Origin of the sequence: Pedobacter sp. (assembly GCF_041662865.1) — a bacterium.
Lineage (GTDB): Bacteria > Bacteroidota > Bacteroidia > Sphingobacteriales > Sphingobacteriaceae > Pedobacter.
Genome location: NZ_JBAZRL010000020.1, coordinates 6,365 through 56,998, shown reverse-complemented (window position 1 = coordinate 56,998; position 50,634 = coordinate 6,365). Strand labels below are relative to the sequence as shown.

Here is a 50,634-nt window from a genome sequence, read left to right as displayed (position 1 = left end):
AAATGGATAACAATTCTAGTTCATATAAGCCTAAAGTTGCAGTGATAGGTTCAGGGTTTGCGGGTATAAGCGCTGCTTGTTACCTCGCAAAGAGTGGTGCTGAAGTAACTATATATGAAAAAAACCAGCAGACGGGTGGAAGAGCAAGACAATTGGTTACGGAAAACGGTTATAGTTTTGACATGGGGCCTAGCTGGTACTGGATGCCTGGCGTATTTGAGCAATTCTTTGCAGATTTTGGTTATGTACCAACAGATTTCTACGAGCTTTCACAACTTGATCCCGGCTTCTCCATCGTTTTTGGTAAAGATGATATGTTGCATATCCCAAAGTCCATTGAAAAATTAGAAGAGGTTTTTGAACAGATCGAAAAAGGAAGTTCTATTAAGCTTAGGAAATTTCTCTCTGGTGCGGGTTTCAAATACAAAGTGGGTATGGAAAATTTGGTGCATAAACCCGGTCTTTCTTTAACTGAGTTTTTGGATATGGACGTAATTAAGGGTGCTTTTAAGCTACAGTTATTGCAATCATTCCGGACGCACGTTAAAAAATATTTTAGCCATCCAAAACTTATAGCGTTAATGGAATTCCCAGTACTTTTCCTTGGCGCAACCGCAAAAGATACCCCAGCTCTTTATAGCTTGATGAACTACGCTGGGCTTTCTCTAGGCACATGGTATCCTAAAGGAGGTCTAGCATCTGTAATAGACGGAATGCGTAACCTAGCTGAACAGTTAGGGGTTAAATTTCTGACCGATGAACCTGTATCAGGATTTACTATTGAAAAGCGAAAGATTACCCGTGTTAAATCTCAACGCTTTCTATTGAATTACGATGGTGTTGTTGCAGCAGCAGATTACCACCATGTAGAAGATAGCCTGTTGGGTGAAGAGTTTAGGAACTATTCAGAGCAATACTGGGAGAAAAGAGTACTTGCCCCATCAAGCCTCATCTTTTATCTGGGCGTTACTAAAAAACTGGATCGCCTATCGCATCACACCCTTTTTTTCGATGAAGACTTAGACCTGCATTCTGCTGAGATTTATGAGAATCCGAAATGGCCATCAAAGCCATTGTTTTATGTATGCTGTCCTTCAAAAACGGATGATGCTGTTGCTCCAGTAGGTCATGAAAACATTTTTGTGCTTATGCCACTCGCAACTGGACTTGAAGATACTACTGAGCTTCGGGAACGTTATTTCACACTAATCATGAAGCGTTTGGAAGAGTTTTGTGGGCAGGATATTACAAACCATCTAGATTATAAGCGAAGCTATTGCATACAAGATTTTGTACAGGATTATAATTCGTATAAGGGCAACGCGTATGGCTTAGCCAATACTTTAATGCAAACAGCAAACCTTAAGCCTTCGATTAAAAACAAAAAAATTGACAACCTATTTTATGCTGGCCAGTTAACTGTTCCAGGACCTGGGGTTCCGCCCTCTATTATCTCTGGAAAACTAGCGGCAACAGCATTAAACAAGAACCTAGGAAATTTGATCATCTTTCTGCACAATGCAGCAAAATCACCACTATCCGTTACAGCACTAGCTTTTCGCTGGGCATTTACTTCCTGCACAAAAAAATAAGGCAGCCAATCTATTCAATATATGGATTTGTCCGTTTGGCTGATGAAATTGTGGATAGTTTTCATGATTTTGATAAGACCTATTTATTGAACAAATTCAGAAAAGACTGCTATGAGGCCATTGATCAGGGAATTAGCCTGAATCCAATACTTAATTCTTTTCAGCTGGTGGTAAGACAGTATAACATTGAAAGAGAGTTAGTAGATCTTTTTTTGGATAGCATGGAAATGGATCTCCGAGAGGAAACTTATACTAATGATAAATATAATCGTTATATACTAGGCTCAGCACAAGTAGTTGGACTTATGTGTTTGAGAGTTTTTACTGCAGGAAATAAAAAAGAATACGAAAATCTTAAGGAATCAGCGATGTTACTTGGTTCGGCTTTTCAGAAGGTCAACTTTTTAAGAGATCTGAATGCAGATTATGTTCAGCTAGGGAGGAGTTATTTCCCTGGAGTAAATCTTTCTGCATTTGGTAACCAAGAGAAAAAACAAATCGAATTGGAAATTGAAGCTGAATTTAGAGCCGCCCTAAAGGGAATTAGATTGTTGCCAAGAGAGGCGAGGAGTGGTGTTTACCTTGCCTATATCTATTATTTTGAGCTGTTCAAAAAAATCAAAAGGGTTTCGGCAGAAAAAGTAATAGCAAGTAGGATCAGGATATCTAATGGCCACAAGCTAGGATTAATGTTCGATTCGATGATTCGTTATAAGATGAATGCAATATGAGAATACTACTGTGTCTTTTAATCATTGGAAATTCGAAGTCTAAAGATGTCCCCGAGCTTTCAATGCTAAGAAAACTCTACTATAGGGCAGTAGTTGAATCCTCGGCATCAGCATTGCTTTCCAAGGAATTAAAGGTTGTTGGGCCAAATTCTGCACCTATACTTGTATGTTATAAGGGTGCAGCCTTTATGATGGAGGCGAAATATGCTTTCAATCCGATAACTAAGCTTTCTAGATTTTCGAAAGGTAAAACAGCTATAGAACAAGCCATCGCTAGAGAGCCTGGTAACATGGAAATGAGGTTCATCCGCTTCTCGATCCAGACCAATCTTCCTGGCTTTCTTGGGTATCATGGTAATATTGCCTCAGATAAACAGAAACTACTTGCAGGGGTAGGCAGCCTAACTGATAAGGTGCTAAAGGATAACATTACTGCCTACCTTATCGCTTCGAAAAAATGTACTAGTGAAGAAATTAAAAAATTACAACAGTGATGGAGAAAGTGATATTAGTAGATAGTAACGACAATCAAGTTGGTATCATGGAAAAAATGGAAGCTCACATCTCTGGTGAGTTGCACCGAGCTTTTTCCATATTTATATTTAACTCAAAAGGGGAGCTACTGTTGCAGCAGCGAGCTTTAAATAAGTATCATTCAGGAGGCAAGTGGACAAATACCTGTTGCAGCCATCCACGTGAAAATGAACATACTATTATGGCGGCCCACAGAAGGTTGAAAGAAGAAATGGGAATGGAATGCAAACTAGAGTATGGTTTTAATTTTATCTATAGAACAGAAGTAACTGAAGGTATTTTAGAACATGAATTTGATCATGTTTATTTTGGTGTTAGCGATGATAGCCCTATTTTAGCGCCGCTGGAGGTTGCTGCTTTTAGATATGTGAGCATGGGTGAGCTTTCAAACGACATCAGGCTTAACCCAGGAGAATATACCGAATGGTTGAAGATTTGTTTAGAGAAAGTGATCGTCTATTATAAAAAAATGCTGAGCGATGGATATATTGGTTAACATAGGTATAGTTTTGTTGACGTTCCTTGCAATGGAGGGAGTGGCATGGCTAACCCACAAGTATGTGATGCATGGGATTTTCTGGTTCTTGCATAGAGATCACCATAACAAGGATCATGATGATTTTCTAGAACGCAATGATTTTTTCTTTCTGATATTTGCGATCCCTGGAATGGTATGTCTTGCACTTGGAAATTTTTATGGTAAGGAATTGGCACTTTATATTGGGATAGGTATTACGCTGTATGGTGCATGTTATTTCCTAGTGCACGATATCTTTATTCATCAACGGTTCAAAGTATTACGCAATTCCGATAACTGGTACCTCAAAGCAATCCGAAGAGCACATAAGATGCACCATAAACATTTGGGAAAGGAGCAGGGGGAATGTTTTGGAATGCTGTGGGTACCGTTTAAATATTTTTTAGAAGCTAGAAAAAAGGCATGACAAACTACACTTACCTTCTGGTCGATTTTTTTACGATCGTTGTCCCATTTGTTTTTTCCTTTCATCCAAAGCTGCAATTTTACAAAACTTGGAAGGCATTCTTTCCAGCTGTAATGTTAACAGGCTTGTTGTTTTTGCTGTGGGACATTTATTTTACCCATCTTGGTGTATGGGGTTTTAACCTAAATTATATTATTGGATGGAAACTCTGGGGACTTCCCCTAGAGGAATTATTGTTCTTTCTATGTATTCCCTATTCCTGTGTGTTCACCTATCATTGTTTAACATTACTAATGAATCTAAAGCTACCTAAGGCAGTTGAAGATATAATTACTTATTCATTGATACTTTTAGGGCTTATAGGGGCAATTTATTACTGGGGGCACTATTACACAGTATCTACTGGGCTGCTCATGACATTGCTTTTGCTGCTAGCAAGAAATATACTACAGGTAGATTGGCTAGGAAAATTCTATCTAGTCTATTTGGTGTTGCTATTTCCTTTCTGTATTGTAAATGGCATTTTAACGGGTACTGGATTAAATGAGCCGGTGGTTTGGTACAGTGCCGAGCATATCATTGGGCTAAGAATTGGGACTATACCTTTTGAGGATGTATTCTATGGGTTAGATCTTATTCTTCTTAACCTTTTGATTTATCATTCGTTGAAGCTAAGACTGATTAAAAATTAACTACGCTAAGTCTATTGGAAGCTTAATGTTAATCAGCCTATAAGCTAAGAAGTTAATTTCTAATTCTTCTCCAATTGATCTACAATACGTTTTTGAAGTTGTTGTTTAAATCCTTTATCTAATTTCAATTTTGTAGGATCTGATTTAAACAGTTTTCTTACCATTTGATTAATTACCGCACTTTGCTGCATAAAGGTTACACATATAGAACATCCAGCGAGGTGTAATTTTAATTCCAACTGTTCTCTTTCGGTTATTTTCCCTATTTGTTGCTTTTCAATTAAAAAAGTAGCTTTTCGACAATTATAGGCTATCTTTTTTAGTTCAGTTGCATTTAATTCTTTCATACTGTATAAGTTTAAATCCAGTTTTTTTGAAGACACGACCTTAAGCTAACTTTAGTTCTGTGCATAATAACTCCAAAATTTGATGAGGTCACTTTTAGTTCTTTGCAAATCGTTTGTGTTGATTCATCATCTATATGTTTCATTGTAAATACTGCAAACCAAAGAGAAGGTAATTTTTTCATGCAAGCCTGCAGTATTTTTTGAAATTCCTTGTTTTCGAGTGTATTTGGTTGTTCAATTCCGAAAGGGGAAGGTCTTTGCTCATCATTCCAATGTCCGTTTTTAGGATCGAAGAAATCGGTATCATACTGTTCACTTAAAACAGCTTCCTTTTTGAGGCCCGATGACTTAGCTCTATACACATCAATGATTTTATTTCTTAAAATTGCAGTAAGCCATGTTTTTTCTGTACTTCGACCTTCAAAATTATCTTTACGCTCCAATGCTGCTAGAAAAGTCTCCTGCAAAAGATCTCTCACTAAATCTTCGTCATTTAAACGGGTTATTGCAAAAGCATATAAATAATCAGCATAGTGATTAACCCATAAGTGTGGATTAAGCCCTTTGTTCTCACTTATTTTAATTTCTGGTTCGTCTGTTTGCATAGGTAAATTTAATGTTCCTAAATGATTATACATGTTTCATTCTGATCGAATTTCTAATGTATGATCACTAATTAGTTAATGCTTGTTTCCCGAAATCGATAAGTTGTTTTGCATTCAGATAACCTATGGAGCGAAGAATAACCTTTCCATTGTAATCAAGAATTAAAAGAGTGGGATATTCTTGAACATCCCACTTTAAAGCTAAATTAATTCCTTCGCCTTTTTCCATATCTAGTGATACGTTCACAAAATTTGTATTAAAAAAATCAGTAGCCTTTCTATCCTTAAATGTACTAAGCTTTAATTGCCTGCAAGGAGCACACCAAATTGCATACGCATCAACAAATATGTATTTACGGTCTGCTTTGGCTTTTTTTAAAGCAGTTGAAAGGCTGTTTTCAATAAATAATATTTGCTTGCTTTTAACTAGCGGATTATGGAGCGTAGAAAATGAACTCAGTGTTAATATAGTTCCAAATAAAAACAAATGATAGGTTTTAAATAACATAACTAAATTAGATTTCTTCAAGAAGTGCAGCTGAAGCGGCTTTCAATAATGGCGCACTTAGTCTTTGAGTAATATTTGGATTAATGTATTCAAACAAAATCATACCTTTTTTATTTAAGATAAAAACTGACGGAACTGGCAATAACTTATCAATGTTTTTACCTCCCGAAGTTCCTGGCAAAAACTTATCGTAACTTTTTGGACTTTTAAAAGCAATACCAAATTGCTTTGATGCAGCTAAATCAGCATCAGATAGGAGTGTATATGAAAGTTTTTGCTTGTCCATTGTTTTAGTTAGATTATCTGGACTGTCTGTACTTATTGCAATAATTTGATAACCCATTTTAGTCAAGTCTTTTTCAATTTCCTGTAATCCAGCCAACTGTTTAGAGCAATATGGACACCAACCGCCACGATAAAAAACAAGAATTGTTGGCTTTTCAGCAACCGATTTGTTTAAGTCAAAAAGCTGACCCGAAGATTTTGGTAATTTCAAAACAGGAATTTGCTCGCCGATTAACAAAGGGCTTACATCTTCTGGTTTTAAAGGAACACCCACTGTCATTTTGATAGTATCTCTACTAGAAACAATGGGTTTTACATAAATTGAAGAACTTGAGCGTGTACTTGAAGCCGAACTCCAACTAAGCACTAAAAAACTGATAAGAATAACGACGGGCAATGAGTTTTTTAAAGTTGTTTTCATAATTTTTTACTGCTTAGTCGAAAATTTGATCGAGTTCTTACACTAAATATTTTTTTAACTATATCCTAAACCTATTGTAAGCCCAGATACAAGAAAAGCCACTCATTGAGTGGCTTCGTATATTTAACTTTAACTTAACGCAAGTAAGCCAAGCTTAAAAATTGTATTAATTAGCAGTTAGCATTACGTTCTTTCTTCTTAAAAAATAAAAACCCACTGTTCCTATTATAATTAGTAGAAAACCGATATAATCATCCAGAGGACACATGAGGTACCCTGTTAATTGACCAGACTGTTCATAATAATAATCAGTACCTCCGCCAATTTTATAATCATAGGGTCCAGTACATTCAGTACAGCGAGACCTCGTTCTAATCACACAATTGCCTAGATCAGTTGCATGACAGTAGACACCAGATCCAATTTGTCCTGATGTGACTACTGCATTGGTTTCATAAGCTGGGCCGTACCAATATCCACGCGGACTATTAACACCCGATGGATTTGTATACAGGTAACCTGTATCATCAGAAACGCATCCAGTAACTGTATAAGTTGAGTTAGCATTACTACTTATAAACAATAAAAGTGCAACGAACAAATATTTTAGCTTGGCTTTGGGTTTTGCGCCACGGAAAAAATTGCGTAGCATCTTCAGAATATTCATATCTATTTTTTATGTACATATACCTTTTGGAGGGTATAAGTCTTGCGTATTAAAAACGATACAAAATTAATAAAAAGCTGCTTATTGTGGCAATATGAGAGGGTGTTTTATGTAACAATTAAAACAACTTTTCGGAGTGATAAAGTACTTGCAATCTCACCTGCTTTAAATGTTTATACTTAATAATCACAGCCGAGTAGAACGGACAAAACGAATTGTCGTTTAGGAGATTTAAAAAACGAAAAGGCCTGTAAGAAGGGCCTTTTCGTTCAGTTTTTAACTGAGATTGTTTCTATTTTGTAATTCAATTAAGATTACTTCAGATAATTTTGATACTCTGCATCTGTAGCACAATCCCACCATACAGGCATAGACCAAATATTTGGATCGGTAGCATGAGGATTTAAAGCAAGGGTATTGATAGAATTGTATTGTATCTCATATACCGGAGGCAATGCCCAACGGCGCATCCAATATCTTGGATCAGTTTTACCAGCGCCTGTTAATTGTGCGCTACCTGTAAATAATGGTCCTCTGTCATAACCTGGATAAACAACCCCAAAACTTCCTACGTTACCTGCACTAAAATTGAAACGACGCATATCATTCCAGTTTTCAATGCTGCAACCCATGGCAATGAATTTTTGTAGCATAATGTCCTGCATGGTTAAAACACCCCCGTTTTGGGCAACCGCATTACTTGAAAGATAAGCAGCAATATCACCTGCATTCATTGGTCGCATATCAGGATTGGTTGTACCATAAGTTCCCTGCCATTCAGTCAATTTTGCTTGCATCATATTTAGATGCGCTGTAATGCCTCTTTTGTAGGCGTCATAGGCTTTGGCAGTTTCACCTTTTCGCAAATATACCTCAGCCTCTATAAAGCACATTTCATGGTAGGTTAAAATCTCAAAATCAGAAACTGGACGAGTTTGGAATGAACCGGTAGAGCCAACCACACCAGCAGAATACGCTGTTGCATTAACATACCAATTCACATCTGTTTGAGGCTGAGCTGCATTTCCAGAAGTGGCAATGGAGTTACTACGTAAACTTACATAAGTAGTATCACCAGCATATACATAATTTGTGCTATTGATGAACATCGAACCAGCCTTATAGGTAACAGTCACGTCGTTTCCACTAACCGTATAAGTTTTTCCTTTAGCCGCTAAAGAAGCAATAAAATCAGCCCTGTCAGTGGAGTTTGAAATCGTATACTTTATATTAGTATTGGCAGCAGCATAAGTTGGTGTTACAATAGAGGTAGGGCTCCCTGCCTTCAGTAATCTTGTTGCTGGTCCATAAGAGTCTACACCTATAGAGCGAATCCAGTCATAAGATTGGACTTTACCATTTCCATCCAATTTAACATTAGACATGGCAGCAGGTACAATTTTGGTCATACGAGGATCTGTTACACCAGAAGCACGCATATTTGTTAACAGATTGTAGTGAAACTGAGAAATACGCTGATTGTTACCATAAGCTGCATAATTAAAGTTTCCGTTTGTTACGATAGGATCGCCAAGCAAATAATCAGTTACAGTACTGTTATTAAGACCTTGTTCTACTACATTATCGGCAATAGACTGAGGCCCTTTTGATAAACAGATTAGAATTGAATCTGGATTATATGCATCTGCTTTTTTAGACAATTTAAGCATGTAACGGGCTTTCAACCCCCAGCATAGCTTGATCCATTTATCGATATTGCCTTTGTTAATCATATCACCAGATGTAAGCGCAGGCGCACCTGCTTCCTGTGCTTTGCTGAATAGACTGATGGCTTCATTTAATTTTGCCATACATCCATAATAAATGGTTTTGCCGTTATCTGGCTTAGGACTTGGATTTCCTGTTCCTGCCTCTTTGTATGGCATTTCGCCATAAAGGTCTAGCATTTGCATATAACCTAATGCATGGAAAACATCGGCAGCAGCCATATAATGATAAGCACCCTGCTTTTTAGCACTATTGTACATATCCTCCACGTTTGAAGATGTAGCTACAAACCATGTTTGATATGGAGTGGTGGAATTGGCAGTGGAAGGTTGCCATGTGGTAGAAAACGTATTTTGAGCTGCTGCAATGGCATAATACACACCAGCCTGGCATGCAGTGCGGTAATTTGTTACTCCTGCAGAGTACATGTAAAAATGCTCGATCCAGGGTAGCCTGTTTTCAATCAATACCGTTTGATTATTTGGGTTATCTGGATCTACGTTAACATCTAACCATTTTTTACACGAAGTTACCGTGCCTACGAGTATACACCCGAGTATAATATATTTTAATTTTTTCATGATTTATTTTTCAATTAATTAAAAACTAACATTCAATCCAAAGGTAAAGGTTCTAACTGCTGGTACCCCAAGGTAATCGATACCAGTAGAGCCAGAACCACCTGTTCCGCCCGCTGCACTTACTTCAGGATCCATACCTTTATAGTTGGTCCAGGTTAAGAGATTGGTTCCTACTACCGAAGCAGATAATCCTTTGATAAACTTGGCTTTCTTTACCAGATCTTTAAAGTCGTACGTTAATTCTACAGAACGTAATTTTAGCCAATTCACCGAGGTAAGAAAGTTATAGGAATTAGCCGCATAGTTATCCCAATACCGTTGAATCATAGCGGTACCTGCAACAGATGTGGTGCCAATGGTATAGGTTTTACCCGCTTCATACGTTTGCGAAAAATCTGCACCAGTAACGCTATTCACTCCAGTTACGGTAACCGTTTGTCTATCGTTTAGTAAAGTTCTTTTACTTAAGCCATTTGCAACTAAAGCATATTCGGTACCATTAAACACATCACCTCCTTTACGAATATCAATCAGGAACGAAAGTGAAAGTTTTTTATAGCGTAAGGTATTGTTAAAACCGCCAATAAAATCTGGTTCACGGTTACCCACAACAGGATTCGTGGTGTTTAATTTATATAAACCAGTGGTTGGGTCAACTTGGTAACGTCCATTTGGAATTTCTACCTTATTTGCATCCAGTTCACGGTAGTATGGAGAGCCGGTCAATCCAAGGAAGTATCCTCCATTAGGCACAGATGCCGCCTTCACTGTTCCAAACTGAGCATCTGTTGGATAGAAATAGGCTATCCCTGGAATAAAACTGCCTAACCTACCCTTGTTGTAAGAAAAGTTAAGCATTACATCCCATGAGAAATCTTTATTCGCTATAGGCTTTCCTGTCAACGCAATTTCCATACCCTTATTAATTACAGTACCGCTGTTAAGCGTGCTGAAAATAAATCCGCCAGATTGAGCCAAACGTGGTTGCCCAATTTGATTTCTCGTCTCGCTATGATAGTAAGTATAATCTAAACCGATGCGTCCTTTCAGAAATCTGAACTCTCCTCCAATTTCCCATGAATCCTGCATCTCAGGTTTTAGATTAGGATTACCTGCAGCCCATTGGTTACCTACGGCAGTATAAGAGCCAATAGTGTAGGGTGCATTTACAGAGGTACCGGTTTGATATGGGCCTGTATCTTTACCTACACTTGCCCAACTTGCCCTAATCTTTCCGAAAGAAAGGATATTGTTTTTAGGAAGCAACTCAGTAAAGACAAATGATCCGCTTACTGATGGATAAAAATAAGAATACGCATCTGCAGGTAATGAAGATGCCCAATCATTACGTCCTGTAAATGTTAAATAAGCAATACTCTTATAAGATACTCCCGCTTCACCATATGCACCTACCAAACGTTTCCTACCAGTTGCATCAGTAAAAAATTTATTGGTATTGGCAATGTTAGTTAAACTGATGGTGCCTGCCGTTATAAAATTGTATCCCCAATGGTTCTGACTTAGTGTTTCATTACTTTCAGTACTGCCACCTAACATCAAGTGAGCCTCAAAATCTCCAAATGTTTTATGAAAGTTAGTCATTAGGGTAGTAGTAAGGAAAGTATAGTTTACCATATCTTTACTTAAACGACCATTCTGATATAATGGAGCAAGGGCGGAACCCGGAGCAATATAGGTATAATCATTAGTGGTATATTGATCATAACCTAAACGAGCGGTCACATCCCACCAGCTGGTTATTCCATAATTAGCACTAACACCCCCTGTAAGTCGCTTGGTTTGGGAGGTTAACTTATCTTTATTGATGATCCAGTAAGGATTGTCTCTATCAGATGCCAAATCAAGTGTGCCAGCATAAGGACGAGATTGAGAACCATCTGGATTAACATAATTCTTTATATCAAATACAGTAGGCCAACTATACAATGCCTGCATACTTCCTACACCACTTCCATATAAACCGGCAGTTGTTAAGGTTCTTTGAATATCAGCGATAGAGTATGCTACATTTGCATCTACTGTTAACTTTCCGTATTTCTGCTGACCATTAAAGCGGAAAGTGGTTTTATCATAACCGGTACCAGGAACAATACCTGACTGATCAAAATTAGATGCCGATAAATAGAAGGAACCGTTTTTTGAACCACCCGAAACATTAACATTATTGTCATACACCGCACCGTTCTGAAAGAAAGTACCAATGTTATCATATATTGGTGTACCTGCGCTAATTGGTTTACCCCATGAACTGTAAGCGTTCAGATCGTTGAAAACACCGTTGGTTGCATAAGAACCCGGGCCAAAAGAGGTTTGAACCTCTGGCAATTTGTTAGCCTGTGATGTACTTAATCTGCTACTGAAATTTACTGTTGTAACCCCTTCAGCTCCCTTTTTAGTCGTAATAATCACGGCCCCATCAGCAGCCCTAGAACCATACAAGGCAGCAGCAGCAGCCCCCTTTAAAACCGATAGACTTGCAATATCTTCAGGATTGATGTCCATCACACGGTTAGAATAAGTGGTATTGCTTCGTGTTAAACCATCTGTTCCTGAATTACCAGTTATCGTAGTTGAGTTGTCGTAAATAATACCATCTACCACAAATAAAGGCTGGTTTTGCCTCCCTTCTGCAGTAGAAGTACCTCCGCGAATAGTAATAGAAGCTCCTGCACCTGCAGAACCGCTGAATTGTGTAACATTGACACCTGGAACTTTACCTGCTATGGAATTTACAATGTTGGTGTTTTTGTTTTTCATCAGCTCCGCTGCATTTAACTCAGTAACCGAATAGCCTAACGCCCTTCGTTCTTTTTTAATACCCAAAGCAGTAACCACCACACCTTCCAATTGCGAGGCTGATTCAGCTAAAGATATCTGCATATTGTTAGCTGCTTTTTGCCTTTGAGTAGTAAAACCCAGATAGCTAAATTCAAGCATCTCTCCAGGAGTTACCGAGATGGAGAATATACCCTGCTCGTTGGTAACAGCTGTCCGACTAGGATTGGACGCTTTAACTGATACCCCTGGAATAGGGGTGCCGCTGTCGGAGGAAAGCACTTTTCCATTAATAGAAACCCTCTGAGCCATCAGAGTGCTAGAGATCATGCAAAAAAATGCACACATGATCCAACTAAAAAGTCTACGTTTTCTCATAATTAATCTAAGTTGTTTTTATAATTGTTTGTTAATTACATGTTTATTAGCACTGCAAACCTAAAAATAGCATTCATTAGAAAAACATATCCTGAGATAAAAGATAGGTTCAGTTATTTGGTTTTATCATCTCATTTGATCTATCTTTTTCAAAAGAAAATCATCGATGAAATAGGGATAAAAAATATCTATTCATAATTTATTACAAATTCGATAAACTTTCAATTTTTTATTGGTTAATTTATTCACATATTCAAAAGCTTATGGTAGTGAAATAGAATTTATACCCTATTCCTTGTCTTAAAGGAGTATTTAACCCTGTTGTAGCCTAATTTAAGTTATGTGTTTTTGAAGGTAAAATTTTTGATAGATACAGATGAGTTGATAGGGTATTAGTTCGAACAATCATCCACATTAAAAATATGAAGATTTTTGAAACATAAATTTCTAGCCTTTGTTTGCAATAAACAACATCACAACTTATGGCTAAAAAGACACTTACCCCAGAACAGGCAGCATTGCCAGAGAACCAAAAAACAAAAAACCTTAAACCACACACTGCCGATGCTACAGCGCAACCCATGACAACAGACCATGGCGTAAAGATCAACGATGATCAGAATTCACTCAAGGCAGGCGACCGTGGATCAACCTTGTTAGAAGATTTTATCCTTCGCGAAAAGATTACACATTTTGACCATGAACGTATTCCCGAAAGAGTTGTGCATGCAAGAGGCTCTGGTGCACATGGTGTTTTCAAGTTATACAAGGCAATACCAGAATTAACCAAAGCACAGTTTCTAAACGATACCGAAATAGAAACCCCAGTTTTTGTCAGGTTTTCAACGGTAGCTGGTTCTAGAGGATCAACCGATTTAGCAAGAGACGTACGTGGCTTTGCTGTAAAATTTTATACAAAAGCAGGAAACTTTGATTTAGTAGGTAATAATATGCCTGTTTTCTTTATTCAGGATGCTATGAAATTTCCTGACTTAGTTCATGCGGTTAAACCTGAACCAGATAATGAAATGCCACAGGCAGCGTCTGCTCACGATACCTTTTGGGATTTTATTTCCTTAATGCCTGAATCAGCCCACATGATTATGTGGCTAATGAGCGATAGAGCAGTGCCAAGAAGTTATCGAATGATGGAAGGCTTTGGTGTACATAGTTTCCGACTTATTAACGAAAAAGGGGAGTCGCATTTTGTTAAATTCCATTGGAAACCATTGTTAGGTGTACATTCAGTGGCATGGGATGAGGCGCAAAACATTTCTGGTAAAGATCCAGATTTTCATAGACGAGATTTATGGGAAGCCATTCAAAGTGGAAACTTTCCAGAATGGGAGTTTGGTATTCAAGTAGTATCAGAGGCAGATGAACATAAATTTGGTTTCGATTTATTAGATCCTACTAAGTTAATCCCAGAGGAGTTAGTTCCAGTACAACGGATCGGTAAATTGACATTAAATCGCAATCCAGATAATTTCTTTGCAGAGACTGAACAGGTGGCTTTCCATGTTGGACATATAGTTCCTGGGATCGATTTCACCAATGATCCACTTATGCAAGGAAGACTATTCTCTTATACGGATACACAGTTAATTCGCTTAGGAGGCCCGAATTTTCATGAGATACCAATAAATAGGCCAGTCGTTCCAGTACATAATAACCAAAGAGATGGCTTTATGCGTCAAACCATTAATGTTGGCAAAGCCAGTTATAATCCAAATAGTACTGGAGGTAACGATCCTAAGCAGGTAAAAGAATCTGATGGTGGATTTGTTAGTTACAATGAAAGGATTGATTCACGCAAAGTAAGAGCAAGAAGCAAAAGCTTTTTCGATCATTATTCACAAGCTAAACTTTTCTTTAATAGCCAATCACAACCAGAAAAGAATCACATTGTAGATGCCTTTAGTTTCGAGCTAGGCAAGGTAAAGACACCAGCAATTCGCGAACGCATGCTCGGTGTACTTAGTCAAATCGATCTTGACCTTCGTAATAAAGTGGCCGCCAATCTAGGTATCGCAGCAAGTAAAAAACCTGAGCAAGTAATTAATCAAGGAATCCCAGCGGACGCTACACAAAAAGATTACCAATCATTACAAGTTGAGCCAACAATAGAAAAATCGGAAGCACTAAGTATGGTGAAAACCATAAAAGATGGCATAAAGACAAGAAAAATCGCCTTTCTGGTAGCTGATGGAGTGGATGATGTTTCACTAAACACCATGAAAAAAGCATTAGTCGCTGCAGGAGCTGTAGTAGAACTGATTGGTAATAGACAGGGAAATGTGCAAACCGATAAGAAAGCAGCAATGCCACTTGATGAAAGTCTATTAACATCAAGCTCTGTGTTATATGATGCGGTATTTGTGCCAGGAGGGAAGAAAAGTATTGATGCACTTAGCCTTGAACCAGATGCAATTCATTTTTTAAACGAAGCTTACAAACACTGTAAAGCAATCGCTTTAGATGGAGATGCAACATCATTATTAGAATTAACTTATTTTGGTAAAGGAATAAACAAAAAGCCATTAAGTGATGATGGAGTGTTGACAGGAAATGGCAAAGAGCTTGCAGATAAATTTATTACTGCTATAGCAGGGCACAGGTTCTGGGAACGAGAAAAACAGCGTAAAGTACCAGCTTAAGTAGAACCGAATTATATAAAAAGACCTCAATAATTGAGGTCTTTTTTTGTTAGGCTTTATGCTGTTAGCAGATCAATCGCTTCTTGATTTCCTTGCTGCGCAGCCAGATCAGCAGCTCTAAGTCCCCTTGTATCACAAATAGATGTATCAGCACCATGAAGTAGTAAAAGTCTTACCAAATCATTTCTGCCAAACATGGCGGCAAACATCAGTGCTGTACCACCGTTTCCATGTTGTAAGTTTAAGTCAGCACCGTTTTCTATCAGCAGCTCTGCGATATCAGCGTATCCCTTAAAAGCTGCGCCCATCAGTGCAGTATTGCCACCAAGGTCAGCAGCATTAACATCAGCGCCGTTTTTAATTAATAATCTTGCGGCATCAATCTGGTGATTATAACAAGCTATAATTAACGGAGTATAACCCTTTGGATCATGTACGTTTAAGTCGGCATTGCCCTTAATAAGTTCATTAAGAACATCTAGGTCGCCAATTCTAGAGGCATGTATTAATAGTTCTGGTTCTAGTTCCATAGTTTGATTAGGTCTTTATACTAAAATAACAAAGCAACAGCAATATGGTTTGTAATCTTGATCAGTGAATAACTTAATTACCGAACTCTAACTACTAACTGCAACCTTTTAAATAACAAGCGCACTAGAAAAGATTAATAATCACAAGTATCAAAAGGTAAATTTATTCCCTGTAAGCTCATCTATAATCTGCATAGTCTTAATTCCTTCTTCAGCAGCACAAGGATTCGTGTCAATTTCATTAGTAAAATACCCAACGACAGCTGCAATCATGGGTTCCTGCACATGTTTCGAATGTATAAAAGGAAAATCAGTAACCTTTCCATCTTTATTCAGGGTAATCTTATTTCCATGAAAAGCAAACCGAATACTACCTCTAGAACCAACAATCTCGCACAAATCTTCTTGCATTGGAGCATCAAAGCACCAAGTACCAGTAACAGGTAACGTCCCATAAGTTAGCAATGCTGAAACAATATTATCAGCTTTACTACATTGAGATTGATTAGCAGAAAAACCATTCACACTCGTCGGGCTTCCAAAAAACCAATTAAGCAGGTCGATATGATGAGGCGCTAAATCATGGAAAAGACCACCACCAGAAATCTCAGGATCTACACGCCAATTTTCTTCAGAACTAGCAACAACAGTTGAAAATGCAGGTTGATAAAATCTAATACTTACAAAACGAAGATCACCAATTTCAGTAATCAGTTCTTTAACCTTACTAAAATAAGGCATGGCTCTTCTATAATGTGCAACTGTAAGTTTTATACCATACTCTTCAGCAGTTGCCGCCATACGCTTACAACTCTGTGCAGAAAGTGCCATTGGCTTTTCTACATAAACAGGTTTCCCAGCTTTAAGCGCTTCAATAGTATACAATTCATGAGTAGAAGGAGGAGTGGCAATATAAATAGCATTTACCTCGGGATCATTAATTAAATCATGTGCCGATGAATACCAAACAGGAACACCATGCCGCATGGCATAATCTGCCGCCTTTTCTGCATTTCGTCGCATAATAGCGTAAAGTCTAGAATTTGGAATGTTATTAAAAGCAGGACCACTTTTTACTTCAGTAACATCGCCACAGCCAATAATACCCCAGTTTAACGTTTGTTTAGTGTTCATAATCAAATGTATCTATTCTGCTTAGTTTAGAAAATAGTTAGTTAAAAAACAGTTAATAAATGCTTTCCTATACGAATGAATGAAACAAATTAGTGAACTAACTGTTACTAAAAGATAATAATTAACCGTTATGAACAACGATAAGAAAATAGAAATACCAGTTACAATTAAAGAAAGTAACATCAAGGGAGAAAAAATCATTTTCGATATTCTAATTAAACAAAAGTTATCTCATGTTATTATCATTAAAGATGGACAACAGTACCATATTAACTTAGACGGTGAAGATTTAGGAAGTTTTAACAAGGATGCCAATGGAAAGATACAGCGCTTTGAGCAACCAAAAGGTGCACATTTGGATGATGAAAATTATGTTAAACCAATTGAAGAAAAACTAAAAGAGCTAAACAAATAAACAGTTACTAGTGCTTAATTAACCGGCTAAATTTTTTTTGCTCAAAAAATCCGTAAGGGTAAAGTTGCTCAATACGATCGGCCATAGCATGTATTAGTGGCTCCTTTAAATTTCCGTAGTTCTTACATAAATGCAAAATATGATGACGGTCTGGAGTAAAGCTAGCAACCAACTTTTCATCTTTATATACATTAAGCTTACAGTGTAATTCATCAGCATGTGGGTATTCCCCAATCTGGAAATCATATGTTTTTTTATCGAAAGTAACAGTAATATGATGCATAGTAAGATTACTTAATCTTCTTTTTCTTAGCAGTTTCTTGCTTATTATTTTTCATCACTTCCCTTGCTCGCTTAAGACCAGTAGCAATAGCAATTCCTTCATCTCCAGATTCCTCCAATATTGCATTAGCAATTTCTACAGCTTTCTCTCTTAATGGAATGGGAAGGTTTTTATAAGATGGTGGATAATCTCCTTTTGGCCAAGGCATATGCTTAATTTTTAGTTTCTTAGATAACAATTGTATATGGAAAATGGTTTTTAAGAGAAGCTGTCAATTTTTCTTTCCTCTGCATTTTTTGCAGGTTTAAAATGAAATTTTTTCAGATTATATGTGCCTAGATCTATGGTTTGGCACTTTGGTATAGAGGTTGTTAAATGGTTACTGAGAATTTTTAATGATGTATCTTTTTAAAACGAAAACCTATGTCAATTCAAAATCTTAATCACAATTTTTCATGGACTGCTGATGAACCTGCAGCCCTTTTCCTAAAAATCTTGGCAATAGAACCTGACCCTTCACTTGGAGAAATATTGTGCGATATGTTTGCTGAAGCAGGTTATGAATGCAAGGTTGTGCAGAGTTGTAACGATATCATTCCTTTAATGGAAAACTTTCACCCAGATCTTGTATTGATAGAATATTATCTTCCTACTGTAAATGGAGGAGAACTATGTAGCCAAGTCAAAGGAGATAACCGTTTTTCGGGTATTCCAGTAATCTTATACTCTGCTTATCCACAAATTTTATGGTCTATAAAAGATTACGGTTGTGATGAATTTATAGCGAAACCGTTTAATCTGGACGAATTGTTAGTTACCGCAGAAAGATTAATAGTTAAGGGTAAAGAAAAAAGAAGATTTTCATTTTTGGCCAATACGCTGAAGAATAGACTTAGTTATATGGGGAAGTTCCTTGGTGTGAAAGGATTATCAGCTTGATTAATAATTTTTATTATTTAAATTTTTTACGAAACTTTTCCGCACTGCGGTTGTTTTTTAGATATAACTTTTAAAAAAACTAACTATGGGATTTATCAAAGGAGCACTGTTTGGCATCGCTGTATATGCGGCAGTGCAGCACATAACTAAAAAGGACATACTTACTGGAAGATCATTATTAGATGATTGGATGGATAAAGCGCCTGAATATGTAGATAAAGTGAAGGTTTATGCTTCACAAGTAAGCGAAGAATTTATCGAGCCAGAAATGAGAATATAAAAATAGTACACATCTACCTTTAGACCAATCAGCTTTGATTGGTCTTTTTTATTGCACATTACCAATTAATCTCCAACTGCTGATTTCCATTTACCGAAAACTCTAAATGTCCTTCTCTTGTTTTTTTAGATGATAATTTGTTGCCATCAGCTAATTTTAGCTCGAATTTTCTTTTGCTTACATCATTTGGAATAATACGTAAACGGCATTGTATCCTTTCATCACCTGCCAATTGTAAGATCAACGAAGTAGAGCTTGTTTTCCGTTTAAACGGAATTGGATAATCTGCATACAACTTAAATTTTTCATCTATATTGTGATAATGTCTTGGTAGAATTCCAAAAGCATTACCAGCGCCATAAACTTCTTGACCAACCTCACCAGATTTCTCCCAACCATCATGTAGATCTTCCAGAGCAACCCATAATTTGTTATCAACCTCACCAACTTTAACATTGTCTGATAACATGTCGTTAGGTAGCAATGGTGGGTAATAATAGGAAGCTCTACTTATCATATAACGAATGTATTCGCTTGCCAGTAACCGTATTGATGGGAGAATGTCAACATCTTTAGCATGTTGTAAATAGTCATGCAGTGCACAAAAAACTTCCTGTTCTTCATAAACTGCTGTATAAGGCGCATCAGATAAAGGGAAGAGAGCAAAAAAAGTGGGATAATTCTTGCCATACCCATAATTGCAATCCCAAAGTTGTACATTCTGAAATACATTTGCTAAACATAGATTAGATAGATTTAGATAATCCTCGTTTTTGGTAAGCTTATATAAGCGGAGCAAAGCTCCAGCCGAAAATGTGGTATTATTAGCCTGATAAAAGAGATTAAATCCCTTTCCTTTTAAGCTCTTTGCTGCCAGTTCTGCTTCTTTAAGGTATTTTTTTTCATTAGTAAGTTCATAAGCTTGAATCATAACATGAGCATAAAGTCCACCAACATCATGTTGCCCACCTTCTCCAGGTTTGGTTTCTGCCTTAATTACTTCCAAAGTATCCATTTTATAAAAAACTGGCCAGTTGTATTTAAAATGTTTAGCAACTTTTGTAGCGTAAGGCAATGAATTTAAGAATAGTTCCTTTGCTTTGTTATCCCCCTTTAGCGCTAAACGCGATAAGTTAAGTAGGGGATGATGCAAATACCAAGAGTCCATAACCATGGGTTTTTTCTGCTCTTCTTCTCCCTTTAGCTTATCTTCCGCTGCGGGTAGCCAGCGTACAATAGTTTTTAGCTTTTTATCCCAGAACTCTGGAAGACCATTTTTGATTTTATCAATAACAGGTAATGATTTGCCACTCCATTCTGTGTAGTCTAATAGAGGTAACAGTACAGCTAACTGTACCATAATTTCTGGTGGAGTATCGTAATCTGAGATATAAGCATTAAAATACTGGTTGTCCTCTACTTGACACCAACATCCAGGCGCATCAATTAAATCATGTAGTCCTTTATTCAATATGTCTGGCCAGTTAACATACTTAGTATTTGGTTTTGGGATTTCTAAGTAAACAGCGGCAAGTAAATTTAAGTATTGAGTAGTAAGTTTGTTTTCATCTTTTGTGGTGTTTGCATCAAATGCAATTAGCGCATCACTAATTGTATAAGTTGTACCTGCTTTTAACGAATCGTCTTTGGTTACAGGTAAAGAAAATCCAAGCTCTGGCCATACTCCACCTACCGTTTCTCCAGCTGAGGTTTTGGTCTGTTGGTTATAATCAGCAAGAGAGGTTAAGTTTTGGAAATATAATAAACTGCCAGTATTAGGTTCATCTAAACTGAAATGAAGAATTCCAGACCTTGTTCCTACTTGTTTTACATGGACGGTTCCTTTATTCTTTTGGGTATGTGCATTCTCACATAAAATGATATCCTTTGGCCAAAATGGAATATGCAAATTAGTTTTAGGGGTAATTGCCGTATTATATTTTAAGATTGGGAATTCGCTGTCAATAATCTCTATTTTAACTTTACATGCTCCCATAGTGGATTCTAGTGAGATCGTAATCCCATTATCAGTAATATTTTTTCTTTTAATCACAAGTCTATGATCTGGCGAATAAATTGGTCTGAAAGCGATACTGCCATTTTTCCATTTACAATAGATGTAAACCGCATCGCTAGAACTAAGGACGGTAAACTTATAATCGCCAATCGTTTTCTCAAATACAGTTGGCATTTCATCATTAACAAGGGAAGTAGCTGCGGCTATTTGCCATGGTGAGATTCCATTCATTTCCAAAAAAAGTTAGCTGTAAAAACGATATATAAACACGCACTTTTTTGGTTTGTTTTTAAAATATTTAGAACTATTCGTTTCTCTTGGTGTTTTTTTAGTCATGAAAGATTTAGCCAAACGATTTCCCGATAATCCAATTTTATTGCCAAAAGATATTGCACCGAGCGATAAAGGACTTCAGGTTATTTGTTTGCTTAATCCAGGCGTTTTTCGTTTTAAAGGAAAGATATGGCTGTTAGTTAGAGTAGCTGAGAGCATTGCGCAAAAAGAAGGCTTTATCTTTTTCCCAGTAATGAACGAAATGGGAAAATTAGAAATTATCGAAGTGCCGTTGAATGATCCAGATCTTGTAGGTAGTGATGCTAGAGTAAGAAATTACAAGGGATTAGATTATCTGACCACGGTTTCCCATTTGCGCTTATTGTCAAGTAGTGATGGGATTTCTTTTACAGAAGAGCCAGAATATGCAGGGTTATTTGGAATGGGTGAGCTAGAACGTTTTGGGATCGAAGATTGTCGAGTAGTAGAAATAAAAGATGTTTATTACCTTACCTATACTGCCGTTTCGGATTCTGGAGTTGGTGTTGGACTTCGAACCACAACTGATTGGAAATCTTTTTCTACACCTGTAATGATGCTACCACCACACAATAAAGATTGTGCAATCTTCGAACGCAATATTAATGGGAAATTTTATGCATTACACAGGCCTAGTTCAAAAGAGATTGGAGGCAATTTTATTTGGTTATGCGATTCGACAGATGGCTTCCGATGGGGAAATCACAAATGTATAATTAAAACCCGATCAGGAATGTGGGACAGTGCTAGGGTAGGTGCAGGTGCCTCTCCAATTTGGACTGAGCAGGGATGGTTGGAAATTTATCATGGAGCTGACGCAGAGCATAGATACTGCCTTGGCGCTTTTTTAATGGATCTTAATAATCCATCAATTTTACTAGGCCGAACTGTGGAGCCAATTATGATGCCTACAGAAAGCTATGAACTTTCTGGTTTCTTTGGTCATGTGGTCTTTACAAATGGTCACGTAGTGGATGGTGATAAATTAACAATCTATTATGGCGCAGCAGATGAATTTGTGTGCGGCGCTGAATTTTCGATTGCTGAAATATTGAATAAGACTTTGAAAGATAGTTAACTATATAAAGATGAATGAGCAGATATTAGTACCCGAGCAACTGCAAGGTAGTGAAATGGATGTTAGAGGTGAAACGAGAGTGTCAGATATTGGACAAGCGACAGTATTCTACCAATTAGTAAAATTAAGACTGTTTGAAGTGAATAGTTGGGATAGGATATGCGGTACTTCTGCAACAACATTTCAATTAACTCTAGCCGATGGTTCACCTTCGTTTAGATTGGAAGTTGGCAACTTAATCAGGATAGATATACCTGGTCCTGGTACCTCTGCTGGCGATGGATATGATTGGGTGAGAATTGAACAGGTTGAAAAAAATGCAGAAAACGAGTTAGAGGAATGGACTGGGTTCACTGTTAGACCTTGTCCAAACCCATTTCATCCTGAGCTTGGTGTGGCGCACTTCTTTTCAGATACAGCTACATCTACCTTTATTGTAGGCAGAAGTGGGCAAACGGTATGGGCAGAAATGCATGGGCGTAATGAGGTGCCAAACGGAAATACAGAGAAAATTTTTGATGGATTACGCAATGCGATGGTAGGTTGGACGGCAAAAGTTGGACTTTCTTATCCGCAATGGAAATTATTAGTAGATGGATTGGTTAAAAAAGATGATTAATTGTTGGAGGACACTAAAAGGTTAGCTAACTTTTCATTCTTCGAAACTTTTTTACTTACATTACTGTTTTCTTCCTAGCAAAAGCGATAGCCATGGGACTTGACAAATACAACCAAAAACGGGACTTTTCTAAAACTGCTGAACCAAAGGCAGGTAGGAGTAAAGACCCCGATAAACTTATGTTTGTGATTCAGAAGCACGATGCCTCTCGGTTACATTATGATTTTCGTTTAGAAATGGATGGTGTGCTGAAAAGCTGGGCAGTTCCCAAAGGGCCAACTTTAGATCCAAAAGTAAAGCGCTTGGCAATGATGGTAGAAGATCATCCATTTGACTATAGAAATTTTGAAGGAATTATCCCACAAGGTGAATATGGAGGTGGAACTGTGATTGTTTGGGATCAAGGTTGGTATGAAACTATTGATCCAATAAAAGGAAAAAAAGCTCAAGAAAAGTACCTATTGTCAGAACTCAAAAAAGGTTCTGTGAAAATGCGATTGCATGGTGAGAAGCTCAATGGCGAATTTGCCTTGGTGCGAACACATGGTATGGGAGAAAATTCGTGGTTATTGATTAAACATGATGATGATTTTTCGACTAAAAAGGACATCTTAAAGCAAGATAAATCCATACTTTCTGATAAAACAATTGAGGAAATGGAGAAATCTAGTGATAAGGTTTGGCACAGTAATAAAGAAGAGAAAATTGAGGCAAAGCAACCCGTTAAAAAAAAAGCTAAGTCGAAATCTAAAAAACAAAATGAATTGGGTGTAGAAGACGCAGAAGTTTCTGAAGATTCAGTAAAGATTGATACAGCTAAGATTTTAAAATCAGCACCAAAATCTGCAATATTAAAAAACATAAAACCAATGCTCGCAACGCTGGTTGATGCCCCTTTCGACGATCCAAACTGGCAATACGAAGTTAAATGGGATGGATATAGAGCATTAGCTTTTATTAATAAGGGAAAAGTGGAACTGCTTTCACGCAACAACAAATCTTTTAACGACAAATTCTATCCAATCCATAAAATTCTTTCCTCTTGGAAGATAAATGCAGTATTTGATGGAGAAATTCTGGTGCTAAACGATAAAGGGATTTCAAATTTCGGATCTCTACAAAACTGGAGGAGTGAAGCAGATGGAGAATTGGTGTTTTATGTTTTTGATATACTTTGGTATGAAGGTAAAAATTTAACAGGATTGACTCTTGTAGAAAGGCAGGCAATTTTAAATGAAACACTACCAACAGATGATGATAGAATACGAATTTCGAAAGTGTTTGATGCGAATGGAACGGATTTCTTTGCAGCAGCAGAAAGAATGGGATTAGAAGGGATTATGGCCAAGCTTAAATCTTCTACTTATGTGCTTTCTAATCGCTCTAAAGATTGGTTAAAGATTAAAGTTTCAAGAAGGCAAGAAGTGATTATTGCTGGCTTTACCCGTAATGAAGATACCTCTAAACTTTTTAGTTCGTTGATTTTGGCAGTTTGGGAGAACAATACCCTCACTTATGTGGGTAAAGTTGGAACTGGATTCTCAGATTCTGACCAGAAAAAAATGATGGAGACATTTAAACCATTCCTAACAGATAAAAGTCCGTTTACTGTTGTTCCAAATATTAATAAACTTTCTCGTTTTCAACATAAACAATCAAACGCTAAAGCAACTTGGATGAAACCTGAATTAGTATGTGAAGTGGCTTATACCGAGGTAACCGATGAGGGAATATTTCGCCATCCTGCTTTCAAAGGAATGCGGATGGATAAAAATGCGAAAGATGTAGTGCGTGAAACAGCTGCACATACAGAAGACGTTGTACAAGAAGTTAAAACAGATATTAAAGATGAATCAAATAAAGTAGAAGCTTTGCCAAATAAACATGCTGCTGCAATCCGCCCACCAAAAGTTACCATTCCTAAAACCTTATTAAATCCAAAAGATGAAACTCAAGTACGCAAAGTGAATGGGAAGGAGCTAAAGTTTACCCATTTAAGTAAAGTCTATTGGCCAGAAGATGGAGTAACAAAGCGTGAAATGTTCAATTATTACTATCAGGTTGCTGAATTTATCCTGCCGTATTTGAAAGATAGACCACAATCCTTAAATCGGTTTCCAGGTGGAATTCATGGACAAAGTTTTTATCAAAAGGATGTTAAAGGTAAAGCACCCGACTGGGCAAAAACCTTTCCATATTCAACAAGCGATGGAGAAGATAAAGAATATTTGGTTGGTGATGATGTGGCAACGCTTTTATGGATGGCTTCTTTGGGTTGTATTGAAATTAATCCTTGGTTTTCGCGAGTACAGTCGCCAGATAATCCAGACTATTGCGTAATAGACCTCGATCCTGATAAGCATCATTTTGATAAAGTAATTGAAGCGGCATTAACCGTAAAACAAGTATTAGATTCGATAGATGTCCCTAGCTATCCTAAAACTTCTGGCTCAACTGGAATTCATATTTATATCCCAATGGGTGCAAAATATACCTACGACCAAACTCAGCTTTTTGCAAGGATAATTGTTGGTATTGTGAATGAAAAACTACCAGATTTTACTTCTTTAGAGCGAATGGTTTCTGCTAGAAAGGGAAAAATGTATTTGGATTTTTTACAAAATAGACCTGGAGCAACCATCGCTGGGCCATATTCACTTCGACCAAAAGTCGGGGCTACAGTTTCTATGCCTTTAGAATGGGATGAAGTAAAACCAGGATTAAAAATGAAAGATTTTACCATTTTTAATGCCATTGAGCGACTGAAGAAAAAAGGGGACATATTTAAAGGTGTATTGGGCAAGGGGATTGATTTAGAAAAGGCGATTAAAAAAGCAAAAGAAATTTATCCATAATTAAATAATAAACTATGGAAACAAATAAAGATAATTTAGGAGGAGAGAATATCCCAGATCCAGAAGAAATAAGACAACGTTATCCAATTGAAGATGATAGCGATACGCTTGAACCGTTTATAGATGAAAATGAATGTCGAGAAATTAATACCAGCGATCCAGAAGATGTTGCTTACTGGGCACAGGAGTTCCAGATTAGTATCGAAGATTTGAAGTCGGCAATTGTGATCAATGGAAATTCTATAAAGGAAATCAAGAAATATTTGAGTGTATAGTTATGGCAGAGTTACCAGATTTAGAAGTGTTTGCTGAGATATTATCTCGCAGGTTTAAGGGTAAGACATTGGAGTTGCTAGAAGTTAAAGAGACAAAGAAATTAAAGATTACAATTAAAGAATTGAAATCAACCTTAGAAGGCAAAAAACTAACATCGGTTAGCAGATACGGTAAGACTTTACATTTTCATTTTGGCGATGATCAAGTTCTGCAGATCCATCTCATGCTAAGGGGGGAGCTGGTACTTTTAAATAAAGAGAATACACCTCCAAAGTTCGAGATAATGGTATTCCATTTTTCAGGAGATGAAGGATTTGCGGTGGTAGATATCTTGAAGCAGGCTACGCCAACTTTAAACCCTGATCCTGCTGAAGCACCAGACGCATTGGAAATGGAACTTGATTATTTTATTGCTGTATTTTCTAAATCTAAGAAAAAGGTAAAAGAAGTAATGATGGATCAACATAAAATGAGGGGTATTGGTAATTCTTATGCAGATGAGATTTTGTGGCATGCTAGGATTTCCCCAATTTCATTGTCAAATGCTATTCCGGAGAAACAAATTAAAAAACTCTTTAATTCTGTAGGTACAGTATTAAAGAAAGCAATAGAAGAGCTTAAGAAGGAAAATGGTGATGAGCTTCGGGGTGAACTTCGAGATTTTATGAAAGTTCATGGTGCTAATATTAAGAAATCGCCAAATGGAGCAGTCATAAAATCAGAAAAGATTAGTGGAAGAAGTAGTTATTATACTGATGAACAGGAAGTTTACCTTTAACAAAACAAAAAAACAGCTTAGATGTTATTTCGAGAATAATCAAACTATATCATTTATCTATAAAAACACAAATATTATGGCAAAGCAAGGACCTTCAGACCGTAAAAAAGTAAATTCATCGCAAGATTATGAACTTTCTCATGTAGCGACAAAAATGGGTGTAAGTGTACAGCAAGTAGTTGGCGCAAAACGTGCAACTGGCTCTAATGATCGCACGGTTATTGAAAAATACATCTCTGATAAGGGACAAAAGAATAAGTAAATAATAATCAATTGCTAGGATGTTCTGGCAATCTATTAAGATTGGACTTTCCGCTTAGAAAGTCCAATTTTTATTTCACAACCCTTAAAATATTCTCTTGAAAATTGCAACCTATAATGTTAATGGTATCAACGGCAGGTTGACTGTTTTGCTGCGTTGGCTGAAAGAAGCAAATCCAGATGTAGTGTGTTTACAGGAATTGAAGTGCCCCGACAAATTATTTCCAGAGGCTGCTCTTTTAAAAGCTGGATATTATTCGATCTGGTATGGACAGAAAAGTTGGAATGGTGTAGCAATACTCGCAAAGGAAGAAATTAAAGAAACGAAAAGAAATCTTGATGGAGACCTATCTGATATACATAGTCGGTATATTGAAGGTTTTGTGTATGGAATGGTGATTGGTTGTTTATATCTTCCAAATGGTAATCCAGCTCCAGGACCAAAGTTCGATTATAAACTTTCATGGTTCAAACGATTACACAAACACGCTAAAAAATTATTGTCGTTTAATCTCCCAGTTTTACTAATTGGAGATTATAATGTGATTCCTTCTGAGCTTGATACCTATAAACCTGAGAAGTATGTAACCAATGCTCTTTTCTTTCCAGAATCACGGTTAGCCTATCAAAAATTGCTCAAACTAGGTTGGACTGATGCAGTAAGATATCTACATCCAAATGAAAGGATTTATACCTTTTATGATTATTTAAGGAATGCCTATAATCGAGATGCAGGGCTTCGATTAGATCATTTTTTGTTAAATGATTATGTTCTACCAAGGTTGATTTCTGCACAAGTTGATAAAGAAGTTCGTGGATGGGAAAAGTCTAGCGACCATTGCCCAGTGTGGATTGAACTTACTTCATAATCATCACCATTAATTAAAAATTACTGATTTTTCGCCGCATTATTTTTTCTTTTATCACTGATCTTCAAAGGGTCATCACCTTGATTTGCTTTTGCTTTTAAAATAGCATCACGAATGCTTACAGTCATATCATAATGATGTTTTAAAATCGGTAATGTTTTAGTAGCAAAAGTAGAAATAGATTCAATTGGCATAGTTGAACCTATATTAAAGAGATTTATGGCATCATTGTGTTCACTAACCATGAGATTAATGTAAAATTCATTCTGTGCTTCATCGTTAAGACTTTCTAGCTGTTTTAATATTTTAAGTTTTGCTTCAGGTAAAACTGTAGGAAGAACAAAATTCTCCTTTTTAGCAATAGCTTTCAATTCCTCATTTGCTTTCATATGATCATCTTTAATCATTTTAGCATGAGCAAGTACTGCTGCATTATTTTTAGTATTTACCAATATTCTCGAACTTGCTTCAACTTCCATCATACCTCCAATAGCAGCATTTGTAAAAAATGTAGTTTTATCTTCCTGCTTCATTTTTTTATCGCTCTTTTTAATAATATTAGTATCGTTTGAAGTAACTGGTTCAGCACTTGCTTCATCATGTTTTTGTTCAGCATTTCGACATGCAAATAAGAATGAACTCAGAGCTAATAAAAATAAGGTTCTAGTTTTCATGGTATGATATTCAAATTAATAATTCAGTTAATATGGCTAATAAATAACGTTTTCAATTTCAGCTGCAATTTGATTAATCTTCGGTAAATTCAATTCAAATTTTAATTGCTCATGACCTCCGTTTTTGTATTCAAATAATGGTAACGCACCTGGTTCTATTTCTTCTTCTTCCAACAATTCCCATTCACCCTCCGTCTCTCTTATCGCTCCAATAATTCCACCAAAATAAATAAGTTTGAAATAGTCTTTTTCAGGTAGGACGGTGAGTGTAACTTCTTCGTCGTTATGTTGAATATGTATGTTAAATGGTTCCATAATTTAACAACCAATTAGCGGTAAAAATTGTTTAGGTTTTTTTCTTCTAGTATAAAATTTCATAACTAAAACTTTGTTTGTTAAATAGTGTTTGTGAAAAGAATGGAGCCTATAACAGTTATTATTTAAACATTTAAATTAAAAAAGTATGGATGTAAAAACCATTATTGGATTTAGCGCTGGAATACTAACTGCTATTTCCTCTGTTCCCCAAATTGTGAAGATATTAAAAGAGAAAAAAGCACAAGCAGTTTCACCTTTAATGTTCTTTGTGTTGTTAGCTGGAAATTTATTGTGGTGTTGGTATGGTGTATTATTGAATGAATTACCAATTATTTTAACCAATGCATTCTCTGCTGTATGCGATATTTTTATGATTGTATTAAATTATAAATATTCCAAAAAGTCATAAAGATGTACTTTACCTTACACAAAAAAGCCACGGAGATTTTCCGTGGCTTTTTTCTTATTATTCTAGATTTTATTCAGTTGCCGCTTGCTCATTTACAAATCCTTCTGCTATAGTCGTTAATGCAACATCTGTAGCTTTTTCGTTTTCTAAGGTTTGTGATAATAAATCTACCACATCTGTATGACCCATATTTTCTGCAAAAACACGAAGCGTTCCGTAGGTGGCAATTTCATAATGTTCTACCTTTTGTGCTGCAAGAATTAATCCCGCATCGCGAATCATAGTTCCTGAATCTGTATCTTCTATAATTCCATTAGCTTCTTCAAGAAGACCGGCCATGGCATCACATTTTTTAGCAACGGCTTTTTCTCCCAAAAGCTCAAATACCTGTTCTAGCGTAGTAATGTGTTGCTCTGTTTCAGCGGTATGTTTTTCAAAAGCTGCTGCTAGATCTGGACTAGTAGACGCTTTTTTCATTTTTGGAAGAGCCTTTGCTAAATGTTTTTCTGCCCAATAAATATCTTTTAATTCATCGATAAAGAATTCATGAAATTCTGAATCTTCCATTTTTCCGGTCTTGCCGGTCGGTTTTTTTGTAGTTGCCATATTTGTTCTTTTTTAGGTATGTTATTTTATTAATGTACTTTATTAACAGGGTTTGATAAAAAAATGTTTTAACAAATTTTGATTCTTATTATTTACCCGTTTCCATGTTTGGAGCATCCACTGGCTTTGATTCTGGAGACCCTTTTTGACGCAGATATATAGTCAAAAACACAATCGAGGCAACTGAAAGAAATTCGCTTTGCCAATTCTGAAAAGTTTCAAACCAAAATTCACTTTGTCCTAAGTAGCTGTACATAGTATCCATCGGCAAGTGTTTTGCTGCTTGTTCTGCGTTATGAGATTTCAAACTACCGTATAAATGCATCGCCCAACTAAAAAGAAAAAGCACAGCAAAACAAATTGAAAGCGACATGCTGTACAATTTGAGAATCCATCCACCCTTTCTCACTGGCCAAGGAGCATCTTTAGTTGGCTTAGGCTCGCGGTCAACTTCTTCTTCTTCATCAATTTTCTTAGATTCTGCAGAACCTTTTTGTCGCAGACCAACGGTTAGTATTACATAGAGTGACATTTGAAGGAATTCGGATTCGAAATTCTCAAAAGTGGCTGAAATAAAGTGACCACTAAAAAGATATGTTTTAAAGGAGAGTTGATCCGCTCCGAGTTCTAACATCTCTGTATTATTTTGATGCCAACCAGTAAAAGCTTGACCAGCAAGAGTAATTAGGAATAATGCAGTAAATACGATAGTCAAAGAGTTTCTATAAAAATACGAGTGACTAGTTGTTTGTTTTTTCATAGTAGGAGTTTAAATGATTGGTTTAATGATGCTCAGCCTAACAAACTATATTCTTTTTGGTTTTCTTTTTATCAAATTGTTAAGTGGTAATATCGTAGCTTAACTTTTGATACTCCCTCGATTAAAATCTTCAATTATTTTTTTACATTTGATTTTAAGGGTTTTTATCCTTCTGCTCACATTTTACTTATGTAAACTAATTATGCTTTTTGAACAGCTTGTTAAAGAGTCGCCTCTTGCAATGTATACATGTGATGCAAGTGGAAGAGTTAATTTTTTTAATGCAGCAGCAGCAGCACTTTGGGGAAGAGAACCTGAACTTTTAAAAGAGTATTGGTGTGGTTCATGGAAAATCTTTTATCCAGACGGTAGACCAATGGAATTGGATAATTGTCCTATGTCTCTTACGCTGAAACAAGGTAAACCACATGTAGGAGAAGAGATTGTTATTCAAAAGCCAGATGGTGCATTCCGGTCACTATTAGTTTATCCATTGCCTCTTTTTAATGAAAAGAAAGTACTATTAGGAGCTTACAATACACTAGTAGATATAACTGATAAAAAATCAAACGATGAGAAGCATGAAATCTTATCAGCTATTGTAGAATCCTCAGATGATGCAATACTGAGCAAGGGGCTGGACGGGGTTATTAGAAGCTGGAATGCTGGAGCGCAAAAAATATTCGGGTATACTGAAGAGGAAATGCTTGGCAAACACATTAGTGTAATCATTCCCCCTCGCTTAATTAGTGAAGAGGAAGTCATCATTTCCAATATACGTGCAGGTAAAAAAATCGATCATTTTCATACCGTTAGAATGCACAAGGATGGACATGAGATTGAAATTTCTCTAACCGTATCCCCAATCAAGGATGCCTTCGGGAATATTATGGGTGCTTCTAAAGTGGCTAGAGATATTTCTGAGATTAAAAAAGCAGAACGACAAGCGTACCAATTTGCAAAAAGACAAACACTATTGAATTCGATAGGTACGGCCATTTCAGAGAAGTTAGATGTTCAGGAAATTTTGCAAAAAGTAACCGATGCAACTACCGAAATTACAGGGGCTGCATTTGGAGCATTCTTTTATAATACTTTTGATGAAAGTGGTGAGTCTTTTATGCTTTTCACACTTTCTGGTGCTCCAAGAGAAGCTTTTGAAAAATTTGGCATGCCACGTAATACGGCTATCTTCGATCCCACTTTTTCTGGGCAAGGTATTGTAAGGCTAGATGATGTAACCAAAGATCCTAGATATGGTAAAAATGCCCCACATTACGGTATGCCAGCTGGTCACCTTGCTGTAGTGAGCTATCTGGCCGTTCCAGTTATTTCTACTTCTGGTGATGTTATTGGCGGATTATTTTTTGGTCACCCAGAGGCAGGTGTTTTTAAAGCTGAGCACGAAGAAATATTAGCGAGTGTAGCTTCTCAAGCTGCCGTTGCACTTGATAATTCCAAATTATTCGAAGAAGTAATGGCTCTATCTGAAAAAAAGGATGAGTTTATTGCCTTGGCGAGTCACGAACTTAAAACCCCACTTACTTCTTTAAAGGGCTATTTGCAAATGTTACAAAAAGAAAAAGAAAGTAAAATGGCTGAATTTTTTGTAGAAAAGTCTTTAAAACAATTAGATAGACTTGGAGCATTGATAGGTGATCTACTAGATGTTTCTAAAGTTGAGGCTGGTCAACTTCAATTCAATTTTGAGCTTTTTGATCTTCATAAAACGCTAAAGGATATTTTGGAAACTTTTCATTATAACAGTTCTTCGCACCTAATTTCCTTCTCAGGACTAGAAGAAAAGTTAATTGTTTGGGGAGATCAGCAACGACTAGAGCAAGTAATTATTAACTTATTAAACAATGCAATTAAATATTCACCAAATGCACAAGAGGTATTTGTTGAACTTCAAAGGAAAGAAGATCAAGCAATAATAACAGTGCGTGATAAAGGTATCGGCTTAACCATGCAGCAACAAAAGGGGATCTTTAAACGGTTTTTTAGAGCGGAAGGGGTTGCACATATTGCAGGACTAGGTCTGGGCCTTTATATTAGTAAAGAGATTATAGATAGACATGCAGGCTCTTTTATAGTGAAAAGCGAGATAGGAGTAGGATCTGAATTTGGTTTTAGCATTCCCATAAAAAATGTTGAGGCATAAAACAATTCCACAAACCTGGTGTTCGTTCTTCTAACCAAGTATAACTTAGAATGGATAAAAAATTAATTTACCTTGTAGAGGACGATAGTGATATTAGTGAAATGATAGTTTTACTACTCACCGAATCCAATCTTGCGGTAAATACGAGTGCAAATCTTTCAGATTTTCGTAGACTAATTGCAAATGGACGACCAGATCTAATCTTAATGGATATTATGCTGCCAGACGGAAATGGTATGGATGAGTGCAAAGAATTGAAAGAATCTAATGATTTAAAAGATATACCGCTATTATTGATGTCTGCTCATGCGCAAAGCAAGTTGGTAATACAAGAATGCCCTGCCGATGGTTTTATTCCAAAACCCTTTGATATTTACGATTTTATGGCCAAAGTTAACAACCAGCTTTCCAAAACTTCATAAGTTTTACTAAATATTGTGTTTCTATTTTTTTTGCTGCCCACTTCAGAGATCAATTACCTGAAATATTCATTTAATCATTTACATATTTTAGGTAATATTGCAAACCTACATATATAACTATACATTAGGTCCAAGCATCCTTCAAAACTACATGTCGAAATTAATTGATTTCAATTCTAATAAATCTAAAAATAGGGATACAAATTTTTGGACAAAGCTTATCGGTAATCCTACTCAATTTTCTTTAGAGAGTAGGATATTTCATTCTATTAGTATTGGTCTAATTACGATCCCAATTATTTACGTACCATACAATTTATTTGCAGGATTATACATAGCATCAATCTCTGCTTTTTTAATTGGGCTCTTTTTCTTTTATCAGTATTATTACTCTAGGTTTCAAGGCAAACCACATAGTAATACTCTTTTTGGGCTAATGGGATTATTAGTTTTTGGAGTAAATTACTTTACAAATTCTGGTATTAATGGTTCTACAGATTTAATTTGGCCTGCATATTTATTGGTTTTACTTGCTATATCTCCTTATAAACAGCACTTAAAATGGTTAATTATTTATGTGCTGTGTTTTTTAGCTTTACATACGGTTGAATACTATTATCCCTACTTAATTAAGTATCCATTTACTGCTGGCACTGGTCAATTTATTGATCGAATTACTGTTTTTCCATTACCGGTATTCGTTGTTTACATTATTATTAGATTTATTAGGCAAAGTTACGATGTGGAGCGTAAAGTAGCCGAAGAGAAAACAATAGCCGTTGAAATTAGCAATGAGCAGATTTTACAACAGAAAAGTGAATTGGAAAAACAAAATATAGAGAAAGATAAATTAATGTCTATCATATCTCATGATGTGAGAACACCCTTAATGAATATTCAAAGCTATCTTTTTTTATTGAATGAAAACATGTTAAGTGCAGAAGAGCGAATTACTTTAGAAAAATCATTAGAGAGCACTACCAATCATACAATTGCTATGCTTTCCAATTTATTGAGTTGGTCTAAATCACAATTGGAAGGTCCTTTTGTACAACTAGCGGCGATAAATGTTCATGATGCTCTTGAAAACACAATAGAAATGGAGAAAGTTCAGGCACTAAAAAAAGATATTAAATTAATTGATGGTATTCCTTCACAATTAATGGTAATGGCAGATGTAGATATGTTGCAGCTAGTAGTGCGTAATCTCATCAGCAATGCGATAAAATTCACGTCAAACGGTGGATTGATCAATATTAATGCTGAAATCATAAACAGAGAATGTAAAATTATAATTAGTGATAATGGAAAAGGAATTTCTCCAATTGATCAGGAAGACATTTTTTCAATCAAAGCTGCACCCACATATGGCACTAATAATGAAAAGGGGGTTGGTCTTGGGTTAGTTTTGTGTAAAGAGTTTATAGAACGACTTGGCGGTAGAATTGATTTTGAAAGTAAACTAAATGAAGGTTCCAGATTTTTCATATTCTTACCATTAGCTACAGTATAATTAGTATAATGCTTTAATCTCCAATTGGTTAATACTCGCGAAGCAAAAATAATTAATACTTAAGGGGTGGATAATAAACAACATAGTTGTACAATTGCAAAATATCATTTAACTTAACTAAAAAAAGAATCATGAAAAATCTGAAAAAAACATTGTCTTTAATTTTATTACTTGTGGCTTCAGCAAGTGTTTATGCTCAAAAAGCCAGCCCTGCAGCTAAGGCTACTGGGAAAATAGGAGAAGCAACAATTACAATTTCCTATAGCAGTCCAGCAGTAAAAGAAAGAAAGATATGGGGCGAATTAGTGCCTTACAACAAGATTTGGAGAGCGGGAGCTAATGAAGCTACTATTTTTGAGACCGACAAAGCCTTAAAATCGAAGTCAAAGAATTACCAGCAGGTAAGTATAGTGTGTATATGTTACCAACTGAAAACCAATGGACTATTATTTTTAATTCACAAGTAGGGCAATGGGGCATCACCCGTGCAGGCGAAACAACAGATGATGCATCAAAAGACGTATTAAAAGTTACAGTAAAGCCTATGAAATCTAAAACCTTCAATGAAAGAATGACCTATGAGGTTAATAATAAAGGATTTTCATTGAACTGGGAAAATCTTACTGTACCTGTAAAAGTAAAATAAAATTTAATTGATGTATTTTTGCCCTGTATTTCTTTAGTGACGATTAAAGCAAAAGGTTATGGCGAACAAAATTGTAAAATATTAAAAGGATTAGTAATCCAATTGAGCACTGGATTGCTAATGAGCTTGTTTTTTAATCGTAGTATCTAGAAGAATTATGAGGATAAAACTAAAAGATGAAATTGTTAATTATAGTCTGAGCAACTATATAAATACATCTTGTCTAGATGATTAAAAGATAAAGCTTATCGTTGCACTCGCAACAAACAAAACCCGCCGCTTGGCGGGTTTTGTTGTTTAAGTCAGTCTCTGCATTAGTGCCATACATAATAAATTCTCCTACACTTCTCCTAGATTGCTCCTGCATTTGTTCTGATAAACGCGGTTTGAGAAGAACAAACATAGGGTAAACCTAGAACAAGAGTAGAACAAAGCACCTTGCTAGCAAGACATTTCCAGACATTTAAGGACATTTCCGGACATTTTTTAAGCTATTATTGATGAGGGTTGGTTCGAACTTGTGGCAATTGTATCTGAATCAAGTGCAACTGAAATGCTAATAAATCCCTTCAAATAATTATGCTGTTATAGCGCAATAGATAAACTAGCTATCCTCTTGCAGTAGCTTTTATGTCTTTAATTATGATTTTATTCATCATCATCATTACATCCATCACACGTTTAGCTTTATCTGCATCTTTATTTTGTAATAACTCTCCTAAAATTGATGGTGAAATTTGCCATGATAAACCAAACTTATCTTTTACCCATCCACACTGTGATTTTTCACCACCACCTGCTGTTGGCCTTTCACAGTAGTAATCAATCTCTTGTTGTATATTAGCATCAATAGAAAAAGATACTGATTCATTAAATTTTGAATGCTGGACCCCATTTAACAACATAAACTGTTGATCTTCTATTTCTAAGGCAACAACTAGTATTTTCCCGCCTAAACCTGCGGTATCTTTAGGATAATAGCTAGTATTTAATACCTTCGAATCTTTAAATACCGTAATATAAAAATCAATTGCTTCTTCAATATTGTCGTTTTGCCATAAACATGGTCTTATCTTTTTCATAATTTTTGAATTACTTAGCTAATTCAGTATTGAAACAAATTTGATACTTACATCTTTTCTGGTGATGCAGAATAAGTTACATTTTCGCTATATTTTTTTTATCTTAGTTCTCGCAATAATTAGGTATACTTAGGCCATAATACCAGTAGAGAAATAATTTTATTTGTTAGATAAACCATACGTCAAAGTGATATTCAACTATAAAAAAAATGCAGACAGAAAGAAGAGAATTCTGATTGTTGAAGATGAGCCCCTTAGTGTTTTATTGATTGAGCGAATACTTAAACCGTTTCCGTTTGAGGTTGTGGTAGCAATAAATGGTTTAGATGCAGTTGAAAAATTTAAAGAAGAAGAGTTTGATTTGGTAATTATGGATTTATATATGCCTAAAATGGATGGATTTGAGGCTTCTAAAATCATAAGATCTTTATCTAAAACTGTTCCTATTATCGTAATATCTACCACAATTATAAATGAGGAAGAATTAAAAAGAGATATTGGAATTGATTATTTACTGGCAAAACCTTTAAACGTTGATAAGTTTAAAGATTTCATTCACATGCTGTTATTAGCCTAAAAGTATTTCTAATAAATTTACTCTCTGATTTGATATCAAAACAATTTTAAGAAGGAGTATTTTCTTTTTCTACTACTGTTTTTGCAGCTGGTTTTTTAACAGATTTTAGTGGAGTTTTAGTTTTATCAACAGGAGTACTTTGATTTGTATTCACTTCTTTAGAAATTTCCTTTGAAAGCTTTGCAGCGCTTTTTTCAATTGTTTTATTTATTTTTTTAGAACTTTTTCCAAATTTTAATGCAAATTCTTTTAGATTTTGAATTAAGCTTGCTTTAATTTCTTTTTGTGCTGTTTTTCTTAATGATTTAGCAAGAGCCTTTGATTTATCCTTTTTCATAAAAATGTGATTTGTGCAAATCTATGTTATTAGAAAATCAATTTCATATTATGTTTATGTTAACCAGAGTGGTTAAACTTAACATTGTTTACTTATTTCCATTATAAAAATAAACGACTTATCATGAAAAATAATTAAGTGCTCTATATTAAACAAATGATTTATTTTAGGATGTTATTCCCTGCAAAGCTTTAACAAGTAATAGAAAATAATAAATGATTAAAAAACAATATAGTTGGTTACTTGCGGGGTTAATTTTCGCCATATTTTGGGCTTCGGCATCAACGGCAACGAAAATTGGTTTGACTGTTGCACAGCCATTAGTAATTGCGGTTACTCGTTTTGGAGTAGCCGCAATTATTATGCTATTTGTTTCGCATTTTATACAAAGTAATAGATTACCTAAAGGGAAAGAATGGCTTCAAATAAGTATTTATGGAATTTTAAACATCAGTATTTACTTAGGATTGTATGTAATTGCCATGCAAAAAGTAACCGCAGGAATTGGAGCGCTTGCAGTTGCGATAAATCCGGTATTTATTAGTTTTTTCTCCGTTATATTTCTCAATAAGAAGTTAACAGTTGCACTTTTTTTAGCATTAATCATATGTACACTTGGTGTAATTTGTGCTGCATGGCCATTATTTAATAATGCATCAGTAACTACTGGAGGTTTATTAATTCTTTTAGTGAGTATGCTTTCATATGCGCTGGCGGCTATTTATTTTTCAGCTAAGAAATGGAATAACTTAAGTTTATTAACTATAAATGGATGGCAAACCTGCATAGGAGGGTTATTGCTTTTGCCTTTTGTTATTTTCTTTTATAATAATCAACTCAATCATTTTGACCTAAAATTTTGGTCTTCAGTTACTTGGTTGGCAATACCTGTTTCTATAGTAGCTGTACAACTTTGGCTCTGGTTATTAAAAACAAACGCGGTTAAAGCTGGTTTGTGGTTATTTCTATGTCCTTTATTTGGGTTTATAATTGCTGCCATATTAGCCAATGAAGCCATTAGCTTATATACTTTTATAGGCGTTATATTGGTTTTATTAGGTTTATTCATTGCCAAAAAAACGAATTAACATTCTTTTAATTTAAGATACATAAAAACACATATAATGAGAACCACTTTAAACACGTTAATTTTTCTTTTACTGTCTATAGCAAGTATAGCACAAGTAAAATATATTCCTGTTTTTGTTTCCGGGCAAGAAGGTCATCAGAGCTACAGAATACCTGCTATTGTTACGTTAAAGAATGGAGATTTACTGGCTTTTGCTGAAGGTAGAGTAAATAATGCAGGTGATTTTGGAGACATTAATATTGTTCTAAAACGCAGTACGAATAAAGGAAAAACATGGTCTGCTTTGCAAACAGTAGTCGATTACGATAAATTTCAAGCAGGAAATCCAGCTCCAGTAGTTGATTTTACTGATCCAAAATACCCAAAAGGACGTATTTTCTTGTTCTACAATACAGGTAATAATCATGAAAGTGAAGTAAGAAAAGGAAATGGTTTAAGAGAAGTTTGGTACAAAACCTCTATGGACGGAGGTTTAAACTGGTCTGAAGCTGTAAATATCACTACACAAGTTCATAAACCTAAAATCCCGCAATTAAATCCAAAATATAATTTTGCAGAAGATTGGCGCAGTTATGCCAATACTCCGGGTCACGCTATGCAATTTGATAGCGGAACATACAAAGGCCGTATTTTTGTGTCGGCAAATCATTCTGCTAGCACACCTCAAAGTGGTAGCAAAGATTACCAAGCTCATGGTTATTATACCGATGATCATGGTGCAACCTTTAAACTTTCAGAAAATGTAAGTTTTCTAGGTGGAAATGAAGCAATGGCTGCTCAACTTTCTGGAGATGAAATGGTCATGAATATTCGAAATCAACAAGGAAACGTGAAACAAAGAATTATTGCGATTAGCAAAAACGGTGGACAAACTTGGGATAAAACCTTTTTCGATTCAAACTTACCCGATCCTGTTTGTCAGGGTAGCACGCTTTCTTATTTAGATAAAAAAGGCAACCGAGTTTTGTTTGTTTGTAATGCGGCAGATGTTAAAAAAAGAGATAACTTAACATTAAGAATGAGTAATAATTATGGAAAGAGCTGGGAGAAAAGTTTAGTCATAGCAAAAAGCCCTGATGGATATAAAGGAAGTAGCTACTCCGCGTATTCAGATATTGTTAAGCTAAGCAAAAATAAAATTGGTGTACTGTTTGAAAAAGATGAATATAAATCAATCGTATTTGTAGCTCAAAAATGGTAAACATATATTTTCAAAAGGCGACTCTGAAGTTTAATTAGTTGATGAAGGCTATGAGTATAGAAGCCAATGTTTATCTATAAATACGACAGATGATTCTAAGTTAGACTGAAATTTCTATTATCGAGATTAAATGCTGCTATTGCAGAAATAGGCATATACAAGCATGCAGCTTTAATAATTTAAATAATTTATCATTAAGAGGGCAATTCATTCTCCTCTTTTTGGGTAATAATTTTTTGTTTTTTCAAGTCTATTCTAATCAAATTGTATAAACTCATATACACATTTGCTATCCAAACAATAGAAAAGCCTGCAATTACATAACCCCTCCAATCAGGATAAATTAACGTGAAATTGGTCATTAATAACATCAAAATAGTAACATAATGGCTAAAGCAATATTCACAGGTAAACAAGTAAAAGAATTTGCGTTGATATAGCCTTTTGCAATTAGTTGATTTATCTACACAAAACTCTCTTATTTCTCTAAAAACTTCTTCTTTAGTAACAGTCCATGCAATACAAGCAACAGGTATAGCCAAAATGAAAATCATTTCCATATATCAAATATTTTCCATAAAAACCCAAGATAGAGCTAATATGTTTGGATATTGCTAATTTTTTAAAACCTTTTCTACTCTGGAAGACTTTTAAAGGAAATCAATTGTTATGGAAAATGAAAACAAAGTGCCCACAGAACAAATAAATCCAGTTTCTAGAAAAACGAATGAAGAAATCGATGAAGATGAAACCGGAAATTTGATAATTGATGGAAAATATATCGAAGAACCAAAATCAGTTCCCACCGATGGACCTGTAAGCGAGGATTTACCAAAAGATACACATAGCTTGAATAGTTAGAGCTTATTTTTGGATTGTTGTATTGGTGCGCAATTTACGACACCTACTAACATCACATTCTTGTCAACTCTTTTCTTTTCTCAAAGAATCGGAAAACACCTCTCTATATTTGTACATGAAAATTCCATATTCGGTACTAGACTTAGCAACAGTTATACAAGGTAAAACACCTGCAGATACATTTAAAAATAGCGTTGCATTGGCACAGCATACTGAAAAATTGGGGTACACTCGGTATTGGTTTGCAGAACATCATAACATGGTTAGCGTAGCCAGTTCAGCAACTTCAGTATTAATTGGTCACATCGCAGGACATACCGAAACCATTAGAGTTGGTTCTGGTGGCATTATGTTACCTAATCATTCTCCTTTAATTGTGGCAGAACAATTTGGTACATTGGCTACATTATATCCTAATAGGATAGATTTGGGTTTAGGTAGAGCACCAGGTACAGACCAGCTAACGGCTATGGAAATAAGAGGCGAACGCTTTTCTGCTCCACACAGCTTCCCACAAGATGTGTTAAAACTACAAAAGTATTTATCAAGTGATAATAGTGAGAGTAAGGTAAGAGCAATACCTGGCGAAGGAACTGAAGTGCCCATTTGGATTTTAGGTTCTAGTACCGAAAGCGCACATTTAGCTGCATCTTATGGTTTACCTTATGCTTTTGCAAGTCATTTCGCACCAGCTTATTTTTTAGAAGCAATTAAAATATACAGGCAAAACTTCCGCCCATCAACTACGCTAGAAAAACCGTATGTAATGTCTTGTGTAAATGTAGTTGCCGCAGATACAGATGCAGAAGCAGAGCGATTAGCAACTTCCTTAAAACAATTATTTATGGGTATTGTAACTGGCAAGCGTAAACTATTGCAACCGCCAATTGATACTATGGATGATGTTTGGAACGACATGGAAGAGGAAGCTGTAAATCAAATGTTGGCTGTTGCTTTTATTGGTGGGCCAGAAAAACTAACCGCACAAATGCAATCATTTAGAGCACAAACACAAATAGATGAAGTAATGGTAACATCTCATATTTACGATCACGCAGCAAGGTTACATTCTTACGAACTTTTTGCTGAGATAATAAAGAACCTATAAAACATTCGTCATTCCCGTGAAAATGGGAAACTTAAAGCGTTTGAAAATAGTGAAGGCGATTAAATACCTTTTCATGCTGAGCTTGTCGAATCACCACTAGCTTGTTATAATCTTAATTGGATTACTCATTAACTTATGAATAGGGCATTTGTCAGCTATTTGCAGCAAACGTTCACGTTGTTCACTAGTTAAATCTCCAACAAATTCTATTTTACGTGTAATGGTTGTCTCTTTTGTGATCTGATCTTCTTTGCAAATGGCCAACTCAATTTTAACAGATTCTAAAGCAATTTCTTTACGGTCAGCATACATGCGAATAGTAATCGCTGTACAACTCCCTAAACTTGCCAAAAGTAAAGCACCAGGAGCCATTCCTTCATCAGTACCACCTAAATCTTCTGGTTCATCAGCATAAATAAAATGGCCACCAGAATAAATTTTGGTTCTATAGTTAGATCTATCTAACTCGGTAATAGCTGTAATTAGAGAACTACTCATATTTATGATTTAATCGCTAAATTTAGCATAAACATAGCATAATGGAAGAACAAAACGAACTACAGCAACGATTAATAAACTTTCAATCTTTTACAGGGAAGGAAATCAACAATTCACCTTCGCATTTTATGAATTGGTTAAAACCCATTTTAATTAGTGCTGACAAAGGAACATTGAATTGTAGTTATATCGTTCGAAAAGAAATGACAAATCCGTATGGCATACTACATGGTGGCATCACTGCAGGTATTATTGATGATTTAATTGGAGCAACTGTTTATATTTTAGGGTTAAATGCTCGTTTTACTACCATAAATAATTCAATAGATTATTTTGCACCAGCAAATGAAGGCGATGAAATTACTGCTAAAACAAGTGTTGTAAAACAAGGGAAAACAATTATTAACCTGCAATGCGAAGTTTTTTTACCTTCAAAAAAGCGTCTTATTGCGAAGGGATATTCTAATATGTTAAATGTAGGGTAGAGACGAGTTACGGTTAAAAAAGATTTGTTGTTATAAATTTAACTTTCACTAAACATTTTAAGTAGAGTTTTGTTATATCATAACCCTAAAACCAAAACCGCCATGTGGAATGATTATTTAAACCTCCAATTTGATGTTAAAGGTAAAACCTTTACAGGGTTCTGTATGAAAATTCAAGATGATTTTCATCTCACCTATGCTGTAATATTAGAAGATTGTCACTCATTCTGCATCTGGCTTGATGACAAAACATCTAAATGGTATTCGTCTAAGTTTACAAATTTAGATCCAAGTGTGCTAGATCAAATTATAAATAGATTAGGTGTTCAAGAAGAAGCATTAGCTTAATTTTTTTGCATACTTAATCCTACAATATTCATTTATTATAAGTGGATAATTATATACTTTCCATCCGATAGCTATTCGAATTACCACCGAATATTGCAAGCTCTTGCATGTTTTGTCTTGCTATTTTACTTTTTTTGCTTAAAACTTCGCAAATACCCGCAATCTTAATTTTATCTACACTTTACTTCCTTTTAAGATGTGGATTGTAAATGAGTTAACCTATTTAGATTTATTATTAATACATAGTTTTATTGAGGTTTAGTAACTAAAATTTCTTAATTTTCAGTTAACATTAATTTAACCTATACAACTATGAACAGAAAATTTATCTTAATTCTATTCGGGTTCTTGCTGTTTTCTATGGTTACTTATGCCCAAAAAACAATTAGTGGCAAGGTAACCGATGCAACAGATGGCAGCGGAATTCCTGGAGTGAGTGTACTTGTAAAAGGCACAGCCGCAGGCGCAACAACCCAGCCAAATGGTACGTATACCATTAATGTGCCAGCAAATGGTACAATCCTAGTATTTACCTATTTAGGTTTCCAAACCCAAGAAATTACCATTGGAAACAGAACTGAAATCAACGTAGCTTTAGCTTCAAGTACGCAAACTTTAGAGGGTATAGTAGTAACCGCACTAGGTATTAAGCGTAGCGAAAAATCTATTGGGTATGCAACACAACAAGTAAATGGCGACAATTTAACCCTTACTAAAGAACAAAATGTAATCGGTTCTTTAGCGGGTAAAGTGGCAGGTGTCCAGGTTACAGGTTCATCTGGCGCAAGCTTAGGGGGTACACAAAAAATAAAATTAAGAAGTGTAAACTCTATCACCGGTGGTGGACAACCCTTAATGGTAGTTGATGGTACGCCAATTTCTAACGCTAATTTTGGTGGTGCAGAAAATGGTGTCGATTACGGTAACGTTGCTCAAGATATTAATCCTGAAGATATTGATAACGTTAGTGTTTTAAAAGGACCAGCAGCATCAGCATTATATGGTATTAGAGGACAATATGGTGTAATCATGATTACCACAAAAAAAGGATCGAAAGGGGCAAAAAAAGTAAACATCAGTGTTAACTCTGCTTTCTCCATAGAAAAAACAGGTAACTTTTTAGAATTGCAAAACGTCTATGGAGTTGGTAACAATCAAACTTTTCAAACTCTTACTAACGGACAGAAATATGTTAATGGTAACGATGAAAGCTGGGGACCAGCTATGGATGGAACTCCGGTAAGACAGTTTTATAGTTTCTACCCTCAAGACCCTCGCTTTGGACAATTAACTCCGTTTACACCCCATCCTGATAACGTGAAGGATTTTTATGAAACTGGCCATAACATCAATAATGGCATTTCAATTTCTGGAGGTAGCGAAAACATGGATTACAGAATAAGCTATAACAATGCGTATATCAATGGCGTAATTCCTAATACATGGTTAAAGCGTAATAACCTAAGCTTAAGCTCATCATTAAAAGTGACCGATAAATTAACTGTAGGTGCAAATGTAAACTATGCCAATAACAACGGGCAACGCCCAACACAAGGCTATCAAGGATCATTTACGGGTGCAACACAATGGTTCCAACGTAATATAGATATTGACGAATTACGTAATTACAAATACGCAGATGGAACTATTTTAAATTGGAATGTAAATCCAAATACTACAACAGGTATTGTCACTAACAACAAACCTAGTGATTGGAATAATCCATTTTTTGACGCATACGAAGTATTAAATAACGATCGTCGCGATCGCTTATTTGGCGATGTAAATGCAAGTTACCAAGTGTTGCCTGAATTAAAATTAAGTGGTTTTGTACGTTCAGATATGTTTACCCAAAACATTACCCACAAAGAACCTCTTGGTGGCCGTTTAGTAGATAGTTATCAGATTGGTAAATACCAAAACGAAGAAAACAACTACGAGTTTTTAGCTCAGTATACTAAAACTTTTAATGATATTTCAGTTAACCTTAACGTAGGAGCTAACTTGTACGATCTTAAATACTCGGGTCAATACCAAGCAACAGTAGGAGGATTGTCAAGCCCTGGATGGTATTCTGCTATAGCATCAATTGATAGACCAACCAGTATTTCAAGTATCAGAAGAAAACAAACAAGAAGCATGTACGCCATGGGTTCATTTGGTTATAAAGATACTTATTTTATAGATGCATCTATTCGTAATGATATTTCATCAACATTGCCTTCTAATGATAACTCTTACTGGTATCCATCAGTTTCAGGAAGTTTTGTTTTTAGCCAGCTTACAGATTGGAAAGCGTTAACGTTTGGTAAATTAAGAGCTAGTTATGCAATAGCTGGTTCAGATTTAGGCCCTTATCAAACAGCATATACCTATGGAGCAGGAGCAAATTATCCAGCTACAACAGGAGCAATTAACACCTTGTTAGTACCTGATAAATTGAACAACCCTAACATTAGACCTGCCTTTGCTAACTCATTTGAAATTGGTATGGATTTAAAATTCTTTAACAGCCGTTTAGGTGCAGAGTTTACTTATTATAACCAACAGAATAAAGATGAAATCATCAATCTTTCAGTTTCTGGAGCAAGTGGTAACGATCAAACTGTGATTAATGCAGGTTCAATCCGCAACAAAGGGATAGAAATTTCATTAACTGGCCGACCAATACAATCGAAATTATTTACATGGGATATGAGTGTGAATTTCGCCCGCAATAAAAATAAGATTGAAGAATTATATCCAGGTATTACGGTATTACTAATCGATTTAAATACATATTCAAGTCAAACTGTTTATTTAACATCAACTCAAGGTCAGTCATTTGGTAATTTAATGGGTCCAGGCTATAAAATAGATCCAGGAACTGGTAAAGTATTATTAGGTACAGATAACATGCCTTTGTTCGATACACTTAAAGATTTTGGAACAGTACTACCAGACTTTACAGGTGGTCTTAGGAACACATTCAAAGTTTGGAAATTTGATTTAGCCGCAATGATTGATTTCCAAAAAGGAGGACAATTTATGAGCTGGTCTAAAATGTTAGCCGCTAAATCTGGTCAGGCTGCAGAAACTGCCGCTATTAACGATAAAGGTTTCAACGTTCGTACAGCCATTGCAGCAGGTGGTGGTGTAAAAGTAAATGGTATATCGCAAGCAACAGGTCAAGAAGTTACGGCCTATGTGGATGCCAGAACCTATTACAGAACAAATTTAGGAACACGTATTTATGATGAATGGATTTATAGTGCATCTTACATTAAACTACGTGAAGTAAGTTTAGGCTACAATTTTGAACCTAAACTATTAGCTAAAACTCCTTTTAAATCGGCAAAACTTGCAGTCATCGCTCGTAATCCAGTTATGATTTGGCAAAAAGCACCAAAAGGAGTAGATCCATCAGAACTTTCATCTGGCAGCACATCAATAAGCTGGATAGAAAAAGGTGAACTACAAACCGTACGTTCTTATGGTGTTAACTTAAGCCTAACATTTTAATTTTAAGCATATGAAAAATACATATAAATCAATTTACATCTGCTTGCTAGCTCTAGTAATGCTAGGTAGTTGTAAGAAATTCGATGAATCTATAAACACAGATCCAAACAACCCTACAAAAGCATCGGGTACGCAATTAATTGCAAACGCCGAATTGTACTTGCCTGGTTTAAGTTCATCGCCTTATGGTGTACACTATCCACAGTACTTATCTAATACCTCATTTACAGATAATAGTAGATATGTAACCGTAAACTTTAACTTTTCTGGTCTATACACTGGTCCATTAATGAACCTTGAAAACGTAATTAATAACACAGGTTTAGATGCAATAGAAGGTCCAATAGTAAACCAAATTGCAGTAGCCAAAATATTAAAAGCATACTTCTTTTGGCACATGACAGATAGGTGGGGTGATATTCCTTATGATGAAGCACTAAAAGGCGCTGCAGATTTTACACCTAAATACGATAAACAACAAGCCATTTACAACAATTTGTTTACGTTATTAGATGAAGCCAATGCCGCTATTGTAACTGGTAACATTAAAAATGATATCGTTTATGGTGGCGATGTTGCAAAATGGAAAAGATTAGGTAACACCATCCATGCGTTAATGGCTTTAAGATTAAGTAAAGTAGATGCTGTAAAAGGCGCTGCAGAATTTAACAAAGCCGTAACTAATGGAATGATGATTGCAAATACCGATAACCTTTCTTATCCGCACTTAGCAGATCAAAACAACGAAAACTATTGGTACAATCAGTTTACACGTTTAGGTAGAAACTGGTTTGCTGTAAGTAAACCAGTGGTAGATTATATGCAACCCCTAAACGACCCTCGTTTGTCTGTTTACGCTAATAAACCAACTAATACAGCGATTACAACTTATGTTGGTTTAGATTACGGTTTGCCAGGATCAACTACAGTAACTATAGCTAATTATAGCCTGTTAGGAAGTAATTTACGTTTGCAAAACTCACCAGTAGCCTTAGTTACCTATGCACAATCATTATTTGCAATGGCCGAAGCTGCTAAAAGAGGTTGGATTGGCGGTACAGATGTAACAGCTAAACTGAATTACGATAATGCAGTTACAGAATCTATTAGACAATGGACAGGTTCAACAGCTTCAGCAAGTACTTATTTAGCTCAAACAGATGTTGCCTATGATCCTGTTAATGCCTTAATGAAAATAGGTACACAACGTTGGGTACACTTGTTTTTACATGGTTACGAAGGTTGGGCAGAGTGGAGAAGAACAGGCTTCCCTACTTTCTTAGCTCCACCTCCTTCAAATAATGGTGCTCAAATTCCAAGACGAGAAGCTTATGGAACTCAAGAGCGTTCTATTAATACGGCAAATTACAATGCAGCGGTAAGTGCTTTCCCTTATGGCGGTGCCGACGATTTAAATGCTAGAGTATGGTGGGATAAACCATAATTAGTTAATTAGAACAGAATGCAATCCTGAGTTTATTGAAGGATAAGTTCAGCTTGCTTTTCAAAATAAAAAAAGTCCCGCTCTATATGAACGGGACTTTTTTATGTTCAGTTGATTAGACACCAAACTGAGTGCGGAAAAGGTTTTTTACCTTTAAAAATAAAGAAATGGATTATTGATGGCTAGCTAAAAACAAAAACTTCATACTGCCTTGCTTAAACTATCAACTGCATGGCGTGAACTATCAACTGCATAGCGTGAACTATCAACTGTATTGCGTGAACTATCAACTGCATAGCTTAAACTATCAACAGTATTGCGTGAACTATCAACCGTATAGCTTAAACTATCAACTGTATTGCGAGAACTATCAACTGTATAGCTTAAACTATCAACTGTATTGCGTGAACTATCAACTGTATAGCTTAAACTATCAACTGCATGACGTGGATTATCAACTGCATAGCTTAAACTGGCAACTGCAACAACTTAAAATCTCTAACTATGTCCAAAAAATAAATAACATAAGCCGATAGCTGTACAAATACCCACAAAATCGGCTAATAGCATTGCCCAGACAGAATAGCGACTGTTTTTCACATTAACAGCACCAAAGTAAACTGCAATTACATAAAAAGTAGTATCAGAAGAACCCTGTAAAATTGCCGATAATTTGCCCGCAAAAGAATCTACACCATGAGTTTCCATAGTACTAATCATCATGCCACGAGCTCCACTACCACTTAAAGGCTTAATGAGCGCAGTAGGGATACCATCAATAAAGCGAGTATCGGCACCCATAGCAGAAAAAACACTTTTAAACCCATCAATTACTAAATCAAAAGTTCCGCTGGTGCGTAATAAACTAATGGCAATTAACATCCCAACTAAATACGGGATAATACGAATAGCGGTATCAAAACCACCTTTTGCACCCTCTACAAAAGCATCAAAAATGTCAATCTTTTTATACAGGCCACCTAAAACGATGGACAGGAAAATAAGCAATAACAAACCATTACTTAGCAAGCCTGAAAATGACTGTAAACCTGCCGTACTTAAATTAACTAAGTAAAGCACCATAACTGCAATTAAGGCAGAAATACCCAATACCCAACCTAAAATTATAGGCTGAAAGATATTTATCTTTTGTTTAAAAGAAACAATAAGCATCGCTGCAATGGTAGCTACAAACGTAGCAATCATACAAGGAATGAATATTTCGGTAGGGTTTACAGATTTTAAGGAAGCTCGAATTGCAATAATACTTACAGGAATTAAGGTTAAACCAGAGGCATGTAAACACAAAAACATAATTTGTGCATTTGAAGCAGTTTCTTTATTCGGATTAAGTTCTTGCAAACTTTCCATTGCTTTAATACCAAAGGGCGTTGCAGCATTGTCTAAACCCAACAAATTGGCAGAAAAATTCATCACCATATGACCTGTTGCCGGGTGTCCTTTTGGTACATCAGGAAATATTTTTGAAAAGAATGGAGCAATAATTCTTGATAATAAACGAATGCCACCTGCTTTTTCTGCAATGCTCATAAAGCCCATAAATAAAGCCATTACGCCAACTAAACCAATACAAATATTTACTGCATTTAAACAAGTCTGTATTACACCATCAACCTTAGTTAAATTTGTTGGATCATCGGCTTTGCCAATAACCATCCAGCTGAAAATATCTGTTTGTCCAAAAAAGAAACATTTAATACAGGCTACTAGTATAGCTACAATGATAAAACCTGACCAAATTCTACTTAATGCCATTTGCTTTTAATTTTGATGTTGAATGTAGTATTTTTTAGAGTAATTTTTCACCTCTACCTAATGTTTTTTAAAGATGATAGTTCCGTTTTCGAAAGATAAAATTGTTTTATCTCCATCAAGTAACTCAAAATTAGCATTTTGATATAAAGTGATGTTTCCATTTATGGATAGGGAGGGTGAAGAATAATTTTGATACGCATCGCAAAAACTTAAATCCCCAATATCTTGAATACTATACGTTTTAGTAGTACTACAGCCATCGCTATTAGGACATTCATCGTAATTGATACCTACACTTACTTCAATCCCATCAACTATTACCTCGTGAATTAGTATATGGAAAATTTGCTTGTTGTTTTTAGGAATAGTAAAGTAGTTTTTTAAATCTTGCTGATGGTAACTTTTTGTCGCAATTGAAAATAATCCCGATAGGATAGCCGTGAAATAATGCTTTCTAATTTCTTGCTTTTCGTAATCATTTGAATATCCACCAGCTTCAATTAAAATGGTTGAGGTACCAGCTTTTTGAAAATTATCACCAAAAGCACGAGGTTCAAATTCATCATCAAATAAGCCTATGTGTTTTGGTAGGAGTGGATCTAGATCACTAAACATATCTGCAATGACCAACATGGCATTTTTTCGCGTTTCGTTAATGCTTAACTCTTCATCAATAGCTGGAGCTAAAAATGATAAAGTAGC

General features: G+C 35.7%; 51 protein-coding genes and 2 pseudogenes. 31 read left to right on the top strand and 22 right to left on the bottom strand.

The window, feature by feature from the left end; genetic code table 11:
* The first annotated feature begins 2 nt into the window (after window positions 1–2).
* From WC622_RS08875 to WC622_RS08850, 6 genes are read left to right on the top strand one after another with little or no spacing between them, the layout of a single operon-like run.
* Window positions 3–1,592 (top strand): phytoene desaturase family protein, encoded by a 1,590-nt coding sequence (locus WC622_RS08875; RefSeq protein ID WP_372819283.1) that lies wholly within the window; start codon window positions 3–5, stop codon window positions 1,590–1,592.
* Window positions 1,478–2,323 carry a phytoene/squalene synthase family protein gene (locus WC622_RS08870; RefSeq protein ID WP_372819285.1) on the top strand — a complete coding sequence of 282 codons (846 nt, stop codon included), beginning with the start codon at window positions 1,478–1,480 and terminating at the stop codon, window positions 2,321–2,323. Before WC622_RS08875 ends, WC622_RS08870 begins: the two co-directional genes overlap by 115 nt.
* Complete coding sequence (locus WC622_RS08865; RefSeq protein ID WP_372819281.1) at window positions 2,320–2,817, top strand: hypothetical protein; 498 nt, start codon at window positions 2,320–2,322, stop codon at window positions 2,815–2,817. The genes WC622_RS08870 and WC622_RS08865 overlap by 4 nt, the downstream gene beginning before the upstream one ends.
* Window positions 2,817–3,353: an isopentenyl-diphosphate Delta-isomerase gene (gene idi / locus WC622_RS08860; protein WP_372819279.1), complete on the top strand. Its 537-nt coding sequence runs from the start codon at window positions 2,817–2,819 to the stop codon at window positions 3,351–3,353. Before WC622_RS08865 ends, idi begins: the two co-directional genes overlap by 1 nt.
* Window positions 3,337–3,801: a sterol desaturase family protein gene (locus tag WC622_RS08855; RefSeq protein WP_372819277.1), complete on the top strand. Its 465-nt coding sequence runs from the start codon at window positions 3,337–3,339 to the stop codon at window positions 3,799–3,801. The genes idi and WC622_RS08855 overlap by 17 nt, the downstream gene beginning before the upstream one ends.
* Window positions 3,798–4,493 (top strand): lycopene cyclase domain-containing protein, encoded by a 696-nt coding sequence (locus tag WC622_RS08850; RefSeq protein WP_372819274.1) that lies wholly within the window; start codon window positions 3,798–3,800, stop codon window positions 4,491–4,493. Before WC622_RS08855 ends, WC622_RS08850 begins: the two co-directional genes overlap by 4 nt.
* Window positions 4,494–4,552: 59 nt before the next feature.
* Here the strand turns inward: WC622_RS08850 and WC622_RS08845 are convergent, their stop codons facing one another.
* The 7 genes from WC622_RS08845 to WC622_RS08815 form a co-directional block, all read right to left on the bottom strand.
* Window positions 4,553–4,840, bottom strand: coding sequence for a hypothetical protein (locus WC622_RS08845; protein WP_372819272.1), 288 nt, complete (start codon window positions 4,838–4,840; stop codon window positions 4,553–4,555).
* 11 nt (window positions 4,841–4,851) lie between these two features.
* On the bottom strand, window positions 4,852–5,445 hold the full coding sequence (locus tag WC622_RS08840) for a sigma-70 family RNA polymerase sigma factor (RefSeq protein WP_372819271.1): 594 nt from the start codon (window positions 5,443–5,445) through the stop codon (window positions 4,852–4,854).
* 67 nt (window positions 5,446–5,512) lie between these two features.
* Window positions 5,513–5,953, bottom strand: coding sequence for a thioredoxin family protein (locus WC622_RS08835; protein WP_372819269.1), 441 nt, complete (start codon window positions 5,951–5,953; stop codon window positions 5,513–5,515).
* Between the two features lie 7 nt (window positions 5,954–5,960).
* Window positions 5,961–6,659, bottom strand: coding sequence for a peroxiredoxin family protein (locus WC622_RS08830; RefSeq protein WP_372819267.1), 699 nt, complete (start codon window positions 6,657–6,659; stop codon window positions 5,961–5,963).
* Window positions 6,660–6,825: 166 nt separating this feature from the next.
* Complete coding sequence (locus tag WC622_RS08825; RefSeq protein WP_372819266.1) at window positions 6,826–7,326, bottom strand: hypothetical protein; 501 nt, start codon at window positions 7,324–7,326, stop codon at window positions 6,826–6,828.
* 314 nt (window positions 7,327–7,640) lie between these two features.
* The gene (locus WC622_RS08820) at window positions 7,641–9,635 is read right to left on the bottom strand and encodes a SusD/RagB family nutrient-binding outer membrane lipoprotein (RefSeq protein ID WP_372819264.1); all 1,995 of its coding nucleotides are present in this window, start codon (window positions 9,633–9,635) and stop codon (window positions 7,641–7,643) included.
* Between the two features lie 18 nt (window positions 9,636–9,653).
* Entirely contained in the window at window positions 9,654–12,809 is a 3,156-nt protein-coding gene (locus WC622_RS08815; protein WP_372819262.1) for a SusC/RagA family TonB-linked outer membrane protein, read from the bottom strand.
* A 482-nt stretch (window positions 12,810–13,291) separates the two neighbouring features.
* Between WC622_RS08815 and WC622_RS08810 the strand changes: the two genes are divergently transcribed.
* Window positions 13,292–15,466 (top strand): catalase, encoded by a 2,175-nt coding sequence (locus WC622_RS08810; RefSeq protein ID WP_372819260.1) that lies wholly within the window; start codon window positions 13,292–13,294, stop codon window positions 15,464–15,466.
* A 56-nt stretch (window positions 15,467–15,522) separates the two neighbouring features.
* Here WC622_RS08810 and WC622_RS08805 read toward each other — a convergent pair whose 3' ends face one another.
* Complete coding sequence (locus WC622_RS08805) at window positions 15,523–15,996, bottom strand: ankyrin repeat domain-containing protein (protein WP_372819258.1); 474 nt, start codon at window positions 15,994–15,996, stop codon at window positions 15,523–15,525.
* A 150-nt stretch (window positions 15,997–16,146) separates the two neighbouring features.
* Window positions 16,147–17,130 (bottom strand): Gfo/Idh/MocA family protein, encoded by a 984-nt coding sequence (locus WC622_RS08800; protein ID WP_372819256.1) that lies wholly within the window; start codon window positions 17,128–17,130, stop codon window positions 16,147–16,149.
* A gap of 130 nt (window positions 17,131–17,260) precedes the next feature.
* Between WC622_RS08800 and WC622_RS08795 the strand changes: the two genes are divergently transcribed.
* Complete coding sequence (locus WC622_RS08795) at window positions 17,261–17,545, top strand: hypothetical protein (RefSeq protein ID WP_372819255.1); 285 nt, start codon at window positions 17,261–17,263, stop codon at window positions 17,543–17,545.
* Between the two features lie 7 nt (window positions 17,546–17,552).
* On the opposite strand, the gene WC622_RS08790 is transcribed toward WC622_RS08795, so the two are convergent.
* On the bottom strand, window positions 17,553–17,828 hold the full coding sequence (locus tag WC622_RS08790; protein WP_372819253.1) for a hypothetical protein: 276 nt from the start codon (window positions 17,826–17,828) through the stop codon (window positions 17,553–17,555).
* Window positions 17,829–17,835: 7 nt separating this feature from the next.
* Window positions 17,836–18,036, bottom strand: coding sequence for a hypothetical protein (locus WC622_RS08785; RefSeq protein WP_372819251.1), 201 nt, complete (start codon window positions 18,034–18,036; stop codon window positions 17,836–17,838).
* A 215-nt stretch (window positions 18,037–18,251) separates the two neighbouring features.
* Here WC622_RS08785 and WC622_RS08780 point away from each other — a divergent pair, with 215 nt between their 5' ends.
* Window positions 18,252–18,767, top strand: a complete 516-nt coding sequence (locus WC622_RS08780) for a response regulator (protein ID WP_372819249.1) — start codon at window positions 18,252–18,254, stop codon at window positions 18,765–18,767.
* Window positions 18,768–18,852: 85 nt separating this feature from the next.
* A complete protein-coding gene (locus WC622_RS08775) occupies window positions 18,853–19,047 on the top strand; it encodes a YtxH domain-containing protein (protein ID WP_372819247.1) in 195 nt (64 codons plus the stop codon).
* Between the two features lie 58 nt (window positions 19,048–19,105).
* On the opposite strand, the gene WC622_RS08770 is transcribed toward WC622_RS08775, so the two are convergent.
* The gene (locus WC622_RS08770) at window positions 19,106–21,295 is read right to left on the bottom strand and encodes a hypothetical protein (protein ID WP_372819245.1); all 2,190 of its coding nucleotides are present in this window, start codon (window positions 21,293–21,295) and stop codon (window positions 19,106–19,108) included.
* Window positions 21,296–21,398: 103 nt separating this feature from the next.
* Between WC622_RS08770 and WC622_RS08765 the strand changes: the two genes are divergently transcribed.
* The 7 genes from WC622_RS08765 (at window position 21,399) to xth (ending at window position 28,112) form a co-directional block, all read left to right on the top strand.
* Window positions 21,399–22,454 carry a glycoside hydrolase family 130 protein gene (locus WC622_RS08765; protein WP_372819243.1) on the top strand — a complete coding sequence of 352 codons (1,056 nt, stop codon included), beginning with the start codon at window positions 21,399–21,401 and terminating at the stop codon, window positions 22,452–22,454.
* A 10-nt stretch (window positions 22,455–22,464) separates the two neighbouring features.
* Window positions 22,465–23,073: a hypothetical protein gene (locus tag WC622_RS08760; RefSeq protein ID WP_372819241.1), complete on the top strand. Its 609-nt coding sequence runs from the start codon at window positions 22,465–22,467 to the stop codon at window positions 23,071–23,073.
* Window positions 23,074–23,165: 92 nt separating this feature from the next.
* Window positions 23,166–25,928, top strand: a complete 2,763-nt coding sequence (ligD, locus tag WC622_RS08755) for a DNA ligase D (protein ID WP_372819239.1) — start codon at window positions 23,166–23,168, stop codon at window positions 25,926–25,928.
* A gap of 14 nt (window positions 25,929–25,942) precedes the next feature.
* On the top strand, window positions 25,943–26,203 hold the full coding sequence (locus WC622_RS08750) for a DUF3606 domain-containing protein (RefSeq protein WP_372819237.1): 261 nt from the start codon (window positions 25,943–25,945) through the stop codon (window positions 26,201–26,203).
* A gap of 2 nt (window positions 26,204–26,205) precedes the next feature.
* On the top strand, window positions 26,206–26,982 hold the full coding sequence (locus WC622_RS08745) for a DNA-formamidopyrimidine glycosylase family protein (protein WP_372819235.1): 777 nt from the start codon (window positions 26,206–26,208) through the stop codon (window positions 26,980–26,982).
* A 76-nt stretch (window positions 26,983–27,058) separates the two neighbouring features.
* The gene (locus tag WC622_RS08740; RefSeq protein WP_372819233.1) at window positions 27,059–27,244 is read left to right on the top strand and encodes a DUF3606 domain-containing protein; all 186 of its coding nucleotides are present in this window, start codon (window positions 27,059–27,061) and stop codon (window positions 27,242–27,244) included.
* Window positions 27,245–27,341: 97 nt separating this feature from the next.
* Window positions 27,342–28,112, top strand: coding sequence for an exodeoxyribonuclease III (gene xth, locus WC622_RS08735; RefSeq protein ID WP_372819231.1), 771 nt, complete (start codon window positions 27,342–27,344; stop codon window positions 28,110–28,112).
* Window positions 28,113–28,132: 20 nt separating this feature from the next.
* On the opposite strand, the gene WC622_RS08730 is transcribed toward xth, so the two are convergent.
* Both WC622_RS08730 and WC622_RS08725 read right to left on the bottom strand, forming a co-directional pair.
* Complete coding sequence (locus tag WC622_RS08730) at window positions 28,133–28,786, bottom strand: DUF4142 domain-containing protein (protein WP_372819229.1); 654 nt, start codon at window positions 28,784–28,786, stop codon at window positions 28,133–28,135.
* 36 nt (window positions 28,787–28,822) lie between these two features.
* Window positions 28,823–29,101 carry a hypothetical protein gene (locus WC622_RS08725; protein ID WP_372819227.1) on the bottom strand — a complete coding sequence of 93 codons (279 nt, stop codon included), beginning with the start codon at window positions 29,099–29,101 and terminating at the stop codon, window positions 28,823–28,825.
* A gap of 148 nt (window positions 29,102–29,249) precedes the next feature.
* On the opposite strand from WC622_RS08725, the gene WC622_RS08720 reads away from it, so the two are divergent.
* Window positions 29,250–29,513: a SemiSWEET family sugar transporter gene (locus WC622_RS08720; RefSeq protein WP_372819225.1), complete on the top strand. Its 264-nt coding sequence runs from the start codon at window positions 29,250–29,252 to the stop codon at window positions 29,511–29,513.
* 69 nt (window positions 29,514–29,582) lie between these two features.
* On the opposite strand, the gene WC622_RS08715 is transcribed toward WC622_RS08720, so the two are convergent.
* Entirely contained in the window at window positions 29,583–30,119 is a 537-nt protein-coding gene (locus tag WC622_RS08715; RefSeq protein ID WP_372819223.1) for a ferritin-like domain-containing protein, read from the bottom strand.
* Between the two features lie 88 nt (window positions 30,120–30,207).
* Entirely contained in the window at window positions 30,208–30,879 is a 672-nt protein-coding gene (locus tag WC622_RS08710; RefSeq protein ID WP_372819221.1) for a DUF6766 family protein, read from the bottom strand.
* A 202-nt stretch (window positions 30,880–31,081) separates the two neighbouring features.
* Here WC622_RS08710 and WC622_RS08705 point away from each other — a divergent pair, with 202 nt between their 5' ends.
* The 4 genes and pseudogenes from WC622_RS08705 to WC622_RS08690 all read left to right on the top strand — a co-directional run bounded on the left by WC622_RS08705 (window position 31,082) and on the right by WC622_RS08690 (window position 35,624).
* Complete coding sequence (locus tag WC622_RS08705) at window positions 31,082–33,043, top strand: PAS domain S-box protein (RefSeq protein ID WP_372819219.1); 1,962 nt, start codon at window positions 31,082–31,084, stop codon at window positions 33,041–33,043.
* 50 nt (window positions 33,044–33,093) lie between these two features.
* On the top strand, window positions 33,094–33,465 hold the full coding sequence (locus tag WC622_RS08700; protein WP_372819217.1) for a response regulator transcription factor: 372 nt from the start codon (window positions 33,094–33,096) through the stop codon (window positions 33,463–33,465).
* 151 nt (window positions 33,466–33,616) lie between these two features.
* Window positions 33,617–34,978 carry a sensor histidine kinase gene (locus tag WC622_RS08695; RefSeq protein WP_372819215.1) on the top strand — a complete coding sequence of 454 codons (1,362 nt, stop codon included), beginning with the start codon at window positions 33,617–33,619 and terminating at the stop codon, window positions 34,976–34,978.
* A gap of 131 nt (window positions 34,979–35,109) precedes the next feature.
* Window positions 35,110–35,624, top strand: a pseudogene (locus tag WC622_RS08690) (DUF2911 domain-containing protein).
* A 608-nt stretch (window positions 35,625–36,232) separates the two neighbouring features.
* Here the strand turns inward: WC622_RS08690 and WC622_RS08685 are convergent.
* On the bottom strand, window positions 36,233–36,706 hold the full coding sequence (locus tag WC622_RS08685; protein WP_372819213.1) for a VOC family protein: 474 nt from the start codon (window positions 36,704–36,706) through the stop codon (window positions 36,233–36,235).
* Window positions 36,707–36,869: 163 nt separating this feature from the next.
* Between WC622_RS08685 and WC622_RS08680 the strand changes: the two genes are divergently transcribed.
* Complete coding sequence (locus WC622_RS08680; protein ID WP_372819211.1) at window positions 36,870–37,283, top strand: response regulator; 414 nt, start codon at window positions 36,870–36,872, stop codon at window positions 37,281–37,283.
* A 46-nt stretch (window positions 37,284–37,329) separates the two neighbouring features.
* On the opposite strand, the gene WC622_RS08675 is transcribed toward WC622_RS08680, so the two are convergent.
* Window positions 37,330–37,620: a hypothetical protein gene (locus tag WC622_RS08675; RefSeq protein WP_372819209.1), complete on the bottom strand. Its 291-nt coding sequence runs from the start codon at window positions 37,618–37,620 to the stop codon at window positions 37,330–37,332.
* A 215-nt stretch (window positions 37,621–37,835) separates the two neighbouring features.
* On the opposite strand from WC622_RS08675, the gene WC622_RS08670 reads away from it, so the two are divergent.
* Window positions 37,836–38,708, top strand: a complete 873-nt coding sequence (locus WC622_RS08670; protein ID WP_372819207.1) for a DMT family transporter — start codon at window positions 37,836–37,838, stop codon at window positions 38,706–38,708.
* 36 nt (window positions 38,709–38,744) lie between these two features.
* Window positions 38,745–39,911, top strand: coding sequence for an exo-alpha-sialidase (locus WC622_RS08665; RefSeq protein ID WP_372819205.1), 1,167 nt, complete (start codon window positions 38,745–38,747; stop codon window positions 39,909–39,911).
* A gap of 194 nt (window positions 39,912–40,105) precedes the next feature.
* Here WC622_RS08665 and WC622_RS08660 read toward each other — a convergent pair whose 3' ends face one another.
* On the bottom strand, window positions 40,106–40,471 hold the full coding sequence (locus WC622_RS08660; RefSeq protein ID WP_372819203.1) for a hypothetical protein: 366 nt from the start codon (window positions 40,469–40,471) through the stop codon (window positions 40,106–40,108).
* A gap of 127 nt (window positions 40,472–40,598) precedes the next feature.
* On the opposite strand from WC622_RS08660, the gene WC622_RS08655 reads away from it, so the two are divergent.
* Window positions 40,599–40,772 (top strand): hypothetical protein, encoded by a 174-nt coding sequence (locus WC622_RS08655; RefSeq protein WP_372819201.1) that lies wholly within the window; start codon window positions 40,599–40,601, stop codon window positions 40,770–40,772.
* 115 nt (window positions 40,773–40,887) lie between these two features.
* Complete coding sequence (locus WC622_RS08650) at window positions 40,888–41,880, top strand: LLM class flavin-dependent oxidoreductase (protein WP_372819199.1); 993 nt, start codon at window positions 40,888–40,890, stop codon at window positions 41,878–41,880.
* 96 nt (window positions 41,881–41,976) lie between these two features.
* Here the strand turns inward: WC622_RS08650 and WC622_RS08645 are convergent, their stop codons facing one another.
* Window positions 41,977–42,378, bottom strand: coding sequence for an OsmC family protein (locus WC622_RS08645; protein ID WP_372819198.1), 402 nt, complete (start codon window positions 42,376–42,378; stop codon window positions 41,977–41,979).
* A 41-nt stretch (window positions 42,379–42,419) separates the two neighbouring features.
* On the opposite strand from WC622_RS08645, the gene WC622_RS08640 reads away from it, so the two are divergent.
* The 4 genes from WC622_RS08640 to WC622_RS08625 all read left to right on the top strand — a co-directional run bounded on the left by WC622_RS08640 (window position 42,420) and on the right by WC622_RS08625 (window position 48,156).
* Window positions 42,420–42,863, top strand: a complete 444-nt coding sequence (locus WC622_RS08640) for a PaaI family thioesterase (protein WP_372819196.1) — start codon at window positions 42,420–42,422, stop codon at window positions 42,861–42,863.
* A gap of 165 nt (window positions 42,864–43,028) precedes the next feature.
* Window positions 43,029–43,211, top strand: coding sequence for a hypothetical protein (locus WC622_RS08635; RefSeq protein WP_372819194.1), 183 nt, complete (start codon window positions 43,029–43,031; stop codon window positions 43,209–43,211).
* A 312-nt stretch (window positions 43,212–43,523) separates the two neighbouring features.
* Window positions 43,524–46,712 (top strand): SusC/RagA family TonB-linked outer membrane protein, encoded by a 3,189-nt coding sequence (locus WC622_RS08630; protein WP_372819192.1) that lies wholly within the window; start codon window positions 43,524–43,526, stop codon window positions 46,710–46,712.
* Between the two features lie 10 nt (window positions 46,713–46,722).
* Window positions 46,723–48,156: a SusD/RagB family nutrient-binding outer membrane lipoprotein gene (locus WC622_RS08625; RefSeq protein ID WP_372819190.1), complete on the top strand. Its 1,434-nt coding sequence runs from the start codon at window positions 46,723–46,725 to the stop codon at window positions 48,154–48,156.
* A gap of 498 nt (window positions 48,157–48,654) precedes the next feature.
* Here the strand turns inward: WC622_RS08625 and WC622_RS08620 are convergent, their stop codons facing one another.
* Window positions 48,655–49,932, bottom strand: a complete 1,278-nt coding sequence (locus tag WC622_RS08620) for a nucleoside recognition domain-containing protein (protein WP_372819188.1) — start codon at window positions 49,930–49,932, stop codon at window positions 48,655–48,657.
* 57 nt (window positions 49,933–49,989) lie between these two features.
* Window positions 49,990–50,634, bottom strand: a pseudogene (locus WC622_RS08615) (carboxypeptidase); the annotation flags it as partial.

Excerpts from the sequence above, each read along its gene's own strand:
- WC622_RS08815 (WP_372819262.1), bottom strand. The coding sequence starts at position 12,809 with ATGAGAAAACGTAGACTTTTTAGTTGGATCATGTGTGCATTTTTTTGC.
- WC622_RS08710 (WP_372819221.1), bottom strand. The coding sequence starts at position 30,879 with ATGAAAAAACAAACAACTAGTCACTCGTATTTTTATAGAAACTCTTTG.
- WC622_RS08845 (WP_372819272.1), bottom strand. The coding sequence starts at position 4,840 with ATGAAAGAATTAAATGCAACTGAACTAAAAAAGATAGCCTATAATTGT.
- WC622_RS08670 (WP_372819207.1), top strand. The coding sequence starts at position 37,836 with ATGATTAAAAAACAATATAGTTGGTTACTTGCGGGGTTAATTTTCGCC.
- WC622_RS08640 (WP_372819196.1), top strand. The coding sequence starts at position 42,420 with ATGGAAGAACAAAACGAACTACAGCAACGATTAATAAACTTTCAATCT.
- WC622_RS08865 (WP_372819281.1), top strand. The coding sequence starts at position 2,320 with ATGAGAATACTACTGTGTCTTTTAATCATTGGAAATTCGAAGTCTAAA.
- WC622_RS08785 (WP_372819251.1), bottom strand. The coding sequence starts at position 18,036 with ATGCCTTGGCCAAAAGGAGATTATCCACCATCTTATAAAAACCTTCCC.
- WC622_RS08625 (WP_372819190.1), top strand. The coding sequence starts at position 46,723 with ATGAAAAATACATATAAATCAATTTACATCTGCTTGCTAGCTCTAGTA.
- WC622_RS08740 (WP_372819233.1), top strand. The coding sequence starts at position 27,059 with ATGGCAAAGCAAGGACCTTCAGACCGTAAAAAAGTAAATTCATCGCAA.
- WC622_RS08760 (WP_372819241.1), top strand. The coding sequence starts at position 22,465 with ATGAATGAGCAGATATTAGTACCCGAGCAACTGCAAGGTAGTGAAATG.
- WC622_RS08660 (WP_372819203.1), bottom strand. The coding sequence starts at position 40,471 with ATGGAAATGATTTTCATTTTGGCTATACCTGTTGCTTGTATTGCATGG.
- WC622_RS08665 (WP_372819205.1), top strand. The coding sequence starts at position 38,745 with ATGAGAACCACTTTAAACACGTTAATTTTTCTTTTACTGTCTATAGCA.
- WC622_RS08635 (WP_372819194.1), top strand. The coding sequence starts at position 43,029 with ATGAAAATTCAAGATGATTTTCATCTCACCTATGCTGTAATATTAGAA.
- WC622_RS08850 (WP_372819274.1), top strand. The coding sequence starts at position 3,798 with ATGACAAACTACACTTACCTTCTGGTCGATTTTTTTACGATCGTTGTC.
- WC622_RS08645 (WP_372819198.1), bottom strand. The coding sequence starts at position 42,378 with ATGAGTAGTTCTCTAATTACAGCTATTACCGAGTTAGATAGATCTAAC.
- WC622_RS08630 (WP_372819192.1), top strand. The coding sequence starts at position 43,524 with ATGAACAGAAAATTTATCTTAATTCTATTCGGGTTCTTGCTGTTTTCT.
- WC622_RS08700 (WP_372819217.1), top strand. The coding sequence starts at position 33,094 with ATGGATAAAAAATTAATTTACCTTGTAGAGGACGATAGTGATATTAGT.
- WC622_RS08750 (WP_372819237.1), top strand. The coding sequence starts at position 25,943 with ATGGAAACAAATAAAGATAATTTAGGAGGAGAGAATATCCCAGATCCA.
- WC622_RS08720 (WP_372819225.1), top strand. The coding sequence starts at position 29,250 with ATGGATGTAAAAACCATTATTGGATTTAGCGCTGGAATACTAACTGCT.
- idi (WP_372819279.1), top strand. The coding sequence starts at position 2,817 with ATGGAGAAAGTGATATTAGTAGATAGTAACGACAATCAAGTTGGTATC.
- WC622_RS08685 (WP_372819213.1), bottom strand. The coding sequence starts at position 36,706 with ATGAAAAAGATAAGACCATGTTTATGGCAAAACGACAATATTGAAGAA.
- WC622_RS08780 (WP_372819249.1), top strand. The coding sequence starts at position 18,252 with ATGTCAATTCAAAATCTTAATCACAATTTTTCATGGACTGCTGATGAA.
- WC622_RS08715 (WP_372819223.1), bottom strand. The coding sequence starts at position 30,119 with ATGGCAACTACAAAAAAACCGACCGGCAAGACCGGAAAAATGGAAGAT.
- WC622_RS08810 (WP_372819260.1), top strand. The coding sequence starts at position 13,292 with ATGGCTAAAAAGACACTTACCCCAGAACAGGCAGCATTGCCAGAGAAC.
- WC622_RS08805 (WP_372819258.1), bottom strand. The coding sequence starts at position 15,996 with ATGGAACTAGAACCAGAACTATTAATACATGCCTCTAGAATTGGCGAC.
- WC622_RS08840 (WP_372819271.1), bottom strand. The coding sequence starts at position 5,445 with ATGCAAACAGACGAACCAGAAATTAAAATAAGTGAGAACAAAGGGCTT.
- WC622_RS08675 (WP_372819209.1), bottom strand. The coding sequence starts at position 37,620 with ATGAAAAAGGATAAATCAAAGGCTCTTGCTAAATCATTAAGAAAAACA.
- WC622_RS08835 (WP_372819269.1), bottom strand. The coding sequence starts at position 5,953 with ATGTTATTTAAAACCTATCATTTGTTTTTATTTGGAACTATATTAACA.
- WC622_RS08820 (WP_372819264.1), bottom strand. The coding sequence starts at position 9,635 with ATGAAAAAATTAAAATATATTATACTCGGGTGTATACTCGTAGGCACG.
- WC622_RS08790 (WP_372819253.1), bottom strand. The coding sequence starts at position 17,828 with ATGCATCATATTACTGTTACTTTCGATAAAAAAACATATGATTTCCAG.
- ligD (WP_372819239.1), top strand. The coding sequence starts at position 23,166 with ATGGGACTTGACAAATACAACCAAAAACGGGACTTTTCTAAAACTGCT.
- WC622_RS08800 (WP_372819256.1), bottom strand. The coding sequence starts at position 17,130 with ATGAACACTAAACAAACGTTAAACTGGGGTATTATTGGCTGTGGCGAT.
- WC622_RS08730 (WP_372819229.1), bottom strand. The coding sequence starts at position 28,786 with ATGAAAACTAGAACCTTATTTTTATTAGCTCTGAGTTCATTCTTATTT.
- WC622_RS08795 (WP_372819255.1), top strand. The coding sequence starts at position 17,261 with ATGAACAACGATAAGAAAATAGAAATACCAGTTACAATTAAAGAAAGT.
- WC622_RS08775 (WP_372819247.1), top strand. The coding sequence starts at position 18,853 with ATGGGATTTATCAAAGGAGCACTGTTTGGCATCGCTGTATATGCGGCA.
- WC622_RS08695 (WP_372819215.1), top strand. The coding sequence starts at position 33,617 with ATGTCGAAATTAATTGATTTCAATTCTAATAAATCTAAAAATAGGGAT.
- WC622_RS08770 (WP_372819245.1), bottom strand. The coding sequence starts at position 21,295 with ATGAATGGAATCTCACCATGGCAAATAGCCGCAGCTACTTCCCTTGTT.
- WC622_RS08875 (WP_372819283.1), top strand. The coding sequence starts at position 3 with ATGGATAACAATTCTAGTTCATATAAGCCTAAAGTTGCAGTGATAGGT.
- WC622_RS08705 (WP_372819219.1), top strand. The coding sequence starts at position 31,082 with ATGCTTTTTGAACAGCTTGTTAAAGAGTCGCCTCTTGCAATGTATACA.
- WC622_RS08745 (WP_372819235.1), top strand. The coding sequence starts at position 26,206 with ATGGCAGAGTTACCAGATTTAGAAGTGTTTGCTGAGATATTATCTCGC.
- WC622_RS08855 (WP_372819277.1), top strand. The coding sequence starts at position 3,337 with ATGGATATATTGGTTAACATAGGTATAGTTTTGTTGACGTTCCTTGCA.
- WC622_RS08765 (WP_372819243.1), top strand. The coding sequence starts at position 21,399 with ATGAAAGATTTAGCCAAACGATTTCCCGATAATCCAATTTTATTGCCA.
- WC622_RS08725 (WP_372819227.1), bottom strand. The coding sequence starts at position 29,101 with ATGGAACCATTTAACATACATATTCAACATAACGACGAAGAAGTTACA.
- WC622_RS08830 (WP_372819267.1), bottom strand. The coding sequence starts at position 6,659 with ATGAAAACAACTTTAAAAAACTCATTGCCCGTCGTTATTCTTATCAGT.
- WC622_RS08650 (WP_372819199.1), top strand. The coding sequence starts at position 40,888 with ATGAAAATTCCATATTCGGTACTAGACTTAGCAACAGTTATACAAGGT.
- WC622_RS08620 (WP_372819188.1), bottom strand. The coding sequence starts at position 49,932 with ATGGCATTAAGTAGAATTTGGTCAGGTTTTATCATTGTAGCTATACTA.
- WC622_RS08825 (WP_372819266.1), bottom strand. The coding sequence starts at position 7,326 with ATGAATATTCTGAAGATGCTACGCAATTTTTTCCGTGGCGCAAAACCC.